This is a genomic window from Gramella jeungdoensis (assembly GCF_023805255.1).
Lineage (GTDB): Bacteria > Bacteroidota > Bacteroidia > Flavobacteriales > Flavobacteriaceae > Christiangramia > Christiangramia jeungdoensis.
Window position 1 is genome coordinate 1 of sequence record NZ_JAMSCK010000005.1, and the last position, 57,671, is coordinate 57,671.

At 39.4% G+C, this 57,671-nt stretch carries 46 protein-coding genes (1 of these 46 running past the window's edge); 23 read left to right on the forward strand and 23 right to left on the reverse strand.

Annotated features, from left to right (window positions below; translation table 11 throughout):
- Positions 1 to 687: 687 nt before the first annotated feature.
- Positions 688 to 1,401: a DUF4294 domain-containing protein gene (locus tag NE848_RS13490; protein ID WP_423748007.1), complete on the reverse strand. Its 714-nt coding sequence runs from the start codon at positions 1,399 to 1,401 to the stop codon at positions 688 to 690.
- 106 nt (positions 1,402 to 1,507) lie between these two features.
- Between NE848_RS13490 and NE848_RS13495 the strand changes: the two genes are divergently transcribed.
- The 4 genes from NE848_RS13495 (at position 1,508) to NE848_RS13510 (ending at position 6,451) form a co-directional block, all read left to right on the forward strand.
- Positions 1,508 to 2,596: a M42 family metallopeptidase gene (locus tag NE848_RS13495; RefSeq protein WP_252114489.1), complete on the forward strand. Its 1,089-nt coding sequence runs from the start codon at positions 1,508 to 1,510 to the stop codon at positions 2,594 to 2,596.
- A gap of 126 nt (positions 2,597 to 2,722) precedes the next feature.
- On the forward strand, positions 2,723 to 3,808 hold the full coding sequence (locus NE848_RS13500; protein WP_252114491.1) for a DNA topoisomerase IB: 1,086 nt from the start codon (positions 2,723 to 2,725) through the stop codon (positions 3,806 to 3,808).
- 49 nt (positions 3,809 to 3,857) lie between these two features.
- Positions 3,858 to 5,780 carry a DUF294 nucleotidyltransferase-like domain-containing protein gene (locus NE848_RS13505; protein WP_252114493.1) on the forward strand — a complete coding sequence of 641 codons (1,923 nt, stop codon included), beginning with the start codon at positions 3,858 to 3,860 and terminating at the stop codon, positions 5,778 to 5,780.
- Complete coding sequence (locus NE848_RS13510) at positions 5,777 to 6,451, forward strand: 3'-5' exonuclease (RefSeq protein WP_252114495.1); 675 nt, start codon at positions 5,777 to 5,779, stop codon at positions 6,449 to 6,451. The genes NE848_RS13505 and NE848_RS13510 overlap by 4 nt, the downstream gene beginning before the upstream one ends.
- A 42-nt stretch (positions 6,452 to 6,493) precedes the next feature.
- Here the strand turns inward: NE848_RS13510 and NE848_RS13515 are convergent, their stop codons facing one another.
- The 4 genes from NE848_RS13515 to NE848_RS13530 all read right to left on the reverse strand — a co-directional run bounded on the left by NE848_RS13515 (position 6,494) and on the right by NE848_RS13530 (position 11,268).
- The gene (locus tag NE848_RS13515; RefSeq protein WP_252114497.1) at positions 6,494 to 7,159 is read right to left on the reverse strand and encodes a hypothetical protein; all 666 of its coding nucleotides are present in this window, start codon (positions 7,157 to 7,159) and stop codon (positions 6,494 to 6,496) included.
- Between the two features lie 54 nt (positions 7,160 to 7,213).
- Positions 7,214 to 9,127 carry an acetate--CoA ligase gene (acs, locus tag NE848_RS13520; RefSeq protein ID WP_252114499.1) on the reverse strand — a complete coding sequence of 638 codons (1,914 nt, stop codon included), beginning with the start codon at positions 9,125 to 9,127 and terminating at the stop codon, positions 7,214 to 7,216.
- A gap of 215 nt (positions 9,128 to 9,342) precedes the next feature.
- Positions 9,343 to 10,290, reverse strand: coding sequence for a phosphoribosylaminoimidazolesuccinocarboxamide synthase (locus NE848_RS13525; RefSeq protein ID WP_252114501.1), 948 nt, complete (start codon positions 10,288 to 10,290; stop codon positions 9,343 to 9,345).
- Between the two features lie 24 nt (positions 10,291 to 10,314).
- Positions 10,315 to 11,268 carry a PhoH family protein gene (locus NE848_RS13530; protein WP_252114503.1) on the reverse strand — a complete coding sequence of 318 codons (954 nt, stop codon included), beginning with the start codon at positions 11,266 to 11,268 and terminating at the stop codon, positions 10,315 to 10,317.
- 210 nt (positions 11,269 to 11,478) lie between these two features.
- Here NE848_RS13530 and NE848_RS13535 point away from each other — a divergent pair, with 210 nt between their 5' ends.
- The 5 genes from NE848_RS13535 to dnaN all read left to right on the forward strand — a co-directional run bounded on the left by NE848_RS13535 (position 11,479) and on the right by dnaN (position 16,524).
- Positions 11,479 to 12,312 (forward strand): SAM hydrolase/SAM-dependent halogenase family protein, encoded by an 834-nt coding sequence (locus NE848_RS13535; protein ID WP_252114505.1) that lies wholly within the window; start codon positions 11,479 to 11,481, stop codon positions 12,310 to 12,312.
- The gene (locus tag NE848_RS13540) at positions 12,313 to 12,609 is read left to right on the forward strand and encodes a putative quinol monooxygenase (protein ID WP_252114507.1); all 297 of its coding nucleotides are present in this window, start codon (positions 12,313 to 12,315) and stop codon (positions 12,607 to 12,609) included.
- A gap of 186 nt (positions 12,610 to 12,795) precedes the next feature.
- The gene (gene gldF / locus NE848_RS13545) at positions 12,796 to 13,533 is read left to right on the forward strand and encodes a gliding motility-associated ABC transporter permease subunit GldF (RefSeq protein ID WP_252114509.1); all 738 of its coding nucleotides are present in this window, start codon (positions 12,796 to 12,798) and stop codon (positions 13,531 to 13,533) included.
- Positions 13,533 to 15,203: a gliding motility-associated ABC transporter substrate-binding protein GldG gene (gldG, locus tag NE848_RS13550; protein ID WP_252114511.1), complete on the forward strand. Its 1,671-nt coding sequence runs from the start codon at positions 13,533 to 13,535 to the stop codon at positions 15,201 to 15,203. Before gldF ends, gldG begins: the two co-directional genes overlap by 1 nt.
- Before the next feature lie 202 nt (positions 15,204 to 15,405).
- A complete protein-coding gene (gene dnaN, locus NE848_RS13555) occupies positions 15,406 to 16,524 on the forward strand; it encodes a DNA polymerase III subunit beta (protein WP_252114513.1) in 1,119 nt (372 codons plus the stop codon).
- Between the two features lie 116 nt (positions 16,525 to 16,640).
- Here dnaN and NE848_RS13560 read toward each other — a convergent pair whose 3' ends face one another.
- Positions 16,641 to 16,979: a DUF4870 domain-containing protein gene (locus NE848_RS13560; RefSeq protein WP_252114515.1), complete on the reverse strand. Its 339-nt coding sequence runs from the start codon at positions 16,977 to 16,979 to the stop codon at positions 16,641 to 16,643.
- A gap of 106 nt (positions 16,980 to 17,085) precedes the next feature.
- Here NE848_RS13560 and mnmE point away from each other — a divergent pair, with 106 nt between their 5' ends.
- The gene (gene mnmE / locus NE848_RS13565) at positions 17,086 to 18,498 is read left to right on the forward strand and encodes a tRNA uridine-5-carboxymethylaminomethyl(34) synthesis GTPase MnmE (protein ID WP_252114517.1); all 1,413 of its coding nucleotides are present in this window, start codon (positions 17,086 to 17,088) and stop codon (positions 18,496 to 18,498) included.
- 138 nt (positions 18,499 to 18,636) lie between these two features.
- On the opposite strand, the gene NE848_RS13570 is transcribed toward mnmE, so the two are convergent.
- The 4 genes from NE848_RS13570 to NE848_RS13585 all read right to left on the reverse strand — a co-directional run bounded on the left by NE848_RS13570 (position 18,637) and on the right by NE848_RS13585 (position 26,072).
- Positions 18,637 to 19,137, reverse strand: a complete 501-nt coding sequence (locus tag NE848_RS13570; RefSeq protein WP_252114519.1) for a nicotinate-nucleotide adenylyltransferase — start codon at positions 19,135 to 19,137, stop codon at positions 18,637 to 18,639.
- A gap of 168 nt (positions 19,138 to 19,305) precedes the next feature.
- The gene (locus tag NE848_RS13575; protein WP_252114521.1) at positions 19,306 to 23,796 is read right to left on the reverse strand and encodes an ATP-binding cassette domain-containing protein; all 4,491 of its coding nucleotides are present in this window, start codon (positions 23,794 to 23,796) and stop codon (positions 19,306 to 19,308) included.
- Between the two features lie 187 nt (positions 23,797 to 23,983).
- On the reverse strand, positions 23,984 to 24,487 hold the full coding sequence (locus tag NE848_RS13580; RefSeq protein WP_252114523.1) for a DUF4494 domain-containing protein: 504 nt from the start codon (positions 24,485 to 24,487) through the stop codon (positions 23,984 to 23,986).
- Positions 24,488 to 24,668: 181 nt separating this feature from the next.
- Positions 24,669 to 26,072, reverse strand: a complete 1,404-nt coding sequence (locus NE848_RS13585; RefSeq protein ID WP_252114525.1) for a glycosyltransferase family 2 protein — start codon at positions 26,070 to 26,072, stop codon at positions 24,669 to 24,671.
- Positions 26,073 to 26,474: 402 nt separating this feature from the next.
- Here NE848_RS13585 and NE848_RS13590 point away from each other — a divergent pair, with 402 nt between their 5' ends.
- Positions 26,475 to 27,110: a superoxide dismutase family protein gene (locus NE848_RS13590; protein ID WP_252114527.1), complete on the forward strand. Its 636-nt coding sequence runs from the start codon at positions 26,475 to 26,477 to the stop codon at positions 27,108 to 27,110.
- Between the two features lie 221 nt (positions 27,111 to 27,331).
- A complete protein-coding gene (locus NE848_RS13595) occupies positions 27,332 to 27,550 on the forward strand; it encodes a hypothetical protein (protein WP_252114529.1) in 219 nt (72 codons plus the stop codon).
- A 13-nt stretch (positions 27,551 to 27,563) separates the two neighbouring features.
- On the opposite strand, the gene NE848_RS13600 is transcribed toward NE848_RS13595, so the two are convergent.
- From NE848_RS13600 to NE848_RS13610, 3 genes are all read right to left on the reverse strand, one after another.
- Complete coding sequence (locus NE848_RS13600; RefSeq protein WP_252114531.1) at positions 27,564 to 28,415, reverse strand: universal stress protein; 852 nt, start codon at positions 28,413 to 28,415, stop codon at positions 27,564 to 27,566.
- A gap of 92 nt (positions 28,416 to 28,507) precedes the next feature.
- Positions 28,508 to 29,806, reverse strand: coding sequence for a hypothetical protein (locus NE848_RS13605; RefSeq protein WP_252114533.1), 1,299 nt, complete (start codon positions 29,804 to 29,806; stop codon positions 28,508 to 28,510).
- A 37-nt stretch (positions 29,807 to 29,843) separates the two neighbouring features.
- The gene (locus NE848_RS13610) at positions 29,844 to 31,334 is read right to left on the reverse strand and encodes a flavin monoamine oxidase family protein (protein ID WP_252114535.1); all 1,491 of its coding nucleotides are present in this window, start codon (positions 31,332 to 31,334) and stop codon (positions 29,844 to 29,846) included.
- Between the two features lie 337 nt (positions 31,335 to 31,671).
- On the opposite strand from NE848_RS13610, the gene NE848_RS13615 reads away from it, so the two are divergent.
- The 4 genes from NE848_RS13615 to NE848_RS13630 all read left to right on the forward strand — a co-directional run bounded on the left by NE848_RS13615 (position 31,672) and on the right by NE848_RS13630 (position 36,332).
- Positions 31,672 to 33,951 (forward strand): ATP-binding protein, encoded by a 2,280-nt coding sequence (locus NE848_RS13615; RefSeq protein WP_252114537.1) that lies wholly within the window; start codon positions 31,672 to 31,674, stop codon positions 33,949 to 33,951.
- A 154-nt stretch (positions 33,952 to 34,105) separates the two neighbouring features.
- On the forward strand, positions 34,106 to 34,600 hold the full coding sequence (locus NE848_RS13620; RefSeq protein ID WP_252114539.1) for a hypothetical protein: 495 nt from the start codon (positions 34,106 to 34,108) through the stop codon (positions 34,598 to 34,600).
- Between the two features lies 1 nt (position 34,601).
- Complete coding sequence (locus NE848_RS13625) at positions 34,602 to 34,976, forward strand: hypothetical protein (protein WP_252114541.1); 375 nt, start codon at positions 34,602 to 34,604, stop codon at positions 34,974 to 34,976.
- 240 nt (positions 34,977 to 35,216) lie between these two features.
- Positions 35,217 to 36,332: a PAS domain-containing protein gene (locus NE848_RS13630; protein WP_252114543.1), complete on the forward strand. Its 1,116-nt coding sequence runs from the start codon at positions 35,217 to 35,219 to the stop codon at positions 36,330 to 36,332.
- Positions 36,333 to 36,352: 20 nt separating this feature from the next.
- Here NE848_RS13630 and NE848_RS13635 read toward each other — a convergent pair whose 3' ends face one another.
- Together NE848_RS13635 and NE848_RS13640 are read right to left on the reverse strand one after the other, a co-directional pair.
- Entirely contained in the window at positions 36,353 to 36,754 is a 402-nt protein-coding gene (locus NE848_RS13635) for a response regulator (protein WP_252114545.1), read from the reverse strand.
- A 178-nt stretch (positions 36,755 to 36,932) separates the two neighbouring features.
- Positions 36,933 to 37,616 (reverse strand): arylesterase, encoded by a 684-nt coding sequence (locus NE848_RS13640; RefSeq protein ID WP_252114547.1) that lies wholly within the window; start codon positions 37,614 to 37,616, stop codon positions 36,933 to 36,935.
- 68 nt (positions 37,617 to 37,684) lie between these two features.
- Between NE848_RS13640 and NE848_RS13645 the strand changes: the two genes are divergently transcribed.
- Both NE848_RS13645 and NE848_RS13650 read left to right on the forward strand, forming a co-directional pair.
- Positions 37,685 to 38,365, forward strand: a complete 681-nt coding sequence (locus NE848_RS13645) for an ABC transporter ATP-binding protein (RefSeq protein ID WP_252114549.1) — start codon at positions 37,685 to 37,687, stop codon at positions 38,363 to 38,365.
- Position 38,366: 1 nt separating this feature from the next.
- Positions 38,367 to 40,925, forward strand: a complete 2,559-nt coding sequence (locus NE848_RS13650) for an ABC transporter permease (RefSeq protein ID WP_252114551.1) — start codon at positions 38,367 to 38,369, stop codon at positions 40,923 to 40,925.
- Positions 40,926 to 40,927: 2 nt separating this feature from the next.
- Here NE848_RS13650 and NE848_RS13655 read toward each other — a convergent pair whose 3' ends face one another.
- The 4 genes from NE848_RS13655 to NE848_RS13670 all read right to left on the reverse strand — a co-directional run bounded on the left by NE848_RS13655 (position 40,928) and on the right by NE848_RS13670 (position 47,052).
- Positions 40,928 to 42,010 (reverse strand): acyl-CoA dehydrogenase family protein, encoded by a 1,083-nt coding sequence (locus NE848_RS13655; protein ID WP_252114552.1) that lies wholly within the window; start codon positions 42,008 to 42,010, stop codon positions 40,928 to 40,930.
- Positions 42,011 to 42,053: 43 nt separating this feature from the next.
- Entirely contained in the window at positions 42,054 to 44,228 is a 2,175-nt protein-coding gene (locus tag NE848_RS13660; protein ID WP_252114554.1) for a TonB-dependent receptor, read from the reverse strand.
- Between the two features lie 84 nt (positions 44,229 to 44,312).
- On the reverse strand, positions 44,313 to 44,777 hold the full coding sequence (locus NE848_RS13665) for a hypothetical protein (RefSeq protein ID WP_252114556.1): 465 nt from the start codon (positions 44,775 to 44,777) through the stop codon (positions 44,313 to 44,315).
- Between the two features lie 289 nt (positions 44,778 to 45,066).
- On the reverse strand, positions 45,067 to 47,052 hold the full coding sequence (locus NE848_RS13670) for a S8 family serine peptidase (protein ID WP_252114558.1): 1,986 nt from the start codon (positions 47,050 to 47,052) through the stop codon (positions 45,067 to 45,069).
- A gap of 335 nt (positions 47,053 to 47,387) precedes the next feature.
- Here NE848_RS13670 and NE848_RS13675 point away from each other — a divergent pair, with 335 nt between their 5' ends.
- The 5 genes from NE848_RS13675 (at position 47,388) to NE848_RS13695 (ending at position 53,781) form a co-directional block, all read left to right on the forward strand.
- Positions 47,388 to 48,443, forward strand: a complete 1,056-nt coding sequence (locus NE848_RS13675; protein WP_252114560.1) for a helix-turn-helix domain-containing protein — start codon at positions 47,388 to 47,390, stop codon at positions 48,441 to 48,443.
- 304 nt (positions 48,444 to 48,747) lie between these two features.
- Positions 48,748 to 48,942, forward strand: a complete 195-nt coding sequence (locus NE848_RS13680) for a hypothetical protein (RefSeq protein WP_252114562.1) — start codon at positions 48,748 to 48,750, stop codon at positions 48,940 to 48,942.
- A 338-nt stretch (positions 48,943 to 49,280) separates the two neighbouring features.
- Positions 49,281 to 51,431: a M3 family metallopeptidase gene (locus tag NE848_RS13685; RefSeq protein ID WP_252114564.1), complete on the forward strand. Its 2,151-nt coding sequence runs from the start codon at positions 49,281 to 49,283 to the stop codon at positions 51,429 to 51,431.
- A gap of 53 nt (positions 51,432 to 51,484) precedes the next feature.
- Entirely contained in the window at positions 51,485 to 53,044 is a 1,560-nt protein-coding gene (locus NE848_RS13690) for an amidohydrolase family protein (RefSeq protein WP_252114566.1), read from the forward strand.
- Positions 53,045 to 53,208: 164 nt separating this feature from the next.
- A complete protein-coding gene (locus NE848_RS13695) occupies positions 53,209 to 53,781 on the forward strand; it encodes a pseudouridine synthase (protein ID WP_252114568.1) in 573 nt (190 codons plus the stop codon).
- Here NE848_RS13695 and ggt read toward each other — a convergent pair.
- The 4 genes from ggt to NE848_RS13715 all read right to left on the reverse strand — a co-directional run.
- Complete coding sequence (gene ggt / locus NE848_RS13700; protein ID WP_252114570.1) at positions 53,778 to 55,490, reverse strand: gamma-glutamyltransferase; 1,713 nt, start codon at positions 55,488 to 55,490, stop codon at positions 53,778 to 53,780. The genes NE848_RS13695 and ggt overlap by 4 nt on opposite strands.
- Positions 55,491 to 55,550: 60 nt before the next feature.
- Positions 55,551 to 56,105, reverse strand: a complete 555-nt coding sequence (locus tag NE848_RS13705) for a biliverdin-producing heme oxygenase (RefSeq protein ID WP_252114572.1) — start codon at positions 56,103 to 56,105, stop codon at positions 55,551 to 55,553.
- Positions 56,095 to 56,652, reverse strand: a complete 558-nt coding sequence (locus NE848_RS13710; protein WP_252114574.1) for a response regulator — start codon at positions 56,650 to 56,652, stop codon at positions 56,095 to 56,097. Before NE848_RS13710 ends, NE848_RS13705 begins: the two co-directional genes overlap by 11 nt.
- Before the next feature lie 69 nt (positions 56,653 to 56,721).
- On the reverse strand, positions 56,722 to 57,671 hold the final stretch of the coding sequence (locus NE848_RS13715; RefSeq protein WP_252114576.1) for an ATP-binding protein. 1,261 nt of this gene lie beyond the right edge of the window; 950 of the gene's 2,211 nt are visible here — the last part of the coding sequence; the start codon falls outside the window, past its right edge; the stop codon is at positions 56,722 to 56,724.

The following is a 57,671-nucleotide window of genomic DNA, read 5'->3' on the forward strand; positions in this document are numbered from 1 at the left end:
TTAAATATACTTAACAACTACTAAGAAATTGCTCAGGTTGACTTCTTCTAGTCTTAATTCTTATACACTGGATCACATCCTTAATAAAAAAAATGTAATCCCTGTCAATTCAATATATCAATGAACTTTTCAATTACCAATTAACACTTAACAATTATCACAATCTTTATATTGCTTATTGATCATTGTTAATTGATCATTGCCTTGTTAAAACCCAGGGAATCGAACCCTTATCCTGCGCCCCATCCGGCGGTCTCTCTTACTCTATCAGTCTGTAATTATGAACGGCTGCTCGCTCTGAAAGCGGGTGCAAATATACAACGCTTTTTTCTTCCCCACCAAAAGTTTTTTATAAAAAATTTCGGTTTCTCCTTAAAAGCCTCAACTCCAACTCCGTCGCCCTTTTCAACACCCTAATGAACATCGCTTCGTTCTCAAAGCGGGTGCAAATATAAAACGACTCCCCGCTTCAATCCAAATTAATTCAAAGAAAAATTTTGAAAATCTTCAAGCGTGTTTTAGCCCGTATCGCCTACTCTCAGTACTGTCAGTGAACATGCGCTCTCTGCGAAAGCGGCTGCAAATATACATCTACTTTTTTCTCTTGACCAAACTTTTGAAGAGATTTTTTTAGGAAATTTTAAGAGCTGATTGTAAGAACCTGAACACCAGAAATTAATGATCAAATTATCGACTCCTTTTTTTAGAAACATTAGAGTTACTCCATTTATCACTCAGATCCAGATATTCAAAATCCAGCGCACTAGCCTGTCTTTCGAGAATATTATCCCTGAACGACCTTTGCAATATATCCTCTATAAGAAAGTCTTCCTGATTGGATTCCGGATGATATTCTTCCTTCAAGGAAATATCAAACATACTTGCCGTTGTGTTATACCAGAAAGCCCTCCATCCACTTTTAAGGTTCTTCACGAGATTAAATGCAGTAGTACCGGTTTGGCGATGAATTAACTTCACCAGGATCTGTCCTTCGGTTCGGGTTAATTTCTTAAGCTCTTCCGAAAATTCTTCTTCAATATAATTCTGTACTATTTTGGTGTATTTCTTCCTGTCACGCTTGGTTTTTATCTTATCTAACCTCGAATTCAATTCCACCAATCTTTCAGAAGCCAGTTTAGCATATGGATATACCTTACGAGTTTTTCTCCTTAATATAAGGTAGCGTTTTCTGGCTTCAAGATCATCGAACTTAAGTTTTCTTAAAAGCACAACCTCCTCAAGATCTATAGTTTCTCGAGGAACTGAATCTCCCGCAATGATCATATACTGCTTTTGTACAGTATCATTTTCGAGAGTATCCATTTCTTTTTGAGATTTGCTTTCCTGACCAAATCCGGCAAATCCAATTAGAAATATGTAAATGGAAATATATTTAAACATCAGCTTTTCACTTTCAAGATGATTTTTACCAAAATCATTCCAAAATTAATCATTCGGCAGTTGCCTTCCGTCCAAATCTTTTTAATTTCGCTAAAATTTATGAATTATGAAGAAAACCGAAATACTGGATAAAAAGTCAATAGACTTCCTCGAGAAATATCTTAATAATGCGGCGCCTACAGGATATGAATCTGAAGGGCAGAAATTATGGATGGAATACCTAAAACCATATGTTGATGAATTCATCACCGATACTTATGGTACTGCGGTAGGAGTAATAAATCCTGAAGCAAAATACAAAGTGGTTATTGAAGGTCATGCTGACGAAATTTCATGGTATGTAAATTACATTAACGATGAAGGTCTTATATATGTGGTAAGGAATGGTGGTAGCGATCACCAGATAGCCGCTTCAAAAAGAGTTAACATACACACCAAGAATGGAATCGTTAAAGGAGTCTTTGGCTGGCCTGCCATTCATACAAGGGATAAGGAAAAAGAGCAGTCGCCAAAAATGGATAATATTTGCATTGATGTTGGCTGTACAAGCAAAGAAGAAGTTGAAAAACTGGGAGTACATGTTGGTTGCGTGATCACCTACCCCGATGAATTCTTTATCTTAAATAAAGATAAGTTTGTATGCCGGGCACTGGATAACCGAATTGGAGGTTTTATGATCGCCCAGGTGGCCAGACTTCTGAAAGAAAATAAGAAAAAATTGCCTTTCGGTCTGTATATTACAAATTCAGTACAGGAAGAAATTGGTTTACGTGGGGCAGAAATGATCACCCATAGAATTCAGCCAAATGTTGCTATTGTAACCGATGTAACTCACGATACCACTACTCCAATGATCGAAAAAAAGACCAATGGTCTGAATAAAATTGGAGACGGACCTGTGATATCGTATGCACCTGCTGTTCAGAACAAATTAAGAGAGCTAATCATAGATACTGCCGAGGAGAAGAAAATCCCATTCCAGAGACATGCCTCTTCAAGGTTTACCGGGACAGATACTGACGCCTTTGCTTATAGTAATGGTGGAGTGCCTTCAGCTTTAATATCCCTTCCTTTAAGATATATGCATACAACTGTGGAAATGGTTCATCGCGATGATGTGGAAAATGTGATTAATCTTATATATGAATCGCTTCTGAAAATAAAAGACGGCGATACTTTCAGTTATTTTGATTAAAGCTAATTCGTAAAACAATACTTTTAAAACTCCCGTTAGCACGGGAGTTTTGTTTTTATTACAGAATATTTCACAATATTTTAATTATAACCGAAAGTCATTCCTTTTATCTTTAAGGAAAAAGCTATGACACTCTCTCAGGACGATTTAACCACTATAATTAAAGATCCCCAGGAAGCGGTAAAAATGGCCAACCTGGTATATGTTTCTGAAAATCATCTTTCCATAAGAAGAAAAAAGGTTGGGCGTGGTTTCGCCTATTATAAAAGAGAGGAAAAAGTGGCCGATCAAGAAACACTGGACAGGATTAAAGGTCTGGTGATCCCCCCTGCATGGGAAGACGTTAGGATAAGCCGTCTTAAAAACGGGCATATTCAGGTTGTAGGCCGGGATGACAAAGGCCGGAAGCAGTACATGTATCACCCGGTATGGTCTGAGATAAGGAACCAGACAAAGTTCTTTAAAATGGCAGCTTTTGGAAAAGTACTTCCTAAGATTAGGAGACAGGTATCTAAAGACATGGAATTAGAAGGTATGCCCCAAAGAAAGGTCCTGGCCCTGGTAATACGATTAATGGAAGAAACTCATATCCGCATCGGCAATCAATATTATGCCAGGAACAATAAGACTTACGGCCTATCTACCTTCAGAACCAAACATGTAAAAACCTTTAAGAATGGTTTGAAATTCGAGTTTATCGGGAAAAAAGGCAAGGAACACTCAATCACTGTCGAAAACAGAAAGCTGGTAGATCTCATAAACCAATGCGAAGAAATACCCGGCTGGGAGCTTTTTAAATTCTATGACGAGAATGGTGAGAAACAAAGTTTAGACAGCGGAATGATCAACAATTATATCCATGAAATAAGTGGAGACATTTTCTCTGCTAAAGACTTCAGAACCTGGTCTGCCACCAAAATATTTTTCGAAACCTTAAGGGAATTGGGATACACTGAAAATGAAAAAGAAAACAAGAAAAATGTTTTAGAAGCATTTGACTCCGCAGCCGAAGGGCTTGGTAATACCCGTGCTATATGCAGAACCTATTACGTTCACCCAAAAGTTGTAGAGACTTATGAAAATGGTGAAATCACTCCATATTTTAAACAAATAAAGGAAGATAGCTCTCCGGATTATATTCGGCTTTCAGAAAGTGAAAAAGCTATTTATAAACTTATCCAGGATTATAACATTGAGATTGAATCACAATAAAACTCTTCATACGTTCTCATCTTTCGCATATTTCAGATAAATTTGAAATATGACTAATACTATTGCCGCCAGGATCGCTGATTTTTTAGGGGACTATCCACCTTTTTCTTTACTTGAGAAAAAGGAATTATACAGGATTGCCCAAGAGGTTAGAGTAATTTATTTTGAGCAGGGAAAATCCATTTTTTCAAAAGGCGAAAAGGTTCATGACCATTTTTACATTGTACACAAGGGTGCTGTAGATCTACAAAAGGTGAATGATAATGAGGAACCTGAAACAATCGATAAATGTGATGAGGGAGATGTTTTTGGGTTAAGGCCATTGTTCGCCAAAGAAAACTATCAGATTAACGCTATTACAGATGAAGAAAGCGTAATCTATGCCATCCCTCTAAATGAATTCAAACCATTTGCAGTAAGCAACTCCCAGGTTGGTAATTTCCTAATGGAAAGTTTTGCCTCCAATACCCGAAATCCCTACGCCACTGAGCACCGTGGTAAACTTTTTTCAGAAGACGATGAAATTAGCTTCAAAAAAGAAGCCCTGTTCGATCTTCAGCCAATTCCAATGGTAAAAAAAATGGTAACTGTCTCTCCAGAAACCAGTATTCAGCAGGCAGCTACCTTAATGAGTGAAAGAAGAGTAGGATCGGTGATTGTGGTAGAAGAAGAGAAACCTGTAGGTATCGTGACAGACCTTGACTTCAGGGAGTTTATCGGCACAGGAAAACTTCCTATCGACTGCCCGGTAAATAAAATAATGAACTCACCGGTGATCTGTTATTCAAAAGGCATTACCATTGCGCAAGCCCAGCTCACCATGATGAAACATAACATCAACCATATATGTATTACCAAAGATGGTACTCCCAATACAAAGGTGAAGGGAATAGTTTCTGAGCATGACCTGATGGTTTCCCAGGGAAACAATCCATCGGTACTTATGAAAGCCATAAACCGCGCAAGAAGCACCAAAAAACTTAAAAAGATCAGAAGTAAAATTTTATTCCTTTTGCAGGGTTACATAAAGAGCAATATTCCTCTTACACATATTTCCAACATAATCTTCGAATTGAACGACGCCACTATAAAACGTACAATTAAGAGATGTTTGGGCAAAATGGAAACTCCGCCACCCGTTAATTTTGCCTGGATGTCGCTAGGAAGTCAGGGAAGAAAAGAACAGTTACTTCACACAGACCAGGATAACGCTTTAGTATTTGAAGATGTTCCTGAAGATGAACTTGAAGAAATCCGGGCCTATTTTTTGAAGCTGGCAACCAAGGTCACCAAAAGGCTCAACATCATGGGATATGAGTTTTGCCCTGCCGAAATGATGGCCAGAAACCCTAAATATTGTCTTTCCCTTTCAGAATGGAAAGATCAGTTTTCAAAATGGGTAACCACATCAGGGAATGATGAGATACTGCTTTGCCAAATATTTTTCGATTTTGATATTTCATACGGCGACTCAAAACTTACCAATTCACTATCAGATCATGTATTTGACATTCTTAAGGATAACAAGAATTTCCTGAACCGACTGGCAGCACAGGCCCTTCGAAACCCCTCTCCATTAGGATTTTTCAGGCAGTTCCTTGTGGAAGAAGATGGAGAAAAAAAGGATCTTTTTGACATTAAAAAGAGAGGCATCATGCCATTAACAGATGCCGGTCGCTTACTCATTTTAGAGCACCGTGTTAAGAACATAAGCAATACCGCTGAACGATTCGAAAAACTGGCGCAACTGGAACCTAATAACAAAGAGCTTTACCAGGCTTGTGCCTATTCTTCAAAAGTGCTAATAAAATTCAGGACCAAGCAAGGTTTAAAATACAAGGACAGTGGTAGATTCATAAATCTCGAAGATCTTAGCAAAGAAGATAAAGTAAAGCTTAAACGATGCTTTAAAACAATTAAAGAAATTCAGGAGCTTATTAAGTTAAGATTTGAAGTAACCTACTACCTATGATATTCAATTGGTTTAAAAAGAAACAAAAACTGGAAGATTTTCCAGATTTCTGGCAGAATTACGCGAAAAGCTTCGAAGAAAAACCTCCTGAGGATATTAGTGAAGTCCGTTTTGTGGTCTTTGATACCGAAACCACAGGATTTGATTTTGAGCAAGATCGAATTTTAAGCATAGGGGCCATAGCAGTTAAGAATAAAAGGATCGAGATAAAAGATAATTTTGAGATCTATTTAGATCAGGAAAAATTTAATCCCGAAACCGTAAAAATTCATGGAATAATTCAGAATGAAAAATTTGATAAGCTATCTGAAATAGAGGCTTTAAAAAAATTCCTGGAATATATTCAGAATTCAGTACTGGTAGCTCACCATGCCCGTTTTGATGTGAAAATGGTTAACAATGCCCTGGCGAGACATGGCCTTCCTAAATTGAAAAACAAAGTACTGGATACGGCCATATTGTACAAAAGCACGCGTATTGCCACCAATTTAATAGACAGAGACAAGGTCTACTCTCTGGATGAGATAGCCGAAGTTTACAATATAGATCTCACCGATCGTCATACGGCTGCAGGTGATGCCTATATTACTGCTATAATCTTTATGAAGTTGTTAAGCCGCCTGAAAAACACAAATTCATATCTGATAAAAAAAATAAAAAACCGGAAGTAGTCACTTCCGGTTTTATAAAATAGTTTAAAAAAGACAAGGTCCTTAAATACTATCCTCAAAGTATTTGAGCATGTTTACTACATCCTCTTCAGTCTTTATCTTATGCTTGTCAAAATATTCTTCCATTTTATCTGACTTAAATAAATCTTTCAGATCTTTTTCCTTTAATCTTACTTCCTGGAGTTGACCTCCATTCAACGATAAATAATACACCATCTCAACATCGATATCGGCAGGCTTGTCTTTTTCATAACCTGTTCTGGCCTTTTGAGGAGGAGTAACCTCTACTTTTGGCAATCCTATAAAAGTACTATTGGCACCTTCATAGAATTTAGCAAAATAGGCTTCTATATTTCCGTTGTTCGTATTTAAATTATCTATAAAATAGGTGTAATTGCCTAATTCGTATGTAATTGACTTTAGTTTTGGTAACACGTATTCTTCTTCACTATCTGGTTTTGGCCGAATAACAACGACGTCTTCCACCGCGTTATATCTCATCAAAACCTGCATAGATCTTCCTTTATCATCATGAATAACCCCTAATTTGAAATCATCTTCATAATAAGGGGAGCCAGTATAATGGTCAGGCTCCTTTTCTTTAGTGAATATCACCATCCCTCCGTCACTCATAAAGGGGTTAGCCTGTTGGGCGTTAACTCCCAGAAAACTTGAGAATAGCATTAAAAAAAGTATTCTATTTAACATATGTAAAAAAAATTGGTTATTTCCTAAATATAATCAATTACAATATCTCTACACTTATTTATTTAGAGATCCTTCGATTATATCTTCAACCACTTCGGGATTTAATAAAGTTGATGTATCTCCCAGATCTGATGTATCATTGGAGGCAATTTTACGTAAGATTCTTCTCATAATCTTTCCGCTACGGGTCTTTGGCAAGCCAGCGACAAACTGAATCTTATCTGGTTTAGCTATAGGGCCGATCTTATCAGAAATCTGCTGATTGATCTCTTTTCTTAAATTATCCTGATTACGGGATTCTCCTGCTTCTTTCAAAATAACAAATCCATAAAGAGCATTTCCTTTTACTTCATGAGGGAAGCCAACCACCGCCGATTCAGCCACAGCCGGGTGTTCATTTATAGCATCCTCAATCGGAGCCGTTCCAAGGTTGTGGCCAGATACGATGATCACATCATCTACCCTACCGGTGATCCTGTAATAACCTACCTCATCCCTAAGAGCTCCGTCCCCGGTAAAGTACATATTTCTGAAGGCCGAAAAATAGGTGTCCCTGTATCTCTCGTGATTTCCCCAGATAGTTCGGGCCATAGAAGGCCAGGGGAATTTGATACATAACCTACCATCAACCTGATTCCCTTTGATCTCATCTCCATTTTCATCCATCAGCACAGGCTGTATCCCCGGAAATGGCAACGTTGCAAAGGTGGGTTTTGTTGGCGTCACAAAAGGTATAGGTGAAATCATGATTCCTCCTGTTTCGGTTTGCCACCAGGTATCTACGATCGGACTTTTACTTTTTCCAATATTATTGTCATACCAGTGCCAGGCTTCCTCATTGATAGGTTCCCCTACCGTACCTAAAACCTTAATCGAGGTAAGGTCATAATTATCTACCAGGTCCACACTCTTCTTGGCCAAAGCCCTTATGGCTGTTGGAGCCGTATAGAACTGGTTCACCTTGTGTTTTTCAACTATTTCCCAAAATCTGCCAAAATCTGGATACGAAGGAACACCCTCGAACATAACGGTGGTAGCTCCATTAAGTAATGGGCCGTAAATTATGTAGGAATGACCGGTAATCCAGCCAATATCGGCTGTACACCAGTAAACATCATCATTCTCATATTTGAAAATATTCTTGAAAGTATAAGCCGAATAAACCATATATCCGGCCGTAGTATGAAGCATACCTTTTGGTTTTCCGGTAGAACCTGAAGTATAAAGAATAAACAGAGGATCTTCAGCATCCATAATCTCCGGAGAGCATACATCTGAAGCCTCTTCCATTAACGGTTCGAGCCATTTATCACGACCTTCCTTCATGTTAATCTCGGCACCCGTCCTTTTGGCAACAAGAACCGTTTTTACATCCGGGCAATCTTCAAGAGCCCTGTCTACAATTCCCTTTAGATCCAGAGTTTTTGCCCCTCTAAAAGATCCATCTGAAGTTATCAGCATCTTACAATCGGCATCCAGCGTTCTTGTGGCCAATGCTGAAGAGGAAAATCCTGCGAATACGACAGAGTGGATAGCACCTATCCTTGCACAGGCAAGAACGGCATAGGCAAGTTCGGGTATCATAGGCAGGTAGATACACACCCTATCCCCTTTTTCTATTCCATTTTCCTTTAAAACATTGGCAAACTTGTTAACCTTCTTATGTAACTCGTTATAAGTCAAATGCAATGCTTTATCTCCCGGTTCATTGGGTTCCCAGATAATAGCGGTTTTATCTCCATTGGTAAGCAAATGCCTGTCAATACAGTTTTCGGTAATATTAAGTTTTGCATTTTCAAACCATTTCACTTCCGGTTTCGAAAAATCCCAACTAAGTACATTATCCCATTTTTTTCTCCAAACAAAATGCTCCTCGGCTACTTCCTGCCAGAAATTTTCCGGCTCCCTTACAGATTTCCTATATACCTGGAAATATTCTTCAAGATTTTTAATGTGATAATTACTCATAATTTATATTAGATTGAGGTGGTTAAATTGGTTAATACTCTAATTCTTTACAATGTATAAAATTGTTTGATATCAGCCTTTAAATTTTACCTTCTATTAATTTTTTACATAAGATAAGGTTAAATATATAAATTTTCATATAAGCTATTTAAAGTCGGAATAAAAAAAGCCGGAATGATAATCAGCCCGGCTTTCAAGTATTAAGCGTATGTGTTTTAACTCAGATAAGTAACCACATTGTTTTCAATACGATCTTCAATATTGGAAACATCGGCCTTTACAAATTTCTCTCCTGTGATATTCTCGTAAAGCTCAATATATCTCTCGGAAACTGATTCGATATACTCATCACTCATTTCAGGCAACTGCTGCCCCTCTTTTCCCTGGAAACCATTAGAAATCAGCCATTGCCTGACGAATTCCTTTGAAAGCTGTTTCTGGGCTTCTCCTTTTTCCTGCCTCTCTTCATAGCCTTTTTTATAAAAATACCTTGAAGAATCAGGGGTATGGATCTCATCAATCAAAACTATCTTTCCATCTGAAGTTTTTCCAAATTCATATTTAGTATCAACAAGAATAAGATCCTGCTTAGCGGCAATTTCGGTCCCTCTTTCAAAAAGTTTACGGGTGTAATCTTCAAGTTTCACATAATCCCCTTCAGAAACAATTCCTCTTTTAATTATCTCTTCCCGGGATATATCTTCGTCATGATCACCTTGTTCAGCCTTGGTAGCCGGAGTTATGATAGGTTCAGGAAACTTATCATTTTCCTTCATTCCTTCAGGCATGCTCACTCCACATAATTCTCTTTTCCCTGCCTTATATTCCCTGGCGGCATGTCCGGACAGATATCCCCTGATCACCATTTCCACTTTGAAAGGTTCACATTTGTAACCTACAGCCACGTTAGGATCAGGAGTTGCTTCCAACCAGTTCGGTACTATATCGCTGGTCTTTTCCATCATTTTAGTGGCGATCTGATTCAGGATCTGTCCCTTATAAGGTATTCCTTTTGGCATGACAACATCAAATGCTGATAGCCTGTCTGTCGCGATCATTACCAGCTTATCATTTTCAAGAGTATAGACGTCCCGTACCTTACCTTTATAAACCGACTTCTGGCCGGGGAAATTGAAATCTGTTTTAATAATTGTATTACTCATAAAGAGTGAAAACTTTAATTTTTGTTATTCGTTATGTTCAATGGTCTTGTATGCTGCGATGATCTTCTTAACAAGGCGGTGACGTATCACATCCTTATCGTCCAGGTAAACCATACCAACACCTTTAACATCCTTTAAGATAAGGAGAGCTTCTTTTAATCCTGAGATCACCCTTCTTGGAAGGTCAATCTGACCCGGATCACCCGTAATGATAAACTTCGCATTCTTCCCCATACGCGTAAGGAACATCTTCATCTGGGCATGTGTAGTATTCTGAGCTTCATCCAGAATAACAAATGCGTTATCCAGGGTTCTACCACGCATAAAAGCCAGCGGTGCGATCTGGATCACCCCTTTCTCAATAAAAATCTCGAGTTTTTCGTGTGGGATCATATCTCTTAATGCATCATATAATGGCTGCATGTATGGATCCAGTTTTTCCTTAAGGTCGCCTGGTAAAAACCCAAGGTTCTCCCCTGCTTCAACAGCAGGCCTGGTAAGAATGATTCTCTTCACCTGCTTCTCTTTTAAGGCTTTAACCGCCAGAGCCACACCTGTATAGGTTTTTCCCGTTCCGGCAGGCCCAATGGCAAATACCAGGTCATTCTTTTTAGAGAGCTCCACCAGTCTGCGCTGATTAGCGGTCTGAGCCTTGACAACCTTCCCACTAACCCCATGAACAATGGTCTCTCCACTCTCTTTTGAAGTCTCGTAATCTTCTTCACTCTCGCTGGTTAGAACCCTCTCTATGGTATTCTCATCCAGTTTATTGTATTTTCCAAAATGATCCATGAGCATAGTGAAACGCCGGTCAAACTCTTCCAGCATCTCTTCGTCCCCAAACACACGTATCTTACTGCCTCGAGCAACAATTTTCAGTTTTGGAAAATACTTTTTTAAAAGTTCAATGTGTTCATTTTGTTGCCCGAAAAATTCACGTGGGCTAATCTCTGAGAGTTCAATAAGAAGTTCGTTCAAAAGCTATATTTTTTTGGTTGAAGCATTACAGGTTTTTTTCAGGAAATTTTAATTTGTCCTTCGTTTTCAATATCCTAATTTTGGATCAGTTTTCTGGTATTTTTTACCTTTTAAGCTAAGCGAATCACTAAAAATAAAATTATATTCGCCTTCTATACAAACTTAAGGAAAATAACCAGTCTCAGATTAAAAAAATATTAACAATCGCCTATGGCAATCATTACTTTAACAACCGATTTCGGGGAAAAGGATTATTTCGCTGGCGCGGTTAAAGGGGCTATTTATAGCGAACTTAATGATATACGGATTGTTGATATTTCACATTCGGTCTCTCCATTTCATATAAGTGAGGCAGCCTATATTATTAAAAACGCCTATAAAAGTTTTCCGAAAGGTAGTATTCATATTATAGGAATCGATTCTGAACTTACACCAGAGAACAAACACCTGGCCGTGAAACTGGATGAGCATTATTTTATCTGTGCCAACAACGGAATACTCTCCCTTTTAGCTTCTGAAATTAAGCCGGAAAAAATCGTGGAGATAAATATCCATGATAAGATACAGACGAATTTTCCTGTCCTGGATGTTTTTGTGAAAGTGGCCTGCCACCTGGCGCGCGGAGGGACTCTTGAAGTAATAGGTAAGAGCGTTAGTGCAATCAAATATCTCAAGCAGTTTGAGCCAATTATCAATTCTGAAAAAAATCAGATCCTGGGGCATGTGATCTACATCGACAACTACGGAAACGTGATCACGAATATTTCCCGAAAGTTGTTTGAAAATGTTGGTAAAGGAAGGGACTTTACCATCAGGGCCCGAAGGGTCAATTTTTCTGAAGTCCATGAGACTTACAGCCATGCTATCAACTTTAATGTAGAGAAAGAAAAGAGAAAAGAAGAAGATGGTAAAAAACTCGCGGTCTTCAATTCTGCCGGATATATTGAACTTGCCATTTATAAAAGTAATCCAAGTACCGTAGGTAGTGCCTCAACTCTTTTTGGGTTAGAGTACCTGGATTCTGTCACCATAAATTTTGAATAGATGTTGGTACGTATAGTGAAAATGGGATTCAAGGAAGATAAGATCGATGAGTTTCTCGCAAACTTTGAAGAAAATAAAACAAAAATAAGAGGCTTTGAAGGCTGTCAGTTTTTAGAGCTTTACCGGGATAAAGACAATACAAACCGGTTTTTCACGTATAGTTACTGGAAAGATGAAGAATCCCTGGAGAATTACCGGCATTCTGAACTCTTTAAAAATGTATGGGCTCAAACTAAAATTCTATTTAATGAGAAGCCTGAAGCCTGGAGCGTGGATAAAGTTGTTAGGCTTGAGTAATGAAAAGCGAGAAGTGAAAAGTGAAAAACAGATTTCTCCCGTTGGTCGAATTAACTCAAAAAAAAACGAACAACACACAACAGACAACTGACAACAGACAACAGACAACTGACAACTGACAACCGATAATTGATAATTGATAATTGATAATTGATAATTGATAATTGATAATTGATAATTGAAGGTATGCTCGCAATACTGAATAAAGAAATACAATCATTTTTTTCTTCCCTTACCGGGTATCTGGTAATCGGGCTTTTTCTGGTTGCCTGCGGACTTTTTCTTTTTGTTTTCAGTGGCAGTTATAATATCCTGGATAGTGGTTTCGCCGACCTTAAAGCCTTCTTCGATCTGGCTCCATGGATATTTATCTTTTTGATTCCAGCTATCAGCATGAAGACCTTTGCCGATGAGAAGCGAATGGGTACTTTGGAAATCCTGCTTACAAAACCCATTAGCTTAAAGAAACTGATCGTCGGGAAGTACCTTGGAGTATTTCTTCTTGTAATTTTGGCTATCGTCCCTACTCTTTTATATGTGCTAACTATAAGTGAACTGGGGCGGCCTCAAGGAAATTTTGATGTTGGTGCCACACTAGGATCCTACCTGGGACTGCTTTTTCTTGGAGGCTGTTACGCTTCAATTGGGATATTTGCATCCAGCCTGTCTTCCAACCAGATAATCTCTTTTTTGTCAGGAGTTTTTCTTTGCTTTATCTGCTATTTCGCATTCGAAGGATTGAGTGAAACTGGTCTCTTTGGAGTTTCCAGTTATTTTCTGGAATCTTTCGGCATTAGTTTCCATTATCAGAGCATTAGTCGGGGAGTAATAGATACCAGGGATATCATCTATTTTCTCAGTTTGATATTTCTTTTCCTTAAACTAACTGAGATCAATCTTTCAGCAACAAAAAACCGGAGATAGTGAGGCAGTCGAATAAAATAAGATCATTACTTATTCTAATTGCTATTCTGATCGCGGTGAATTTTGTGGCTTCAGAATTTTTCCTGCGTATTGACCTTACCCAGGATAAACGTTACAGCCTCTCCCCTGCCGCCAGGGAAATTGTTTCAGATGTAGACCAGCCCATTGTATTTGATGTTTTTCTGGAAGGAAGTTTTCCATCAGAGTTCAGAAGGTTACGAAATGAAACAAGACAGATGCTGGAAGAGTTTTCGGCATATAACAGGAATATTAAATTCAACTTTATCGATCCCCTTTCCGAAGGTGATGATGCCAACGCTATTGCCGAAGAGTTCTATAAATTAGGAATGGAACCCGCCCGGTTGAATGTTCGGGAAAACGGAAAGATGAGCGAGAGTATTATTTTCCCCTGGGCGATTGCCAATTATGGAAAGAAAACGGTAAAGATTCGTCTTTTAAAGAACCAGATAGGTGCTACAGATGAACAACGCGTCACTGCATCTGTCCAGCAGCTTGAATACGCGCTGGCAAACGGGTTAAGCAAACTCATCTATCCCAGAGAGAAGAAGATAGCTGTAATGCGCGGAAATGGGGAATTGCCCGATGCCAGGATTGCCGATTTTATAAAGACCATCCAGGAATATTATTTCATGGCTCCTTTTACCCTGGACTCCGTAGCCTCAAATCCCCAGAAAACCCTGACAGACCTTAAGGAATATGATCTTGTTATCGATCCAAAACCAACCCAGGCATTCACTGAGAACGAGAAATATGTACTGGACCAATATCTAATGAATGGTGGAAAAATGCTCTGGCTGGCCGAAGTTACCAATATGGAGACCGATAGCCTTTTCAACGAAAGAGGTTCGGCCATTGCCCTTCCACGGGATCTTAACCTGGGGGATTATTTCTTCTCTTACGGGGTTCGGATCAATCCATCCATTGTAAACGATCTTTATTCGGCTCCCATCATTCTGGCCAGTGGTTCCGGAAACAACACAAGGTTCAATCCGTTTCCATGGTTCTATAGTCCCCTAACAAGCTCCCCAAATGATCATCCCATCATTAATAATATCGAGGCGGTTAAATTTGAATATGCAAACCCCATAGATACCCTGGCTAACAATGTTCAGAAAACCATCCTCCTTAGTAGTTCTCCTCGCAGTAAACTGGAAGGAGTTCCTGCAGAGATCAATCTGAATATAGTAAATGAAAAACCGGATCTAAGTACTTACACTGGGGGCGAACAACCTCTGGCAGTGCTTCTTGAAGGCAGATTCAAATCGGTTTATAAAAATCGTATCAAACCATTTGAGTTAGAAAATTCTATGGAGGAAAGCGAACCCACAAAAATGCTGGTGATCTCGGATGGAGATGTGATTAAAAATGATCTTCAGGGAGGGCAGCCACTCGAACTCGGATTCCAGAGATATACCGGTAACACCTACGGGAATAAGGAATTTCTTCTCAACGCGGTAAACTACCTCCTGGATGATACCGGGCTTATCAATATTCGCTCCAAGGACATTAGTCTTGCCTTTCTCGATAAGGAAAGAGTAGAAGCCCAGAGAGAAAAATGGCAACTCATCAATCTTGCAGGTCCCCTGCTGGTTTTATTGATTTTCGGAATTGCTTTCAGGTACTACCGAAAACATAAATATGTAAGATAAAGGCTGAGAAAAGCCTGCTCATCCTATTAACGAATACATATTAACAATTTTAGATAAGCCACATTTTTTAAATCGCTGTATTCCTGAGTTTTAACTCATTTTGATTCTATAAGTCTGTTAATAAAAACTCCTGTAACAGCCGGTAATTTTTGACTTATTAAAATATATTTGTAATTGATTCAAAATAAATCAACAAAAGCCGATGAAATTTATTGTATCCAGCAATTATCTGCTGAAACAGCTACAAATACTTGGAGGGGTAATAAACAGTTCAAACACCTTACCTATTTTAGACAATTTTCTATTTGACCTTAAGAACGATGAACTAACGGTATCAGCTTCAGATCTTGAAACTACCATGTCTGCAAAGCTCAAGGTGGAGTCAGATTCTGAAGGAAAGATCGCCGTACCCGCCAAATTGTTACTAGATACCTTAAAAACATTCCCTGAGCAACCACTTACATTTGTGGTTGAGGATAATAACACTATAGAATTGAGTTCCAATCACGGTAAATATGCACTTGCCTATGCCGATGGTGAGGAATTTCCGAACCCTGTGGAACTTGAAGACCCAAGTAGCACTGTAGTAGAGGCTGATGTTCTGGCCAATGCGATCGCCAAAACCATCTTCGCTTCAGGAAATGATGATCTAAGGCCGGTTATGAGTGGTGTTTTCTTCCAATTCAAGGAAGATGGTCTCACTTTCGTAGCTACCGATGCTCATAAACTTGTAAAATATTCAAGAGAGGACATTTCCGCAAATCAGGCTGCAGAATTCATTATGCCTAAAAAGCCTTTGAACCTTCTTAAGGGTATCCTGGCCGGAAGCGAATCTGAAGTGAAAATCGAGTACAACGATTCGAATGCTAAATTCACTTTTGACGACACAGAACTTATCTGTAGACTTATCGACGGAAAGTACCCTAACTATGAAGCGGTGATCCCAAAGGAAAACCCGAATAAATTGACTATTGAGAGAAACCAGTTCCTTAGCTCGGTAAGAAGGGTTTCTATTTTCTCGAATAAAACGACACACCAGGTAAGACTTAAGATCGCTGGAGCTGAGTTGAATATTTCTGCAGAAGATGTGGACTACAGCAACAAGGCTGAAGAGCGTTTAACCTGTTCCTACCAGGGTGATGATATGCAGATAGGTTTCAATTCAAGATTCCTTATCGAAATGCTAGGAAACCTGACTTCAGATGATGTAATGCTGGAAATGAGCCTGCCTAACAGGGCCGGAATTCTTACGCCGGTGGACGGGCTGGATCAGGGTGAAAAGATCACCATGCTTGTGATGCCTGTAATGCTAAATAATTAGCAGGCAGTTTACAGCTGAAAAAAATATAATTTTTCTAAAAATAAAAAAGCCCGTTCATTAATTTGAACGGGCTTTTTTCAACTAACTATTTAAAAAAAAACCAACTACTAAAATTGTTATTTCAAAAATTCTATTGTTAAAGGATAGTAAGGCATCTCTCCATTGCTCACCTTTATCGCATTCATAATAGGCAGGATCAATGCTATAAGTCCAATGATAATCAGCATTAAAATCCCGATACCGAACAGGATGATAAGTGGGATACTTAATATTGAATAAATAAAAATGCTTATCTGAAAGTTCAGGATCATTTTACCGTGCATATCCATTCCAGCTACTTTATCTTTCTGGGTTAGCCACAGAATGAGGGGAACTATAAATCCACCTATTCCCGTCACCAGGTCAAGTAACTGACTCAGGTGGGTCATGACCAACATTTGGTTATCTTCTCTCATTTTATTGTTTTTGATGGTTAGTTAAGCGCTTTATATAATAGACGCACAAAATAGAGCTTTGTTACAATTATAGATACAGCTGTAATTTCTTTTATAAATTTGCCAAATGAAATTGAATGATACCATTGTCGCGTTAGCAACACCTTCAGGTGCCGGTGCCATTGCCGTAATAAGGGTTTCGGGGCCCGATGCCTTAAATATTGTCGCACCACTTTTTAAGGCAAAAAGCAAAAAAGACCTGAAAGAGCAGCCTTCACATACGCTGCACCTTGGTAATATCGTTGATGGCGAACGTACTTTAGACGAAGTGCTGGTATCTATTTTCAAGGGAACAAGATCCTATACCGGGGAGGAAACTGTGGAAATATCCTGTCATGGTAGTCCTTATATCCAGCAGGAGATCATTCAGTTATTGATACGGAAAGGATGCCGGGCTGCGGAAGCCGGAGAATTTACCCTACGGGCATTTCTGAATGCGAAAATGGATCTTAGCCAGGCAGAAGCCGTGGCCGATCTTATCAATTCTGAAAATGCGGCCTCTCACCAGATGGCAATGCAGCAGATGCGAGGGGGATTCTCACAGGAAATCCAGAAGCTTCGAGAAGAACTGTTGAATTTTGCTTCCCTAATCGAACTTGAACTGGACTTTGCTGAAGAAGATGTGGAATTTGCGAACCGGGACCAGTTTCGGGATCTTATATCTAAGATACAAACCGTTTTAAAAAGACTTATTGATTCTTTCGCTACCGGAAATGTTTTGAAAAATGGAATTCCGGTTGCCATAGTGGGAGAACCCAATGTAGGTAAATCCACTTTGTTGAATGCGCTTCTAAATGAAGAAAGGGCCATAGTTTCTGAAATTGCTGGTACTACTCGCGACACCATCGAGGATGAAATGAGCATCGGGGGTGTTGGATTCAGGTTTATTGACACTGCCGGGATTCGCGAAACCACGGATGTAGTGGAAAGTATAGGGATCAAAAAGACCTTTGAAAAAATAAGTCAGGCGCAGGTAGTGGTCTACCTTGTAGACACCAGCCGACTTAGGTCTGATGAAAAAAGATTAAAGGAGGTTCACGTTGAGATCGAAAAGATCAAGAATAAATTCCCGCAGAAACCGGTAATTATTGTTGCCAATAAAACTGACCAGCTGACAGAGGAAGAAGTGAATAATATAAAATCTGACCTTGGCAACATATCTCACACTAGCCTACAGTTATTATCGGCTAAAACAGGATCGGGAGTTGAGGAGTTAAAGGAGAAGTTGCTGGAATTCGTAAATACCGGTGCGCTTCGGAACAGTGACACAATAGTGACCAACTCGAGGCATTATGCAGCGCTTTTAAAGGCCCTTGAAGAGATCAATAAGGTAGAAGACGGTTTGAACGCCGATCTGTCGGGAGACCTGCTGGCAATTGATATACGCCAGGCATTACACCATTTTGGTGAGATCACCGGAGAGATCACAAACGATGACCTACTAGGGAATATCTTTGCGAATTTCTGTATTGGGAAGTAAAAGCTACTTATAATAGTCCCCCGATCTCAAAATCTATTCCCTGGTAACTATAATCATAAAACAAAGACATCTGGAAAATCCATTAGTAAAAGATTCTCCAGATGTCATTTTGATAAAAGGAAACTCAGTTAAACTTAATTAAAGAAAATTTCCTTTTTCATCTAGTTTTACACGAAGCGTTTTTTCACCGTTTTGCAATTTTAGTTTATACTTTTTATAACTACCGCGGTCATCATAAAAAATTACCATATAGTTATCTTCGGTTACAGTCCATCCCGGGAACCTTCCTACAATGGCATTTTTAACAGCTAAAGGAAGGTTGATATTTTTAAATCTCTCGGCTGTACGTAAAATTTTTCCGTCTTTGTCATAAGCTGCTAAAATCTTTCCTTGAGGAATATAAAAGCTAATAACATACTCATCATAATCATCATGATAAAATTCAGATTCTTTTACATTAAAATTAGCAACTTTGGCTTCTAGTTCCTTAACCGGAATTGATGCAACCTCCTCTGTGTTTACATCATTCAGGTATTTGTAATTTGTCGCATAGACAGTTACTTCAGATAACTCCCTAACCTGTGCGAATAACTGTGGAGAAAGTCCTAAGACCAATAATCCAATTAGTAATCTTTTCATGATCTTATTTTTTTATTAATATTTAAAAGAACAGTGGACCAAGGCTTAAATTATATCTTTAAAACCTGTAAAACAATGACTTATATCATATTTTAATAAAGAAACCTAATATTTTAATATGTGTTTAGTTAGGAAGAGAGCCCCGGATAAAGAGCGAAAAAGGAGAATTTAAGTCAACACTATCCCTACACCAATTTTCTTCAGTAAATATGGATTATGATCAATGATCAGGATATCATTTTCTTTGCTGAGATCTTTGAGGATTGCATATAACAGATCTATATCGGCATAATGAAGTCCCGTACTTGGTTCATCCAGGATATACAGCATATTGCCAGCCTTCTCCTGCAGCCAGTTCAATAATAACAATCGCTGCTTTTCTCCCGAGGAAAGAGACTGGACGGGCTGATCCAGACTGAGATGCCCCAGACCGATATCCTCCAGCTGACCAAGGAGCTTTTGGACTTTCTCCGGACTACTTGTCCCGGCTAACCATTCTTTTAATTCAGTGATATTAAAACCGAGAACCTCAGCAATATTTTTGAAATTCACCTTATGCTTCAAAATGTCCCTCTTATAGCGTGAACCTTTACATACTTCACATCTTTCAATCGCATTGGCCGCTACATCCAGGCTGGTCTCAATATAGCCTTTCCCTTTGCATTCAGGGCACTGACTACTTTTACTTTTATAGGAAAAGTCTCTTGCTGTAAGACCTGTATCGTTTGCAAAGACCTTACTAATATCTTTGAGCAGGTTCAGATAAGACACCAACAATGTATTCGCATGCGATCTTAGTTTTTTAGATTCAAAATAATACGCTCCCGCATATTCCTTTGGAAACTCTATGTTTTCACAATTAACCGGCATACCAGTTTCAATACCTGGTATTAGAATCTCTTTCACCAGGGTGGTTTTCCCTATTCCAGATTTTCCGCTAATAGCAGTAATTCCACCAACAGGTACTTCTAGCCAATCTTTTACAAGGCTATATTTGGAAAGTTGACTGATGAAAATGTGCTCTGTACCTCTTTTAAATTCCAGCTCTTTAGATGGTGCCTTTAAATAAGGATGACAATCGGCCAGCTTAAGAAAATCCTGTGGACTTCCCTGGTAGGTGATATATCCTCCCAGTTTACCCGCCCGAGGTCCCAGCTCAACAAGTTCATCAGCGGCTATAATGATATCTTTGTTGTGTTCTATCACAATGACCGTATTGCCTTTTTCTATAAGTTCCTTTAGAATAATTATCAGGTCAGGGATATTGGCGCTGGATAATCCTGCTGAAGGTTCATCCAACAAATAGGTAATTCCCTTCAGCGGACTGTTCAATTGTTTGATAAGGGCTACCCGTTGGTTCTCGCCTCCGGAAAGGCTGGTTGATTTTCGGTTAAGCTGCAGGTGATCAATATGCAATTGCTTTGCCCTTTTGATGGTATTGATCAAATGAGGCTGAATCCTTGAAATAAGTTTTTGATCTATATCCCCGAGATTGCCATTAGCAGAAAGCCACTCTTCAAGAGCATTAAAATCCATAGCTTTTATTTCGTTAATGGATTTTTCGCCAATTTGAAAGCTCAGTCGTTCCGGTTTTAATCCACTTCCCTCACAATGACTACATTTTGCAGAAGAAAAAAGGGTTTTAAGCTTGTCAATATTTTTATTTTTCCGGGTCTTATAATATTCGTCCTTAAGGTAGTGGAAGAGTCCCTTCCATCTCATTTTTACTTCCTGCGTTCCTTCCCTCGTCTTCGTTTTGAATTGCCAGTCTGTTTTCCAGATCTTTTCACCGGTACCATAAAACAGAATATTCTTTTGTTCGTTGGTAAGCTCCTTAAAACTGGTTTCCAGGCTAAAGCCATGATTTTTCCCCAGCTCCTTTACGATCGCCATATATTGACTATCCCGCTGACCATAATAAGCCAGGGCTTTGTTATGCTCAAAGAGTCCGCTGTCTATACTTTTGTTCTCTTCCAAAACTATTTTATGAAGATCAGGTAGCAATTCCTCCCCCATTCCATCACATATCATGCATTTCCCCAATTCGTGATTATTGGAAAAATGACTGGCTGATAATTCTTCCCCTTCATACTGGGCCTTTCTTGAAAAGGCAAAACGTAAGATCTTGTCTATTCCAGTTTGCTTTGCAATATCTGACCTTTCGGTATAGCTTTTTTCTTTTCGTGTTACGCAAATCGTGGGACTAAGGCCTTCAATATTTTCAACTTCCAACTGAAAATTCACCCCTACCCTGGACTGCTGATAGGATGAAAACTGTTTCGACATTTCCTGTAGCCCGAAGCCATGCAGGGTGTCGATCACCAGGGACGATTTACCAGACCCGGAAATTCCGGTGATCACAGAAAGTTTGTGCCCTGGAAGATCCAGGTCCAGATCCTTAAGGTAATGAGTCCGTGCACCTTGAATAGAAATTTTATCCTTATCCTGCTTCGGTATTTCCCTGAGGTTTGATGTATGACCTTTCAGTTTATTATCCACCAGAATATCACATGATGATTGAAAAAGGGAATGGTTCTCAAAGCAAATAATACCAGCAGTTTGTTTTTTGAGTTCATGCAGAGCTTTTAACAACAGTCTCACATTCTTCTGATGCAATCCAATACTTGGTTCTTCAAGTAAAAGAAGGGTCTTTTTTGATTGTCTTGCGAAATGCTTTGTGAGTTTGATTCGTTGTGCTTCCCCTCCCGATAAGGTGTTTGAAGCCTGTCCCAGTTTTATATACCCAAGACCCAATTGCAGCATTAAAGATAGAATTTTTAATATCTGATTCTCATCGCTAAAGAAATTATAGGCCTCCTCTATGCTCAGGTTATAGATGTCTGCAATATTCTTATCTTTCCAATGCACCTGAAGAACCTCTGGTTTAAAACGCTTGCCGTTACAGCTTGGACAAAGCTTGTTTATAGTTCCCATCACATTCATGGATAAGGTAATGACACCTGCACCCTCACAGGTTTCACATCTTCCACTTTTGTTATTAAAGGAGAAAGCTCCCTTTGTTAGTTTTAAAGATTTCGCTTCTGTTGATTTAGCCAGCAGGTCGCGTATCTTATTAGCTAATCCGGTATAGGTTGCCGGGTTACTTCGTGGTGTTTTACCTATAGGCTGATCGGATACGCTGAGAAGATTTAAATTTTCCTTTTCACAATAACCGGAAATCCTTTGAACTATTTTGGACGTTTTTCTGCTAACTACGCACAGCTCTCCTAAAGCAGGTTTAAATGAATTTGTTGATTCCTTCCTAGGCTCATTATCAGGTTTGGATGTTGAATTTTGTAATTCAGCTAAAGTGGGGCTTTTCAGGTTTTCGGTATTTAAAAATTCCTGAATCGGGCCATTAAATACTACTTCTCCCCCATGTATTCCCGCTTCAGGACCTAATTCCACTATCCAGTCTGCAGAACGGATAAAGTTAAGATCGTGTTCCACCACCATCACAGTATTTCCCCGACTTATGATGCGATCGAAAATATGTCGTAAATAAAGCTGGTAATCTTCAGGCAGACCAATAGAAGGTTCATCGAACACATACAGAATGCCCTGCAGGTTACTATTAACCTGGTTGATCAGTTTGATCCGTTGGGCGTCACCGGAAGAAATATCCGCACTGGGAGTGCTTAAGCTATAATCCTCCATTCCCAGTCGAATGAGATCAAACAACTGCGTACTGATCTTATCTACCAATACTTTTTCTCCATTGGATAACTCCTCTGCTATCAGTCGATCATATAACTCCTTTAAGGGGAGTTCCATCCATTCATGGAAGTTCAGGCTCTTCCACTTATATTTCAGGTGTTCGGCTTTGATCCGTGCGCCCTCACAACTGGGACAAATCCTGGAACTAACAAATTTTAAGATATTCTTATTCCGGTCCCTTTTTAGAATATCATTCATAACAGGGAGCATCCCTTTATAGAACCCCTCTTCACGTGGCTTTGCCTTAAGGCCTTCCCATCTTAGGCGGGACTCTAAACTATGTTTACCATAAAACACCTTGATACGATCACTTCCATTAAGTATCACATCCTTTTGTTCATATGATAAGTCCTTCCATGGAATGTCTACGTTAAATCCATGTGCCTCACATACTTTATTCAGTTCCTCCACGGTCACCTGGGAATAGGTGATATAACCGTTGGGGAGGGTAGTAACAATAGCCCCCTCTCTTAGGCTTTTATTCTCGTCACCTATCAGCTTGTCTATGTCGATATATTCCGCTTTCCCGATCCCGTTACAGTGCTCGCAGGCGCCTTTGGGATGGTTAAAAGAAAACAGCGATTTGCTCATGATCCCGGTATCACTATAACGTGCAAATAATATCCTGAAGATAGCCGCCAGTTCAGAAAGGGTCCCGAAAGTAGAATTAATCGACTGAAAGCGTTTGGACTGTTCAACTTTAATTACCGGAGGCAGTCCTTCTATATCGTCTACTTCAGCGGTGGGTATGGATTGTGCATTTTGTTGATTATAAGCTGGGAGGCTCTCCAAAAAATACCGGTATCCTTCATTCGCTATAACATCCATAGCCAGTGATGACTTCCCTGAACCTGATAAGCCAGTAACCACTATCAGCTGATTTTCAGGTATGTTCAGATCAATATTTTTAAGGTTATTCTGGTGAGCATTGATAATTCGCATACAGGGCCGACTTTCTTTTATGGAAAAATAAAGATAGAAAGATTATTATGTCTTACTACCTCATGGGATTCTCGATATTTCTTACAAATTGTAGCAGTAAGCAGTACCACAAATTCTTAAAATAAAAAACCACCTCTAATGATGTTCGAGGTGGTTCTTTTAAATTCGAAATTCAGGTCAATTTTACCTACACCATTTCACTTTCTTCAACCTCTTCTTCCTTCTTTTCTACACGGGCTTCCACATCATTTTCTTCCTCTCCATCAAAATATGGGAATACATCTACGATAGTCGATTCGGTAATGGCAGGTATAGTATAATCTCCCATGGTATTCTGCATAGCCTGGTTTGTATTCTCAAAAGCCTCCTTTACGTCGTTAGCCTGAATAAGCAAATACATATTCGACTTCTTCTCCTTTCCGCTTTCGTCATCGTAGGCAACAAGAGAGGTCTTAACTTTGAACCAGCGATCTGAATTCTCAAAAGGATGTACCTCGGCTAAATTGGCAAGTTTGATATTCTTGATCAAAAACTCTTCACTGGTATACGCCTTCATTTCTTCGGTTATTCTGGTTTCGGCCTCGGTATAGGACACCGCATCCAGTAAATAGGTCTCGGTAACTACCTTTGAGTCGCCTGTTTCATGGACTTTTCTATATTTTACTTTGCATTCGTACCAGGTAATACTCATATCTTTTATTTTTTTAGGGAGGCAAATATAGATGTTCGAATACAGGTTGAAATACAAATTCATCATGAGATATTCACAAATTTTAATTTGTACTATCCCTTCCAGATATACGTGGCCTTGTACTGAAAGAATAAAAAAGGGAGCTTAAAGCCCCCTTTAATATTTCTGATTTTCCGGCCGTTTACCTTGTTAGCCACCCCCTTCTGCTCGCGGTTGCGATCGCATACGGAGTGATCCAGAACAGGCCGAATGTATAAAGTATACTGTATGAATAGGCCCATAAGGATTCTGAAAACTTATAACGTTTTGAATAAAAGATTACCGGGAAACTCGATAATATCAGAATACTCAGTAAGGTAGAGCTCACAAACAGTATCGGATGGGTAACTATGAAGAACAGCATGAACAATAAAAAAGGATAACTCATAATTAGTTTAATGATCTGGTTTAAAAACAGCAATCTTGTACCCACTTTGGATCCTTCACGGAAATCGGTGAATACATACTTTGCCATTGCAAGATTCTCGCGAACATTGCTTCGCCCCCACCTGATGAACATCTTAGAAAGTCCTCTGTACTTTTCTGGAACATTAGTAAAGGCATAGGCATTCCTTTGGAAAAGGACATGATATCCTCTTTTTAGTATCATATTGGTCATCGCCCTATCCTCTCCAATATCAGATGGCTGTCCCATAAATGTTTGATTGATCCATTCTGGTAAGCATTCATAAACGGCTTTTCCCCTGTATGCCGCCAGAGCACCCGGGGTACAAAGAACAGATTCTAGTTTACTTTCTGCCGAGCGGACAAATTCAAAACTAAGTACAAAACTCACATCCAGCATTTTAGGAAGTAAAGCCTTTTTCCCATTATTCAGCACTCTAATATTTCCGGCTACAGCTCCACATTTTTCGTTAACAACAAAAGGGCTAACCAGGTTTCTCAAGGTATCCCTGTTAACAATAGAATCACTGTCTACGGTCACAAATATTTCACCTGTCCCAAGCTTGAAGCCCCTGTATAATGCATGCCTCTTTCCTTTATTTTCTGGTTGCTGATAGATAGACAATCTATCTCCAAGTTCATCTTTAGCTTTCTGCATCCAGCTCCAGGTATCATCTTTACTTCCATCATCGATGGCAAGTAATTGTAAATTCTCTTCCGGATAGTCGCTCTCTGCCAGACTTATTAAGGTAGAATATACCTGCTTACCTTCGTTGTATGCAGGTACAATTACCGTACAGGTTGGCAACAAATCATCGGTTACTGACTTTACCGGTTTGTATCTCCAGTACAGATATAGATTATAGATAAAGAAACCTGCCTTAAAAATAAAAAGACTGGTGGCTACCATAAAAAATATAAATCCCCAGTCAGAATCCAGCCTTTCAAGATTATACTGTGTGAAGTCATTTTGAAGTATATAAACCAGGTAGGCAGCGGTTAATAACAACATAAAACTTGTTGCTCTTACCAGGACCCCTTTGGTATTACTTTCGGGTACAGAATTCTCAACCCTATTTGCCTTATAAGAAGATTCTTTACCGAATCCTGAATTTTTTAATGTTCCTGTTTCTCTTTTCATTTTTACAATTTTGTTTTTGGTTAGTTTTTAAATGGAGCAATTCAGCTACCCATCCAGAATTCGGGAATTAGCAATTCACATGCCAATACATATATACCTGCATTTCAACCTTTTATACACATAGATTAAAGAGAAATGTGGTGAAATACCACAGTTTTTACCAAGGTTTACACAGTATTTCAACTATAAGGCACTCTTAGATTCCTAAGAAAGTGACAGGAAGGGCCTTTTCTTTCCGCATATTGACAAAAAACCATGTACAAGCACCCTGACAGCAAAAAAAACTGACATCCAAATCATTTAAAATTCGACCACCCCATCTATTTAACTGAATATTAACAACTTACGCAAAACCAACCTTCTAAGATGTGCGTAAGTATTTGTGAACTAAAAAATTTAATTATGAAGACATTTAAGATTTTTAATGCATTCCTATTATCATCAATTTTAATGATGGCGTTAGGCTGCTCAAAAGAAGAACCGGTAACCAGTGATCTACGAACGGCCGATGCGCATATTTCACCAGATGAAATGGCTAACAACGGAGCCAAGGCAAAAATGTATACTGTTGAATTTGGATCGCTGAATAATTCCGGTGTTTCGGGTACGGCAGAACTAAGCCTGGCAGGAAGTACCTTAAGGGTTAGTATCACAGCCACAGGCCTCGAGCCGGAAATGCTTCACCCGCAACATATTCATGGATTTGCTGATGATAAACGCAACTCTACCTGCCCTCCAGAATCTGCCGATACCAGCGGAGACGGCCTTATAAGTGTAGGAGAAGGTGCTCCTTTTTATGGTGGCATTCAGCTTCCACTGATTATGGATCCTGAAAATGAGCTTTCTTTTCCCGTGGCTGATGCAGAGGGTAATATTAATTTTACAATGACCTATGAGTATGAAGATGGTATTGATAGCGATATTACTCCTCTCCAAAACCGAGCTATTGTCCTGCATGGAATGAGCGTAGAGGGAGAATATATATTAACCCTTCCGGTAGCCTGTGGACAGATTCAGCCAAAACAGGGAGCTAATTAGAAATGTATCCGGTATTTGCTAAAGTTTAGAGGCTGTCTAAAAAGTCTGAAAAGGGTCATCCTGAATTTATTTCAGCTTGACGAAATAAGGACTTTTTAGGCAGCCTCTTTCTATTATTCATCCGACTTCCCATTCTCTTAAAGTCATTATAAATTTCTATTCAGAGAAAAGGGATTACTTAACTTTGTGGCACTTCATTTAAAGCTAATACAGATAAGATTATGAAACTCATCAATCTATCTAAAAAAGGCGATATGTATAGCGTCAAGGCACAAACTTCCTTTAAATTGTTTGGGTTTAATGTTAGCCATACAGTTCAGGAATTTGTAAGGCCTTTTTCAGAAGATAACTGGTATGATCTTGAAGGAAGGAAAGTTTCAGAAAAAAAAGCGCATATTCTTGATAAATGGCTTAGAGATCACCAAAGATTCATCGAATAAATCGATGTGAACCTTAACTCATTTCCTTGAGAATAAGAATGGGAACATTAGTATTGAAATCGACTTCCTCTATAACCGCCTGGTTAAAGAGTTTAGAAAAGAATCCCTGCTTTCGCTTGTAAAGAGCCAATAGGTCACTTTCCCGGCTTTCAATAAAAAGATGCACACCTGTAGTAACATTGGTTTTTGTAAGTATGTGAAAACTATGATCAATATCTGAAAGTAAGGAAGCCAGGTTTTCTTTTTGAAGCTCCTGCTCCTCGGTCATTTCTTTATTATCTGTATTTATATAAAGCACTCTAACAGCGGCATTCAAAAAACTTGAAAGATCAACCAAAGCTGTAAGTTCTCTCATTTTAAACCCATTCCTGAAATTAGTGGGAAAGACTATTTCTCTTTCCTCATTACCGCTCAACTGAATAGTTTCGGGAATAACAAGAACAGGACAATTCTCTAATTTTTCAATAACCCTGGAAATATTATTATCATAAGCTGAATGAATAGCTGCATTATCCCCAGGCGCTCCCATTAAGATAAGATCTATCCCATGAGTATCAACCGCCTCCTGTAATCCCTCAGTAAGACTGCCCTGGTAGGAAATAGTCTGAAACTGATGACGCGGATTCTCTTTCCTGAAACTTAATCCTTTTAATTGTTTATCCAGACCGTGTTCTGATTTCTCTTTTGCCGTTTCCCCTACACTTTCCTTTAGCAAGGAAATATTCTCACCAAGAAAATTCTGGGAATGAAATGAGTGGAACAGGAAAAAAGTACAGGCCTGATGCTTATATACAGCTAACCCATACATAAGTGCATTCCAGGCATATTTAGAGAAATTAGTAGGAATAAGGATCTTTTTTTCCATTGTTTTAAACTTCCGGTTCAGAGATTCAATTTAATAAATATACTGAACCCCGAAGTCAGGAATAAAAAATAATATATAGACACCTGATTAATCTATTCTGCCTGGAAAACATATGCTTCTCCATTTTTCCAGTGTGGAGAACTTTCAGACTGAGCTGTACATCGCATGATATAGGACCCGGGTAATAACTCTACTGTAAACTCGCTGGTACCTCCTGCCGTAAAATAATCAGCTTCAACGGGGAAATAGATCGGACTTCCCAGAATGGGATCAAAAGGAACTTTAAGGGCTCTCCTTTCTTTTGCATCAGCGGAATCATATGTTTTCCAGTAATCCCAATTTTTTTGTTCATACTCTTCAAGATCAGTTAAAACCTCTCCGGGTTTCATATGAAAGATTTCCAGGGCATGTATTCCTTCCTCGATATGAAGATCAAATTTCGTTAAACCTGATTTGATCTTCTTTGAAAATGACAAATTATTATTGGCTATGAAAACTTCAACTTTTTGAGAAATAGTATCGCTGGAAGAGCTTAGTTCACTTAGCGCTCCCTCTTCAGATATCTCAAACGGAAGCTCCATTCCCCATGGAGAATAAATGGATGACATAAGAACGTATTTTCCCGGATCGAATTTCAAGGAGATATAAGAAGTTCTACCTGTCTCGGCTCTTTCGGCCCCACCAATAAAGTTTGCCTTGGTGGGATCTTTAAAATCGTAGAAATAATCATAAGCTTCCTTGAAAGAGCTTGAGTCACTCAGTCTTAAAATTTGTATATCCATGGGGAAATCGAGATGTTCCACCTTAAGGGTCCTTTTACTACCATTTTTAAAAAGATCAGCCTTAATCTCATAATTTGTCAAATTCAGAATGCCATCAGCTACAGGCTTCGAAGCACCAGAAGGCTGTTTGCTTACCTTAAAGTAACGCATCATTCCCAATTCAGTATGAATCTTACCATCTTCAGTTTTGGCATGACATCCAATGTAATAATGTCCAGGCTCAAGATAGATTGTAGTTTCACTCAAATGCCCCGAAGAATGTATCCCAGGGCCTCCCATAAGATCTGCGTAGGGCAATTTCGGTCCCTCCTGAATTTCTTGTTTAAAAGCTTCCACCGCAATGGAGTCAGGCTTTCGTCCTACCATTGCAAAATGGGTCTCCTTTCCCATATTCTTCATTCTGAAGGTCACCCAACCTGACATAATTTCATCGGGCATTCCAAATGCGTAGTCGATGGCCTTTACATCTATAATATACTGGCTAGTATCATTTAAGGTTTTATTCTGAGTTGTGTTTTTCTCTTTATCTCCCTGCTCACCTCTACATGAACTTAAAAAAATGACAAGAAAAAAAGGATAAAGAAAACGACAGAAAGTAATCCTTCGCATTATTTTTAAAATCATAATCAAAAAATTGACTGGTCATTTAAACATTCTCATGAATTTCTTTGGCAGCTCTTACTCCAGACCTTAAAGCGCCTTCCATGGTACTGCGTAAGATGCTGGTATGCTCTCCTGCAAAGTGAATATTTCCATGCGGTTCCTGAAGATTTCTCAAATGGCTGGTTACATCACCTGGCGCCGGCCAACTTGGACCTCCCAATGCGTAAGGATCTGTACTCCATCCCTTAACATGGCCTTTCATAAAATGTTCACCTATATCCGGGTAAAGCTTTTTCATTTCACTTTTCATCCTGGTAATTGTCTTCTCTTTATCCTGACTTTCTAACCTGGGAGCTGAAGGTCCCGCTACTATGCTTTCCAGAATTGCCGGCTTATCTGAAATACCATTAGAATTAACAATGGGAGTTATATTTCCTACCGGTAGATCTGTAAAAGCCATACCTGAAACATTATTCTCCATCCAGAACGGACTGTCTACCTGAACATATGTTCTAGTAAGATTTATTACAGGTATATCCTTAATCGCTTTTTTCTTTTCTGGTGATAATGAAGGCTTAAAGTCTATGTTCTCAAGTACCTTTAAAGGAAATGTTGCGACCACCTTGTCGGCTGTAAAATCTTTTATTCTTCCATCCTGTCTTGCAGAAACAATTACTTTATTGCCATCGTCATATATTTTACTAACAACCGTATTGTAATTGATATTATCTTTCATACTTTTTGCCAATTCCCGTGGCAGAGAATCATTGCCTCCCTTCAGAATGAACGGGGTTCCTCCCATAAATAGTCCGCTGTCTGAAACTGCCATCGACAGTCCGGACGTACTGCCTGGTACTTCGGCAAACCATTGGGTGTTTTTGATCAGCTTTACAGCTCCCTCACTTGCCCCCTGCTTTTTAAGATATTCTTCAAGGCTAATCTGATCTAAATGTATCAAAGGAGCTTTGTCCCACATATGAGGCATGCCAATCTCATTAGGAAGTGTATTTAAGATATATTTCTGAACCAGTCCCATAGGGCCAAGTTCCTGCTCTTCAGCAGTAAGATTATATGGCCAGTTAACAGTTTCCCCCGGTTTTACATTAATAATATTTCCATTAAGATGATATGTAATAGCAGTATCGGGAAATGCCAGAGGAATCTTTTCAAGACCGAATTCATTTATAAACTTTAAAGCATGGGTATAGGAACTTGAATATGCTGCCGCTCCTTCTTCAGCATACAAGCCATCCGCAAAAGGCTCCCTGATCGTAGAAACCCTGCCTCCTGGCCGGCTACGCGCTTCGATGAGGGTAACCTGATGGCCGGAATTTTTAAGTTCCCAGGCAGCAGCGAGCCCTGAAAGCCCTGCGCCTATTACCAGTACTTTTTTTGGATTAAGTGTGGTTCCTTCAACGAAGTTAGCTGACAGCATATTTGGAAAAAACACCCCTGTTCCTAAGGCTCCCAATCCGAGGCTAAACTGTTTAACAAAATCTTTTCTAGAAATTCCGCTTTGTTCATTTCCTTTCATATTATGAAAATTTAGTTGGTTACGGTTTTTATGTAGGGGAAATCAAGATTAGCAGGGCTGAAGAAAAACTAATTCTTCCAGTGTCTTGAGGGTTTATTAATATACTAAAAAAAGATAAGTAGATAAAGTGGGGTTTCTGGAATTGGCTTATCGATTAAAAAATGATAACAATTAAAAGAGATCGACAAAATGAACGTAATCCATCCTAATGTTAACGTTTTTAACATTGATCGATTTTTTCTTTAACATTTTTTTGTAAATTGTTTGATTAAACCTAACACTACAGAAGCAGGTTTAGGAGCACTTTAAAAAGTTCCGTACACCTCAAAGAACGCATATGTTGTATAATACAGCTTCAGGAACCGTACTACCATTACGACGTTATGAATTTTTAGTTGTTCAGACGGCTGATAAGGAAATAAGATATATCAATCCTGTTCTGGAAGATTATTGCGGACTAAAAGACATGTCCTTAAGGGAAAATACAGATATTCTAAAAGAGATCATTCATCCAGATGATTATCCTGTTTATCTGGAACATTTAAACTCACTAACCGCTAATTCCTGTAAGAAGGATAAAGTAATTTCTGTCAGGATAAAGAAAAAGGATGGTTCCTGGGTTTCTTTTTGTTTTAATGACCGATTATATAACTGGAATATGGATGGTAATCAGCTTATTTTGAGTCTGGTATACCCCTCAGAAAGTAGTGATGAGATGGCCACAAAGCAGTTAGCTAATAACGAGTACCGGCATTTGCTACAAGCTTTAGACGAGGCCTTCTGTATAATTGAAATGATCTTTGATGAAGATGGACATCCCGTGGATTATCTGTTCCAGGAGATCAATCCGGCCTTTGAAAAACAGATAGACCTTAAGAATGTTACTGGAAAGACTATGCGGGAGCTTATTCCCGATCATGAGGAACATTGGTTTCAAACATATGGGAAAGTAGCCCTGACTGGTGAACCCATTCGATTTCAATTTAAAGCAGGAAAAATAAATAATTCCTGGCTAGACCTTTATGCTTTCCGGCTTGGAGATCATAATAGTCGGCGGGTAGCAGTGCTCTTCCATAATATTACCGACCATAAGCTCGCCGAAGAACAAATGAAGCTGGCCAAAGAAGAGCTGGAACAGAATGCCAGGAAACGTCAGGAAGAACTTAGGGAGAGCAATATTCTTCTACAGACTGTCTTTGAAACTACTAACAGGGCAGTAGCCGTGTTCAGAGTTTTATATGATGAATCGGGCGAAATAATCGACTTTAGGTTTATAAAGGCTAACAAAATACTGCTGGAGATGTACAAGGGCCAAAATATTCTTGGAAAGACTTACCTGGAAACTTCAAAACATGCAGTTAAAATGGATGTCTATAATGAACTTAAAAAAGCTGTAAAAGAAGGTAATACATTTGATAAGGAAATTTATTTCGATAAAGATGGTTATAACCATTGGTTCCGCGTGACTGGTCGCCCGCAAAAGGATTTGCTTATCGCTACTCTAGAAGATATTACTGAACGCAAAGTAAAAGATCAGGAATTAAAAGATACTATCAGGTTTAAAAAACAACTGGTGCGTACATCACCTGAGACGATCGTGATTCTGAATCTTAACGAGCAAAATGTTCGCTATATCAATAAGGATATTTATCCGGAAGAAGGACTAACACGCAAGAGAATATTAGGAACGCCCATCGTTGAAATTATCCCTTATGTACATCCAAGAGACCGGGAAAGAGTTATGGAATTCCATAAGAAAATATTGAAATCGGCAGATGATGACATTCACGATATTGAAGTAAGACTTCAGTTAAAGCCCAATAGATGGGAGTGGTTTAGTGTTAGAGGAAAAGTATTCCATAGAAGGGATGAATTATGGGTAGATGAATATGTTCTTCTTGTTAGAAACATTAATCAACAAAAGGAAACTCAAAAGGCGCTTATAAATGCCGAAAAATTTTCTATTATGGGTGATATGGCCAGAACTCTGGCACATGAACTTAGAAACCCAATTACCAGTATTGGTATGGCGACTGAAGTATTGAGCAAAAAATTTCCTGACAGTCAGAAAAATGGCTCTCTAAAATATTTCAACATCCTTAACAACAGCACCAAGACCTTGAATGATCTGGTGAGTAATTTGTTAAACTCAGCCAATTACAATCAAACCGTTCTCAAAAAACAGGACCTTACAGAGATTCTGGAAAGCACTCTGAAAAAGGCATCAGACCGTATCTATCTAGCCGGGATCGATATTCAAAAGGATTATAAAGGTTCTCATTATGTGCTTGCCGACAGGGAAAAACTTGAAATAGCACTTCTCAATATAATTGTAAATGCCAGTGAGGCTACTGTTCCAGACGAAGGAGTGATTTCTATTGAAATAAAAGAAGAGGAAAAAGATATCATGCTCCGAATTTCAGACAATGGGCACGGTTTGGAAAAAGAGGAGATGGAGCGGCTGTTCGATGCATTCTATACCACCAAAAAGACCGGTGTTGGAGTAGGGCTTAATTCGGTAAAAAATATTCTGGAAGAACACGATTCCAGAATTGAAGTAGCCAGTGAACCTAACCAGGGAACCTGTTTCAGGATTTATTTTCCAAAACTGAACTAGGGCCATAAAAGCTTTGCAACATCTCTTTCGATTAAATTCTTGATTCCTAAAGTTTTTTCTGATTTTTGCGAAAATTTTTCTGAAAGCCGGATCATTGCAAAAAGCCCTTCAAAAAATAACATTTCTCCTTATCATACTTCTCCATTTGTGTTTTTTGCTGGGGATATTAGTTGATAATACTGATGAACTTTTCCTTATTCTAAGCCTGATTCCTATAACCGGGCTCCTGGCATTCTTTTATGTTAAAACAGAAAAATCATTTCCGGCTTCCATTCGCAAAAAAGATACAATAAGCGTTGCTGCATCTGTTCTGGGCGCACTGCTCACCTATTTTCTAAACCTGGAGTTTGATCTGGGAGGTGTACTGGCAGCCGGAATCGTAGGATTAACCGGTGCAATGCTTCCTTACATAAATAAGCAATCAGGACTGCTTAAAGAAATTCCTGTGGCTATGTACTGTGGCTCTTTTGTGGGCATGACGACACCTGGTATTGCTAACGGATATCTTTTTATTTTGTATGCCGGCCTGCTCACCGGAATGTTGCTGGTGCTGGCTAAAAATATACTTACTGGCTACGGAGGTAAACTGGGTACCATTGCCTTTGGAGGAGTTTCAATTGTTTATTCGGTTATTTACTTATTCACCTAATATGAATATTGCCATTCTCATACTTGCCGGATCTTTAAGCGCTATTAGCACCTTTATCCTGAATAACCATCTTAAACTGGGAGGAGTAATGGCTTCAGCCGGGATATCAGTACTAGCAGGACTCTTTTTTCATTTATTTCCAGACCTGCTCAATCCATTTCTCAGCAGTAATTTACCACTGGTGATCATGGGATCTTCTTTTATTGGAATGGCTTCTCAAAAAGTCGTGCCCTATTTTCGCATCATCTCTATTGCCGGAATTCTATTTTCAATAATCTATTTAATTACCGGTTCCTTTTTTGAAGGTTTTGGCGGTAGCCTTGGAACAACTGCGGCAATATCATTGTTATCCATTTATCATTTCAAAAGATTTTAATTGGACATATTTCAGCATCTTTATTTTAAATACAGGATTGTAAAAATATCATTCTGGAAACAGGTTAAAAGACTCTTATCCAAATAAGTGTTAATTGAATTCTCAGTATTTTCCAATTAAAATCCAACATTCTCAGTTGGCATAAACAAAACATAAATATTTGGTTTTAATATCCTCACAGGGGGTTTTAAACAATTTGTTTTATTAAATTTATAACCCTTGAATCTAAAAAAACCAACCATGAATGAAGCTAAAAGGCTGGAGGAACTCTATAATTATCAGATTCTAGACTCCTGTCCCGAACAAAAACTCACCGATATAGCCATGATAGCTTCCTCCATGGTAGATATGCCGATTAGCCAGATCACCTTTATTGATAAAGAGAGACAATGGTATAAAGTGAATCTGGGGCTGGATGCATCAGAGATACCCAGGGAGTTTGCTTTCTGTCAGCACGCTTTAAACAATCCAAAAGAATTACTGATTGTTGACGATCCTGAAAATGACGAGCGCTTCAAGGATAATCCGTTGGTAAAGGATGAACCCAATATAAGGTTCTATGCAGGCGCCCCGCTTGAATCAGAAAATGGGTATGTATTAGGAACATTATGTGTTGTGGATACAAAACGGAGAAAACTAAATAAAAACCAAAAAAGATCTTTAAAACTTCTGGCAAAACAGGTAATGGATTACCTGAATATGAGAAAGACCCTTATCATCCAAAACCAGAATATTCAAATAGGAGCCTTAAAGTTAGTTAAACTAACCAATGCAGCTCCCGGTACAATTTTCCAGCTTGAACATAATATTGATAATGCCAGATCATTCATTTTCTTAAGTGAAGGGATCAAAAAAATGTTTCCTTTTCTTAATCCTAAAAAATTAAGCAGGGAACCTGAATTACTATTTAATCATGTTCATAAAGACGACCAGTCAATTATAATTAAGACTTACTATCGTGCACTTTCTGAACTCAAGATATGGGAATGTCAGTTTAGAATTCTTCGCAAGGATGGTTCCTTTAGATGGTATTATGGAAGGGCTAAACCGGAAAAAATGGAAAATGGAAATATCATCTGGAGTGGAACTTTTCAGGATATTCACCAAAGCAAGGAATACCAGCAAGCCCTGGAAGATATATCATTTGACATTTCACATGTATTACGTAAACCGGTCACAAATATGTTAAGTATCACCTCCTTAATCGAGGAGGATCGCATAAATGAAGAAACCCTGAAACGATACGCCAGGCTAATTAATATAATAGCCGAAGAACTTGATAATTTCACCAGAAACTTAAACGGTATCTATCAGGAGAAAAGGCTAAATATGAAGATACAGAAAGAAGTGAATTGAAATATTGAATAGAGATTTCCTTATGATAACTGTATTTCAGTATCTAAAATTTTCTCGATCTCAATTGCTTTTAAAGGTTTTGTAATAAATCCCTTAACCTGCTTGTAAGACATGGATTTTTCAAAATCATCTTGTGCTATCGATGATGTAACTATAATGACATCCAGATTTGAAGTATCAAAATATTGCAATTTATCTAACAACTCAAAACCATTCATTTCAGGCATGTTTAGATCCAGCAATAGCAACAAGCTTTCCCCTTTATTCAATGAATCTTCAAGACAGCTTAAAGCTTCTCCGGGATCAACAAATGCTTGGATGTTTCCATTTACCCCATGGTTCTCAAGAACATTAAGGTTTAATAAATTGGTAATTTTATCATCATCTATAAGAAATATAGATTCATACTTTTTTGCTGCCATAAAAAGTCAACTCTTTTTCGCAATATTTTTCTTAAAGTTAATGTTAAAATTTTAATTTACTGCTAAATCCCATGAGACAATAGCCACGGATTGACTTAAGAAGGCACTTAAATTATAAATGAATCGATTAAAACCTCAAAGAGTTAGGGAGTTATGTCTAAACACTAGCCTTCTTTATTTACCTGATTAGTGCTGGTTTAAGGGTTTCCCAAACGTTGCCAGCTACTATCTTCTGCCCTTCCACAGTTGGATGAATACCATCACCCTGGTTCAATTCAGGAATACCCGCAACACCCTCAAGTAAAAAAGGAATTAGCAGGATATCATTTTCTTTGGCAAGTTCAGGAAAGATATTTCGGAATTCTGAAGTGTACTCCGTTCCCATATTGGGTGGGATCTGCATTCCCGCCAGGACAATCTCTGCCTCCGGATTCTTTTCTTTCACAGTATCTATGATTTCCTGAAGGTTCCTCCGGGTTTCTTCAAGAGGAATTCCACGAAGGCCGTCATTAGCTCCAAGTTCAAGTACAAAAACATCTACCTCCTGATTTAACACCCACTCTACTCTGTTCTTTCCGCTGGCAGTTGTCTCCCCGCTGAGTCCGGCATTCACCACTTCATAATTAAGATCAAGAGAATCAATTTTATTCTGAATAAGGGCAGGAAAAGCTTCATCAGGTTCAAGCCCGTATCCTGCTGTTAAGCTATTTCCAAAGAACAGAATAACTCTCCTGTCCTCTTCCCGGGCTTTCTCTTCAATAACATTTTCTTCACCGCTCTTCTCTTCTTTCTTTTTTTCAGCGTTTCCGCAAGAAGAAAGAAAAACCAGAAGTAAAGACCAAACAATTAATAAGCTTCTCATAACACAGGTAATTAAATCAAAATCATTTCATTATTTTGTTGCATCCAAATATCAAACTATAACGAAAGATGGCAAAGATATTAAACGTACAAAACTTAAAGAAAAGCTATTCAAGCGGTTCAAAAAAGTTAACTGTGCTGCATGATATAAGTTTTGATATTGAAGAAAAAGAAACCTTTGCCATTGTTGGCCCGTCGGGTAGTGGAAAAACCACCTTACTTGGTTTATGTGCAGGCCTTGATGAAGCAGATTCAGGAACTATCGAATTATGTGGAACCAGGCTTAATGATCTTAACGAAGACCAGAGAGCGCTTTTAAGAAACAGGAACGTAGGCTTTGTTTTTCAGGATTTTCAATTGATCCCTACCCTCACCGCCCTGGAAAATGTGGCAGTACCTCTGGAATTACGTGGAGATAAAGAAGCGGTTAAAATTGGAAAAGAACTATTGGTAAAAGTTGGTCTTGGTGATCGTTTTGACCATTATCCCTCACAGCTCTCGGGAGGAGAACAGCAACGGGTGGCCCTGGCAAGAGCTTTCAGCAACAAGCCCTCCATTCTTTTTGCAGATGAACCCACCGGAAACCTTGATGAAGAGACCGGTAAGAAAGTGGTGGATCTGCTTATTGAGCTTAATAAAGAATCGGGTACAACCCTGGTGATCGTAACCCACGACCTTGAACTGGCTCAAAAAACACAGCGTATACTTAAACTGAAAGGAGGAAAGATCCTTGAAACCCAGATTGTATAGAATGAAGCTTCCCAATCAAAATAACTACTCCAAGGCCGGATTTGGATGGTTGCTGAAAATGTCAATTAGGGATGGTAAAGCCAGCAGCAGAAAACTAATCCTTTTCATGGCCTCCATTATTCTGGGTATCGCGGCTGTGGTCTCTATCCAATCTTTCAGCAATAACCTTAAAAAGAACATTGCACTGCAGTCTAAAGCCCTGATGGGAGCTGATTATATAATCGATAGCGATAAAACTCCCAATAAAAGAGTCTCATTTATAATCGATTCCCTGGGCGGTCCGGAAGGAAAAGAGATCAGTTTTGCTTCTATGGCTGCCTTTCCTGGAAAGCAAGGTACAAAGCTTGTTCAGGTTCGTGGAATAGAGGGAGATTTCCCCTTTTATGGTGAACTTGAAACCGAGCCGGCTTCGGCAGCTTCAAATTATCAGGAAAAAGAAGGCGCACTGCTCGACGCCACCGTGATGTTGCAACTGGGAATCAAGCGAGGTGATAAGATCAAAATAGGAGATGTTATTCTGCCTGTTATAGGTGCTCTCAAATCGGTTCCCGGGAGTTCGGCTATCTTCAGCTCGGTAGCTCCACCGGTTCTCATACCTTATAAATTCATTGAGAAAAGTGGCCTCGTACAAACCGGTAGTCGTATCACTTATAAATACTATTTCCTTGCCGATCCAAAACTGGACATGGATAAATTCGATAAAGAACTTGATCCTATACTCGATGCAAATGACGCCGATCTGGACACCCATAAATCTACCAGTGAAAGAATGGGCCGGCGATATGAGAATTTCGGAAAGTTCCTTAATCTGGTTGCTTTTATAGCTCTCCTGCTGGGCTGTGTGGGAATTGCCAGCGCTATCCATATTTATATCAAGGAAAAATTGAAGTCCATTGCTGTTCTTAAATGCATTGGTGCGACCAAAAAACAGACTTTCCTGATTTACCTGCTCCAGATAGCTATGATTGGTCTTCTGGGAGGGATTATCGGAACTGGATTAGGATTGATACTTCAGCAATTATTCCCGTTGATCTTACAGGATTTTATTCCGGTGGACGTGGAAATCTCTTTCGCTCCGCGAGTTATTTTCATGGGATTGTTACTCGGTGTATTAATGTCCGTACTTTTTGCAATGTATCCACTTATTGGCACTTTATATGTTTCACCACTTCATACTTTAAGGGTTCAGGATGCGAGTCCTAAAAGGTCCAAAAAAGCAGGATTATTTGTTTTATCTGGCATTTTTATTTTCATATTTCTATTCTCCTTCTGGTTGCTGGAAGACTGGGAATATTCTATCTCATTTGTATTTGGAATCATAGTTACATTTTCTCTTTTGGCAGGAGTAGCGAATCTGTTTATGAAAATGATAAAGAAGTACTTCCCGTCCAGTTGGGGGTTTGTACCCAGACAAAGCCTTCTGAACCTTTTCCGGCCTCAAAACCAGACGCTCATTCTGGTACTGGCAATAGGTATAGGCACTTTTCTTATAAGTACCCTGTATTTCACCAAAGACCTGCTGTTAGCTGAAGCTTCCCTGGAAGAACAGTCCAGCAGTGCCAATATGATCCTGCTTGATGTGCAGTCGGAACAAAGCGAAGATGTCGCGGCAACTATAACCCGTCAGGATCTGTCAGTTTTGGAAAACATCCCCATCGTTACGATGAGAGTTCAGAGCCTGAAAGGCAAGCCAGTTAATGAGATAAGGACAGATACGGCATCCAGGGTAAATGGCTGGATACTCAACCATGAATTCCGAACGACCTACAGAGACACTTTGATTTCTTCTGAAGTACTGGAACAGGGCGATTGGACGGCTAAAAAACCTGAGGATGGTCCTGTACCGATTTCTGTAAGTGATAATTTTGCTGAAGATGCTAAAGTTAGTGTAGGCGATGAAGTAAGTTTCAATGTTCAGGGTGTAATCCTTAAAACCGTCGTGGGAAGTATAAGAACTGTTGACTGGAGCCGGATGCAACTCAATTTCTCCATCGTTTTTCCAACCGGAGTGCTTGAAGACGCACCCCAGTTCAGGGTTCTTACAACCAAGGTGCCCGATGAAGCCAAATCTGCTTCCCTGCAACAGGCTTTGGTAGCTGATTTTCCAAATGTGACTATTATTGATCTCAGGCAGGTTTTAAGCCTGATAGAAAGGATCCTAAACAAGATCTCCTGGCTTATCAATTTTATGGCCTTCTTCAGTATTTTTACAGGGATTATAGTTCTTATTGGTGCAGTAAGAACGAGTAAATACCAGCGTATTAAAGAAAGTGTGCTGCTGAGAACCATCGGTGCCAGAAGTAGCCAGATATTAAAAATTCTGGCTTTGGAATACCTGTATCTGGGCGTTCTGGGCGGACTCTCAGGAATACTTTTATCCCTTATCAGCAGTCAGTTATTGGGCTGGCTTGTATTTGAAACTTCTTTTGTTCCCTCGTGGGTTCCATTTTTGGTACTGTTCCCGGGAATTACACTACTGGTAATGGCAATAGGACTTGGAAACAGCATTAGTGTGATAAAAAGTCCGCCACTGGTAGTCCTTAGAAGAGAACTTACTTAAATTCAATAATCCCGAAAGATCATATGCTGGTATGCCGTTTGAAGGTCCTGCCAGCAAAGCTGAACAGGGTGATCCTTCTCCATTACTTTCATTCCGAGCAACGGAATAATTTCAGAGGTCTTGCTATAACAGAAACTGCTTAAAGCCAGACTTGCTTTTTGCACCGAATTAATATGGGAGTCCCGCTTTTTTAAATGCCCTTTCCAGCTTCCCTCTACAGCTGAATAAAAATCATCAGATAATTTCATCAGATCTCTTTCAAAATCAGACTTCACTCTTTGGATACTATGATATTTTTCAGGCTGATATTGCTGCCATATCTGCCTTTTAGCATCTATAACTTTCTGAACCTCCAGCCAGAGACTTTTGCTCAGACCTAATATCACGGGAACAAAACAAACGCGGGCGAACAGATCAAAAGGATAACTGCTAAGAGGATAATCTGAATTGGCAGGTGATTTAGAAAGATCAAAGAAATGATCTTCCGGAATCAGAACTCTATCCACAATAATTTTATGACTACAGGTAAGTCCCAACCCAATAGCATTCCAGTTCCTTTCAATTTTCACCTGATCTTTGGGTAAAACCATCGCGCTAATCCTTCCCTCTTTCAGGGTGACAGCCGTAAAAAGCGAGGCCTGTTCACTTCCACTGCAATAATCCCAGCTTCCATTAACTTTCCATAAGTCTTTTACTTTTTGAGCTTCACCTACAGGTTTCCCACTACCTGCCACCAAAGCATTCTCAGGTTTAAAATAGGATTCTCTTACTTCTTCATTAAGATAATGGGTAAAATATCCACCCCCTACTCCTATTGCCAGCAACCAGCCCCAGTTGCCATCCAGTCTGGAAGCATTCTCTATCCACTTTGCACCCGTTTTAAGATCAAGTTCAAGACCATTCAGAGAAGTTTCAATAAACATCTTGAAAAGCCTTTCCCTGTAATGCTGATCCAAAGCTTCTTTCCCCAGCTTTCCTTTTTCGAGTGTATTTTCTTTTTTAAAAAAACTTCGGAAAGCCAAATGATTAGTATCTATCCAGTCTCTATCGTTATTCTGTATAGCTTCAATAGCAGCTTTCCACATAGATCAAAATTGAAGTTGCAAATTTGGTTAAAAAACCTTTCAGTTATAAAACCTGCAGTTTAATTCCACCATTAATAACAAATCCGTCAACCGGAGCATAAATATCCTTAAACTGAGGATTGGAAATCGAACCAGTATAGATTGAGTCAAACCTGGTTTGGCGCGTATCGGTAAAATTCTCAAAATTCAGGAACAAAGAGAATTTTTCCCACTTCATTTCGGTCATCAAACCAAAGATCCAGTAATTCTCCCCCCTGCTGCCATCTCCCAACTTTTGTGGATCAAAATAATATCCCTCAAGGCCTATCACGAGTTTGTCCTCTATCTCATAGACAAGAACATTGTTTAGCCTGTTCTGAGCCACAAGCGGCATTTCTGAAGATTCACCATCATAATGCCTGTTCACATCAGCCAGGGTATGTCCTACGAAGAGTTTAAAATTGTTGTAGGACAATCTCAGGTTTGTTTCTATTCCCCTTGTATCAAGAAACCCATTTGGCTGGATATATTCAAAATTTTCGTCTGTATTTTCGGTAAGAATAAGAGGATCATCTACTCGTGTATAAAAGAAAAGTGTATTCAGGCTAAGGTCAATGGTTTCGAAAAGCTCGGTACGGTAATTCATATCAAAATTGGCTCCGTACGATCTTTCAGCTTCCGTCTTATCAACATCAATGGGCAGTACATTTTGAAACTGTATTCTTTCTGCATCCTCTGTAAAGACAGAAGGTGTCTTATAACCAAGCCCACCACCAAGTCTCGCAGTTAGATTGTCTGTTAAACTGAACATTGCCGATAATCTTGGCAGCAAGAAAGTGCCATATTCATTCTGGTAATCGAGCCTTAATCCTGATTCCAGGCTTAAAAATTTTGTTGCCTGCCAGTTGTTCTGTACAAATACACCATAGGTAAGATGATTGTAATCCACCCCTTGAGAACCAGGGTTCTGATCTTCCTTAAAGCTATCTGCCCATAAGTTTGCTCCTGCTATCCATTCAGAATCTCTATCCCCAAAACCATAGGTTACTTCATTAAATGAAGCGAACTGGTCTCCGGAGAAAACAAAGTCGGGAATACGAATTTTTCGCTCAAAGAAGCTTAGACTGTTCTTTATGTTCAGGCTTGAACCATTCTCAAATTTTTGTTCATAACCAGCCCTGGTCGTTATTCTACGGGTATTGTTTTGCTCAAAATAAGGATCCTCTACTCCGCCGTCATTTTCAATGAATTCGATATTTCCGCCTGTACGTTCTTCAATAACGGCATTAACGCCAAGATCCAGAGTAGCGTTTTCACCCGGATAATAAAAGACCCGGGGATTCAAGGTATATCTGTCAAATTCAGGAATGGCGGTGAGTCCAATATCTGCGGGATCGTAGGGGCTTCCTAAATTATAGGAAGCAAAGATGGTAGTCCCGAGTTTATCAGATCTATTTGAATAAAAAGCACTTGCGTCAAGGCCAAGGGCCGAAGTTCCGTTTAGCAGTAAATTGAGTTCCTCTTCCTCGGTAGGGGTTTTGGATACAAGATTCACCAGTCCGGCTATCGCACCTCCTCCATATAAGGTGGAGGAAGCTCCCTTTATCACCTCCACCTGTTTGAGGTCCAAAGGCACGATCTGCAGGAGACTTAAACCTCCTGAAAACCCCGAATACAGTGGGTATCCATCTTTCAATAACTGGGTATACTTCCCGTCAAGTCCCTGTATCCTAATGCTGGAATTATAGGATGTTGCTGAAGTTTGCTGTGTCTGGATGCCTGTGGTTTCATTCAGGAGCATCCGAATATCCCCGGGCTTCATATTTCCTTTTTCCCCAAGTTCTTCCCCGGAAATCACCTCCACTCTTGTTGGAAGATCTGCAATGGTACGTCTTGACCTTGTGGAAGAGATGAAGACCGCCTCCATTTGTTCTCCAGCCGGGTACAAATAGATCGTTTTAATATCGTCATCTGAAAGTGGGAAATTATAACTGGTTTCAAGAGTTTCAAAACCTATATAACTAAATACGATGGTCTTTTCTCCATCTGGAATACCGTTGATTTCGATCAAACCTTCATCATTGGCAGTAGCACCAAGGTTGCTGCCTTTAACCACAGCATTAGCTCCCTGGAGAGGAGTATTGGTTTCTCCATCTATAATACGTGCACTAAAATTATTTTGTGAATAACAGTGGCCGGAAATAAAAATTATTAAAAGCCAGAAAATTCTATGGTTCATAAGTTGATTTTATAAAGAAACCAAAAGTGTTATTCTTTTGATTATGAACCGGCAAATTTAAGGAAGTAGAGTTAAACAAGACAATTAAACCAGACTAAAGTGGTAATGTAAATCTAATAGCGAAACAACTCCATCCTTTAGGATGAGGCTATTCTTTAACTCGAAAAAAAGAATTACCTGTTCAATAAAATAAAGACTGAAGTCCACAAGCTCACCTACCATAAAAAGAAAAATAATCACCAGGCCGATAGCTTTCAGAGTTAAAATGAATGGCTTGATTAAACCTGTAACAAGCAGGGCAGATATTAAACCCAAAATTAGTCCGTTAAAAAGGGATATTTTAAGTCCAAAAACAGCTAAAGCAGTAACGCCGGATGTTGTTAGAAAGGAAGCACTTTCCATTCCTATCGGAAGAGTATCCTTTCTCTCAGTAGTCCTAACAGTTCTCTCTTTTACCGCCTGCATACAATATCCGCAGATCTTATACCTTTTGCCTATATGGCTTTTCCTGGCTCCTATACAATGCGGACAGTTTTGTGAATTGATCATGACTATTAGATTTAATAGTAGATCAAAATCTATAGAAGAAAGTGGGACACAGCCCGAGGAGTGTTTTAATAGCAGAAAGATAATATTAAATTGAACCTGAGAACAGGGGAAAAATGCCCTAAAAGAAAATCCCGTCTGGATTAATAACCGGGATTCTTAAGGATTAAAGATTATCAATACAATTTTATCGCAAAATTAATTTGGAAGACACGATGTCTACTATGGTTTTTTAGTAATTATATCAACCTTTCTAGACCATATGCCTCCCGGATTTATGATTAAAAACTGCTTAAAATTCCACAATCACTTCATTTGAACAATAAGAAGAATCAGGAATACAAATCTTAATGATTGCTGATCCACCTCCTCTACCAATATCTATGCTTTCACTCCCATCATTAGGGATGGTTATTTTTAAGCTGTTATCCATATATACCTGAACAAGTTCTGAAGTTCCTGACGGAGTCCATGAAAGATGAGCATAGGTTCTACCTTTACTTTTGGTTGTTTCAACTGATAGCTGAAGATTCACAGGTTCAGGTTCTACTGGCTCTTCAGCTAGGATATTTCTCCGAAAAGTTGAAGAACCTCCCCTGTCATCAGTTACTCTTAGTGTGACCAGATAATAACCTTCTGCACTGTAAATATGAGTTGGATTTTGCAAATTAGATGTAGTTCCATCACCCAGGCTCCATTCCCAGCCAACTATTTCCCCATCATCATCCCGGCTATAATCTGTAAAACTAAATTCTAAACCATTTGACAAATATCCAAATCTGGCAATCGGCTCTTGATTTGGAAGGAGAATAGGATCATCCACAATAACTGGTGATACGGATGCAGAGCATATATTAAAATTCACCGGGCATATCTGGAATGATGCAGGGATTTTCCCTCCCGTATTATAAAACCACAAACCATCATTGTGCGTTTCTGTAACATACTTTCCATCTATAAAAACTCTCACTAATCCTGCCGAAAAATCTCCTGGAGTATTCCAGGTAAGAGCTGCTCTAACGCTTCCTTTATCTTTATATGCCAAAACTTCAAGAACCAAAGCCGGTTCAGTTATAATTGTTTCCTGCCATAGACTATAAGCCAGATTATTTGTTCCTTCAGGCACATTCATTACAACATTCTCTGTAGAATTAGTTACTATAGCTTCATGGATCTGATTGGGTGTGGATTGTAGGTTTGTCTCAATAAACAGGGATGCAATTCCTGCCACATGTGGAGCTGCCATAGAAGTACCGCTCATATGACGTGCAGAATTATTATCTAAATGAGAAGCTGATAAAATACCAACTCCAGGAGCGAAAAGATCAACACAATTTCCATAACTCGAAAAACCAGCCATTTCATTATTGATATCACTAGCGGCTACAGTTATAGCTTGTTGTACGCGTGCCGGACTAATTTCGCAGGCGTCTGAGCCACTATTCCCAGCTGCAATAACATAGGTAATCCCCGTTTGAATGGAGTTTTTGATAGCGGTTTCTATAGGGTCCATTTCAACGGAATAGTAACCTCCCAAACTCATATTAACCACAGCAGGTTTTTGACCATTTTCGGTAATCCATTCGACTGCTGCCAGAACAACAGAATTTAACGTTCCATTCTTACAACCGAAAACACGAACAGACACCAGGTTTACATCTTTAGCCACTCCATAATTTTTTCCTCCAACTGTAGCAGCAACATGAGTTCCATGGCCATGACAATCTTCCCCAGGAGCCTGGTTAGGATCTTTTTCAAACCAGGCATCATTCTGGACAAAGTCATATCCAAGACTGGCTCTTCCTTCAAACTCTTCGTGAGAAAAATTGATTCCTGTATCCATGATATAAACAGTGACACCTTTTCCTGTGGAATTATAACTGTAAACCTGGTTAAGTAAATTATCCCTTTGATCTATCCTGTCTAAGCCCCAAACTGGAAAATCCTGCTGTGCAGATTCAAAAGAAAAATTTTCAACCTGAATATCTCTTACTACATATTCCACATTAGGATTATTTTTCAACGCATCTGCCTTTTTTTGGCTTAATTTGGCAGTAAAACCACTAAAAATTTTCCTGTATTTATAAACTACTGCTCTTTCAGGGATACCCAAATTACTTTCGAGATTATCAAGAATTTCACCGGCTTGTTCACTTTGAGCCGCTGGTTTTTCTGAGAGAACTACTATAAACCGGTCAGAATATCTAAGTTCTAAGTTAGGTGTAGCATTTAATTCTGGTTCAGCCACATCTTCCTCTATATCTACTGAACATGACATGAATCCCAAAAAAATAAGAGATGAAATCATAAAGGAAAAGAACTGCGGTATCGAACGAAAATTAAAAGTGAAAGAATACATTGTTTGACTTTTTGGTTGGTTAATAATTCCAGGAAAGTTCAAACGCTTGGGGATAAAACTAAAACAGGAGTCGAATATATGTTTTACCCGGAAACCAAAAAAGGGGAAAAACACCCTAATTATTTGATTAACAGTGTTTAATGGATTTGAATAGAGTGATTTAGTATAAGTTTAACTGATATTTTTATGTTAAAATATTAATCTAGTCTTACTTTTAAATAGCCTTAAGAATACATATCTAAGCAACCTGAAAAATGAAAACCTATCATTTAGAGTTAAATGATGTTGATGATTTTATTCCTGAATTTGCAAATGAATTAGGAGTCAGTTATAGTGAACACCTCGGGGAATTCAATATTACGGTCCCACAAAAAAAAGGTGAGGGAGAGATAAGGGGCATTAATTTCCCTAACGGGATAGGACTTTATTCCTATCACTGTAAATTCTATGAAGACATAAAACTCAAACTTTCCCTTCCAAATATTAAACCTATCCGATTCCTTTATTGTATAGAAGGCGAATTAGATAGTTATTTCCATAATAATGAAGATTTCGTAACTATAAAAAATCATCAATTCCTTATCGCGGCTCCAAAGGATGCCGAGACACATAATCTTGTTTTTAAAAAAGATACTGAGATAGCTCTTTGTTATCTTGAAATAGATCGCTTAAAGTTTCAGCAATATTTCTCTTTTGATCTGAACCAATTAGAACCTATTTTCTATAAGATATTTAGTGATACTAAAGCCAAACACAGGATTTCGAAGTCGGGTAGCTTTAGTCTTAAAACTGCTGAGACGATCAAGGAGATAAAAAATTGTGAGATTGACGGTTTTCCCAGGGTTAATTTTATCGGTGCTAAAGCCTTAGAAATATTAAGCTATATGCTTACCCGTTTTAAAAAGGAAAAGCAAATTTTCCAGAATAAAGAACTGAGGGAAAGAGATATGAAGGCGGTAGAAAAAGTGGTTGAATACATAGACTGCAATATTTCAAAGGTTGGAACAGTTAATGATCTGGCTAAAATAGCGGGTATGAATTCCAATAAGTTACAAGAGGCCTTCCAGATAATCTACGGTAAAACAGTAAATGAGTATTTAAGGGATATACGTCTTACCAAAGCGCTTAACATGCTTACATCGGGAAATAGAAATGTTAGTGAGGTGGTTTATGAACTGGGGCTCTCAAGCAGGAGTTATTTTTCCAAGATATTTAAAGCCAAGTATGGTATCTCTCCAAGAAGGATTCTTTCCCGGCAATCTAAAAGCCGACCCAAAGCCTTGAAGAATAAAGGTCCCGAAACCCCGTAAACAACTGATTAATATTTAATTAACTTTAAATTGTCCATATATAAAGGGGAATAATCCCCTTTTCCAGCATGTGTCTTTCGAGTACTTTAGTATCAGAAATTCACCTCCCATATTTAATGCCCCCGCATTATTAAACAGTAATTCGATATTAATATCTGAAAATCAAAAATTCCTCCTTGAAATAAATCATCATTCATCAATTAACACTTTTACATCATGACAGCTTTTTCAAACATCGCCGAAGGCTTTAGCTCACTAAACGAAGGAAACCTGACTCACCACAAACCTTTTTTAAACCAAAGAAATGGATCTGGTAGAAGTTCTTGGTACAACCGAAGAAAATTCGGAATCTAATTTCATCAATTTTCATCAATCATCATTCATCACAAATTCATCGATCATGAAAGCGCATATCAAAATCAACATCAAACAACAGCCTAGGGGTATGCATAATGGCTTAGTATTGAGAAGGCTGGCAGAAACTGTAGTTATCAGGTGAAAATCCGGCTTTCCAACTGAAAACCTGAGGAACCACGAAGGGGGAATCATTCATCAATCAGATTTTAAACTTGAAAGACGTTCTTTCATGACCCTCACAGTAAGAACACCTCAGATATTTGAATTAGTCATTTTAGGATGTCGGATTTTCATCAGATAACAAACATCAATCATCATATCTCATTCAATCATCACATCTGTTTCTTTTTATGAAAAGTGCCCGGGGTTCATCACCTCAGGGTACTTTTTCATTAAGGGATAATCCCATTTCAACAAAAAAGACATCTCTTAAAATCCCATTTGTTCGTATATTCAGGCCAAGTTTAATCAAATCACAAAATGAACCGACAAATCAGGAAAGGCCTGGGTTTCTTTATCCTTGCCGCTATTCTTGGCTGTGCCGACAGTCCCGAAACAAAAAACGAAAATGAACCTATGAACAACCCTTTATTAGCTGAATGGAAAGGACCTTATGAAGGAGTACCCGCATTCGATGAAATGGAAGTGGATCTTGTAAAACCTGCGATTAGAAAGGGTATGGAAATGCATCTTGCCGATATAGACAGGATCGCAAGTAATTCTGAAGAACCCACTTTTGAAAATACCATTGTTCCTATGGAAAAAGCAGGCAAAGAGCTGGAAAGAGCCTTTGTTTATTACGGTATTTACAGCAGTAATGTCTCTTCCCCCGAGTTCCGTGAAGTCCAGAAAGAACTGGCTCCGGAGATATCTGAGTTCTATTCAAAAATCAGTCAGAACACCGAGCTTTTTAAAAGGATAAAAGCCGTATACGAAAAATCGCAGAAAGAGCCCTTACCGGAAGCAGAACAGCGTACGATAGACCTTATATATGAGGAGTTTGCAATGCAGGGAGCGAACCTGAACGAAGAAGACAAGAAACGATATGCAGAAATAAACAAGCAGCTTTCTGAACTATATACGCAGTTTTCCAATAATGTGCTTGCCGATGAAGAGAACTATGTGATCTACCTTGAAGAAGATCAGCTTGGAGGTCTACCCGAATCCTATATAAAATCGGCTGCCAAAGCCGCTGCCGATCGGGGAAAGGAAGGGAAGTATGCAGTTACCAATACAAGATCTTCAATGGATCCGTTCCTAACCTATTCTACAGAAAGAGAGCTGCGTGAAAAAGTGTGGAGGAATTATTATTCCAGAGGTGATAACAATGATGAATTCGACAATAATGAGATCATTTCAAAGATCCTGAAGTTGCGGGATGAACGTGTTGAGCTTTTGGGATATGATAATTATGCCCAGTGGAGACTGCAGAACAGAATGGCCAAAAATCCTGAAAATGCCATGGATCTTATGATGAAGGTCTGGCCGGCTGCCCTGGCGAGGGTTGAAGAAGAAGTTACCGACATGCAAAAAATAGCCGATGCTGAAGGGGCAAATATCACGATCAAACCCTGGGATTATCGTTTCTATGCTGAAAAAGTAAGGAAAGGAAAATATGATCTTGACAGCGAAGAAGTAAAGCAGTACCTGGAACTTGGAAATCTCACGCAGGCCTTATTCTTTACAGCGGGAGAATTATTCAATTTCAATTTCACTCCCGTAGAAGAGGGAACTGTACCCGTATTTCATGAAGATGTAAAAGTCTGGGAAGTGACCGATAAGGATTCTGGAGAGATCATCGGCTTATGGTATCTCGATCCTTATGCCAGACAGGGCAAAAGGTCTGGAGCATGGGCCACCACCTATCGCGCCTATACAAAACTTGAAGGAGAGAAACCTGTGCTGGCTTCAAACAACTCCAATTTCATAGAACCGGCGCCTGGTGAGCCCGTTCTGGTTTCCTGGGACGATGCAGAGACTTTCTTCCACGAATTTGGCCACGCCCTTCACTTCCTTTCAGCCAATGTAAAGTATCCAACCTTGAATGGCGGTGTTAGGGATTATACCGAATTCCAGTCACAATTGCTGGAAAGATGGCTATCTACAGATAAGGTGATCAATCAATTTCTAAGACATCATGAGACGAATGAAGTGATCCCTGAAGAACTGGTAAAGAAGATTAAGAAAGCTTCTACCTTCAACCAGGGTTTTGCGACCACCGAATTTTTAGCTTCGGCTATTATGGATATGAAATATCATACTACCGATCCCGAGAATATAGATCCCGATAAATTTGAAAGGGAAACCCTTAAGGAGCTAAATATGCCTGAGGAGATCGTGATGCGTCATCGTACTCCTCACTTTGGTCATGTATTTTCCGGGGAAGGTTATGCCGCCGGGTATTACGGATATCTGTGGGCAGATGTGCTTACCTCTGATGCTGCCGAGGCATTCGCGGATGCTCCGGGCGGATTCTATGACAAGAAACTGGCTCATAAACTGGTAGAATATCTGTTTGCGCCTAGAAATGCTATGGATCCTGCTGAAGCCTATAAGAAATTCCGCGGAAGAGATGCAAAGATCGATGCTTTAATGAGGGATCGTGGTTTCCCTGTACCGAAAAATAATTAACCAATATTCACCCCGAAAGATTTCGGGGTGTTTCTTTATAAATTAATACTCAAATGAAAAAGATATACTTTCTCTTTCCCCTTCTTTTTGCGGTCATACACACTTCTGTTTCGCAGAATAAAGGTGAAGGCCCTTTTAATCAGCTTATCATAAGAGGAGTTACCCTTATTAACGGAAACGGAGCTCCGCCATTAGGTCCTGTTGATATTACAGTAGAAAACAATAAGATCACAGGAGTTCATAATGTAGGTTATCCCGGTGTGGAAATCGATGAATCAAAAAGACCTGAATTGAAAGAAGGTGGACGTGAACTGGATGCCAACGGTATGTACCTTTTGCCAGGATTCATTGATATGCATGCCCATATTGGTGGCAAGGCGCAGGGAGCAAGTCCTGAATATGTTTTTAAGCTATGGCTCGCCCACGGAGTCACCACCGTTCGGGAAGTTGGAGGACCGGGTATTGACTGGACCCTGGACCTCAAGGAAAAAATAAAGGCTAAGGAACTGGCAGGTCCCAGGATCATTAGTTACACCGTTTTTGGCTCCGGAAAAAAAGAACCTATTACTACAACTGACGAAGCGCGGGAATGGGTAAGAAAAAATGCCGAAAGAGGAGCTGACGGGATAAAATTCTTTGGAGCTTCTCCTGAGATCATGAAGGCCGCTCTCGACGAAAACGGAAAACTTGGTAAAGGTTCTGCCATGCACCACGCGCAATTGAGTGTGGGACGATGGAATGTACTCAACTCTGCAAAAGCCGGGTTAACCTCTATGGAACACTGGTACGGATTGCCGGAAGCGCTCTTTGATGACCGCACGGTACAGGATTATCCCCTGGATTATAACTATCTGAATGAACAGCACAGGTTCGCGGAAGCTGGCAAACTATGGAAGCAGGCCGCTGGTCCGGGATCGGAACACTGGAATGAGACCATGGATACTTTGCTTGCCCTGGATTTCACCCTTGATCCTACTTTCAATATTTATGAGGCCAGCCGGGACCTTATGAGAGCAAGAAGAGCCGAATGGCATGAGACCTATACCCTTCCCTCTTTATGGGAGTTCTATCAACCCAGTAAAATATCTCATGGTTCGTACTGGCACTATTGGGGGACTGAAGAAGAAGTGGCATGGAAAGAAAACTACAGGATCTGGATGGAATTCGTTAATGAGTATAAGAACCGTGGTGGAAGGGTGACTACAGGCTCTGATTCGGGATTCATATTTCAGCTTTACGGGTTTGCCTACGTTCGAGAACTCGAGTTACTACGGGAAGCCGGTTTCCATCCACTCGAAGTTGTAAGAGCCGCAACACTTAACGGTGCTGAGGCTTTGGGAATGGATGATAATCTCGGAACCGTTGAACCCGGTAAACTGGCAGATTTTGTAATCGTGGAAGAAAATCCGCTACAGAATCTTAAAGTGCTTTATGGAACGGGTGCTATAAAACTCACTGAAAATAATGAAGTGGTTCGCGTAGGCGGGGTTAAATACACCATCAAGGATGGTATCATCTATGATTCAAAAGCCCTGCTAAAGGAAGTCGAAGAAATGGTTGCGAAAGAAAAGGAGGAGCAGAATTTCGAAATCACCCAGCCTGGAATGGATTAATTGATTATTAAAGAGAGAGGCTGACTAAAAAGTAAACTCAGGCGTCATTACGAACGAAGTGAAGTAATCTGTTTTTTGATTACCATTATGTAAAGATTGCTTCATTCCTCGCAATGACCGTAAAACAACTTTTTAGACAGCCTCTTTTTTTCTATTTTCGGTCTATGCACAGGCATTTCAAGATATATAAACCATACGGCTATCTCAGTCAGTTCATTACCAATCAGAAGAAGCCCGGCAAGCACAAACTGCTGGGAGAGCTCTATGATTTCCCGGAAGGCACCATGGCTGTTGGTAGACTTGACAAAGATTCAGAAGGCCTTTTGCTGTTAACTACCAACGGAAAACTGAGCACTAAGATCACTGCCGGAAATTCAGAAAAAGAATATTATGTTCAGGTGGATGGCGAGATCACATCAGAGGCAATACAAAAACTTCGGGAGGGAGTTGATATAAGCATTAATGGCAAAAAATACCGTACACTTCCATGTAAGACTGAAAAGCTTTTGAATATTCCTAATTTTCCGGAAAGAGCTAAAAAGGTCAGGGATGAAAGGCACGGGCCAAGCAGCTGGGTTAGCATCACACTCACCGAAGGAAAATTCCGCCAGGTAAAGAAAATGACGGCGGCTGTGGGTTTCCCAACCTTAAGACTTGTAAGGGTGCGTATCGCCAATGAAAAACTTGACGGTATGAATTCAGGAGAAGTGAGGGAATTAAAAGAAGTGAATCTTTAGTATCCAACAGCCTTTCCATCATAGCTTCGGCTATCGGCAGCTCCATATATCATCCCCGTTTCATGATCAATATAGATACCCATTGCCTGCCCCTGAACGGACCTCAGCTCGATTTTATGTCCCATTTCTTCATAGATCCTTTTAGTATCCGGTGAAAACCCCCAATCCTCAAACCGGGTCACATCGGGTAACCACTGGTGATGTATCCTTGGTGATTCTATGGCCTCAGCAATATTCAGTTCATAATCTATGACATTCACAATTACCTGTAAAACGGTGTTTATAATGGTACGTCCACCCGGCGAACCTATGATTAGAACCGGCTTCCCGTCTTTTGCTACGATTGTGGGGCTCATACTGGAAAGCATTCTTTTTTCCGGTTCTATCTGGTTAGGTTCTGTTCCTATTAATCCCCTGGTATCGGTGTGACCTGGAATTGGATTGAAATCTCCCATTTCATTGTTCAATAAAAAACCTGCACCTTTCACAACGATTTTGGATCCATAGGAATGTTCCAAAGTGTAGGTAAGCGAAACCGCATTTCCTTCTGCATCTACTATCGAAAAGTGGGTGGTTTGAGGGCTTTCATATATTAAATGAGCCTCCGAAAAATTCGCTGAATCACTCACAGAAGCATTGTGTAACTGAATGGTATTACGAAGATCTGCCGCATATTCCTTCGAAGTTAGCTTTTCTAATGGCATATCCTCATTAAAATCTGGGTCGCCCAGAAACAAAGCCCTGTCTGCATAGGCCCTTCTCATCGCTTCTGTTAAAAGATGAATGCTTTCCGCAGAATTATGGCCTTTTTCACTTAGGTCAAAACCTTCCAGAATATTCAGCATTTCAATTAATACCGTACCTCCGGAACTTGGTGGAGGCATTCCAATAATTTCATAGCCCCGGTATAAGCCCTTTAATGGCTCAAGTTCCTGAGCTTCATAATTACGAAGATCCTCGCGGGTAATAATTCCTCCTTCCGATTTCATAAAATCGGCCAGCAACCTGGCTGTTTTTCCTTTATAGAATCCGTCAGGTCCTTTATCCCTAATACGCTTTAATGTTTCGGCAAGATCTTTCTGAACCAGAATATCACCAGCTTTTAAAGCCGTCTTTTCATCCTTAAGAAAGATTCTGGCTGTAGATTCATAGTCTTCCTTATTTGCCAGCAGCCAGGTTGAAAACCCTTCTATTTCCGGACTTATAGCAAATCCCTTTTCGGCAATCTCAATTGCGGGTTGTACGAGGTCTGCCCACTTTAACTTTCCATATTTCTGATGGGCTTTATATAAACCGGCTACGGTACCGGGAACTCCAACTGCGAGAATGCCTTCATGATTGGAATTATCCCTTATTTTTCCATCCTCATCAAGATACATGGTCTTTGTAGCGGCCAATGGAGCCTTTTCTCTAAAATTGAAAGTAGTAGATTTCCCATTAGCACCATGATAAACCAGGAAACCTCCTCCTCCAACATTACCCGCTGCCGGTAAGGTAACCGCTAAAACGAAGGCTGTGGTAACTGAAGCATCTACCGCCGAACCACCGCGTTCCAGGATGTCCCGACCAGCTTCAGAAGCCAGATAATGGCTGCTTGATACCATCCCATTTTCAGCACGGGCAGGAATTCGGCCACCCTGAGCACTGGCAGGAAGCCAATTTGAAAAGATTAAAAAGAAAAAGAAAATAATTCTGGATTTGAAGAGCATATAGTAGAAGTTTAGAAACTAAACTTAACTAATTTTTCCAAACCTACAGAATAAAGAATTCTAACAATTAGAAAACTCTACATTAAAGGCCTTTTCAAAAAGTTTGAATGTTTCTTTGGCTTTATTGGCGGCAAGCTCTTTTTCTTTTTCTGTAAATTCTCTTGAACGCAGGAATTTTAAAAATTCATTCCAGCCTTTTATACTATCCCTGGTTCCATTAAAGAAAGTTTGCTCAGGTAGGTTCTTAAGAGAATCACATTTTTTTACCTCCTTGCCTATGATCATTCCACCCATGGCTGAACCTTCAATAACATAGGCCGCGCCTATTGCTTCGGCTTCATTCTTGCAACTGAATTCAAATAAGGATTCAGAATCCAAATTTGTCATCCCCATTTCTGAAAGGTCATTTTTAAGCTTTTCCGACTTATCTTGGCTTTGGCCCGGGATAAATTCAAGCAGCTGATCTTCCACCGTGCTATAAGCTAAATAATTCTGGTATAGCAGTAGTTTATATTCGTCAAGATTGATAGAATGATCCACGATCTTGTTGGCCAGATTCTCTCCCTCCAGTTTCTTATGCAGTTCGGCTGTAGCCTCTCTTAATCTATTCAGCATCGTCATCTACTTTGAACTTGTTCATCGCTGCCTTAATCTTTTTAATATTCTCTACCTGCTCGGCATTATCGGTATGGATCTTATCCAGATAATCGTAGATCTGATTCACAGTGATCTTGTTATTTCTAATACGCTCCCTTAGTTCATCCCTGGCAACCATATTCACCACCACCTTTTTCAGGAAAGGTTCCAGCTTTTCAGCCAGATTGTTCATATGTTTTTTCAGAATATAGCCAGAAGCACCACTGAGAATGGTATTCGCTGCGAGCTCTTCATCATGAATAGTTCCCGTAATAAAAATAAAATCAATATTACTGTCAAAATCCTTAACCAGCTCCATAACATCGAGGCCTGTGCAATTAGGTAAATTATAGTCTGAAAGTACCACATCTGGTGCGAAATTCACGAGATGGGTTTTACAATCTTCCAGATTATCTGTAACCTCAACAACAGGATCTTCCACTATTTTTTGGATTTGCCTTTTGATGAGATTTGCATCCGTATCAAGATCTTCTACTAGTAATATTCGAAGGGATGTTTTGATCATTGGGTAATTAATTCAGAAATCGGGAATACGAAAATATTACAAACCCGAGTTTCTGGCAATTTTGATCTGTTAAACATGAAAGTAAAATGCAGTGCCTTTTCCAGGTTCACTTTCAGCCCAGATCCTGCCGTTATGTTTTTCAATTATCTTTTTCACAATGGCCAGACCAATTCCGGTTCCTTTAAAACCGTCTCCTGAAAACCTAGAAAAAAGATTGAAAATATCTTCCTTGTGTTTTGGGTCAAAGCCAATTCCATTATCCTTAACATAGTAAGTGGTCTTTCCTTCAAAACCCCTGGCCCCAATTTCAATCTCGGGGCGGTCTTCCTTTTCAGAATATTTTAAAGCATTGGTAATAAGGTTGGACCATACCTGCTGCATCATCCTTTTATCTGCCATCATCCGGGGCAGGTCTTTATCCATGTGGATCTTTGTATTTGGATAATTGGTTTTAGTGTTGAAGGACTGCAATATATCTTCAACCAAATGATTTACCGAAAAGATACCTTTATCCAGGCTCTGACCTGAAACGCCGGCAAATGAAAGAATGTTATCTATGAGTTCCTGCATTTCCCTTGTAGAACTGAGAATCGTATCTACTGCCTGCTGCCCATCTTTCTCCAGGCTATTGTAATGATCTTCCTTAAGTATATGGGCATAACCGTCTATACCCCGTAAAGGCGCCTTAAGATCATGGGAAAGTCCCTGACTAAAAAGTTCAAGTTCATCATGGGCCTCCAGTAATTGCTGATTAAGCCTGTCTATCTTTACCTTTTGTTTTTCCAGAATGATATTACTTAAACTCTCTCTAATGGCTCTGGCCGCACTTATCTGGTAATCCAACCATGGATCGGATACTCCCGTTAGCTTTTGCGTCCATTTCTCAAAGGACTTTCGGGGCGTCATCCTTTGTTTTTCTTCATCAAAACTCGCTTTCTTATCTGGATTACCTCCCCAGCTAACGTTCTGAACCACTTCTGGCCTGAACCACATAAGGAAGTCTTTATTGCTTCTACCCA

What these genes read in the sequence shown, in the direction of transcription:
- NE848_RS13585 (WP_252114525.1), bottom strand. Translation starts at nt 26,072, where the DNA reads ATGAAAAGAGAAACAGGAACATTAAAAAATTCAGGATTCGGTAAAGAA.
- NE848_RS13645 (WP_252114549.1), top strand. Translation starts at nt 37,685, where the DNA reads ATGGCAAAGATATTAAACGTACAAAACTTAAAGAAAAGCTATTCAAGC.
- NE848_RS13665 (WP_252114556.1), bottom strand. Translation starts at nt 44,777, where the DNA reads ATGATCAATTCACAAAACTGTCCGCATTGTATAGGAGCCAGGAAAAGC.
- NE848_RS13675 (WP_252114560.1), top strand. Translation starts at nt 47,388, where the DNA reads ATGAAAACCTATCATTTAGAGTTAAATGATGTTGATGATTTTATTCCT.
- NE848_RS13635 (WP_252114545.1), bottom strand. Translation starts at nt 36,754, where the DNA reads ATGGCAGCAAAAAAGTATGAATCTATATTTCTTATAGATGATGATAAA.
- NE848_RS13655 (WP_252114552.1), bottom strand. Translation starts at nt 42,010, where the DNA reads ATGTGGAAAGCTGCTATTGAAGCTATACAGAATAACGATAGAGACTGG.
- NE848_RS13615 (WP_252114537.1), top strand. Translation starts at nt 31,672, where the DNA reads ATGTTGTATAATACAGCTTCAGGAACCGTACTACCATTACGACGTTAT.
- NE848_RS13500 (WP_252114491.1), top strand. Translation starts at nt 2,723, where the DNA reads ATGACACTCTCTCAGGACGATTTAACCACTATAATTAAAGATCCCCAG.
- NE848_RS13610 (WP_252114535.1), bottom strand. Translation starts at nt 31,334, where the DNA reads ATGAAAGGAAATGAACAAAGCGGAATTTCTAGAAAAGATTTTGTTAAA.
- NE848_RS13505 (WP_252114493.1), top strand. Translation starts at nt 3,858, where the DNA reads ATGACTAATACTATTGCCGCCAGGATCGCTGATTTTTTAGGGGACTAT.
- NE848_RS13695 (WP_252114568.1), top strand. Translation starts at nt 53,209, where the DNA reads ATGCACAGGCATTTCAAGATATATAAACCATACGGCTATCTCAGTCAG.
- ggt (WP_252114570.1), bottom strand. Translation starts at nt 55,490, where the DNA reads ATGCTCTTCAAATCCAGAATTATTTTCTTTTTCTTTTTAATCTTTTCA.
- NE848_RS13595 (WP_252114529.1), top strand. Translation starts at nt 27,332, where the DNA reads ATGAAACTCATCAATCTATCTAAAAAAGGCGATATGTATAGCGTCAAG.
- NE848_RS13640 (WP_252114547.1), bottom strand. Translation starts at nt 37,616, where the DNA reads ATGAGAAGCTTATTAATTGTTTGGTCTTTACTTCTGGTTTTTCTTTCT.
- NE848_RS13575 (WP_252114521.1), bottom strand. Translation starts at nt 23,796, where the DNA reads ATGCGAATTATCAATGCTCACCAGAATAACCTTAAAAATATTGATCTG.
- NE848_RS13670 (WP_252114558.1), bottom strand. Translation starts at nt 47,052, where the DNA reads ATGTCATGTTCAGTAGATATAGAGGAAGATGTGGCTGAACCAGAATTA.
- NE848_RS13690 (WP_252114566.1), top strand. Translation starts at nt 51,485, where the DNA reads ATGAAAAAGATATACTTTCTCTTTCCCCTTCTTTTTGCGGTCATACAC.
- gldF (WP_252114509.1), top strand. Translation starts at nt 12,796, where the DNA reads ATGCTCGCAATACTGAATAAAGAAATACAATCATTTTTTTCTTCCCTT.
- NE848_RS13510 (WP_252114495.1), top strand. Translation starts at nt 5,777, where the DNA reads ATGATATTCAATTGGTTTAAAAAGAAACAAAAACTGGAAGATTTTCCA.
- NE848_RS13590 (WP_252114527.1), top strand. Translation starts at nt 26,475, where the DNA reads ATGAAGACATTTAAGATTTTTAATGCATTCCTATTATCATCAATTTTA.
- NE848_RS13560 (WP_252114515.1), bottom strand. Translation starts at nt 16,979, where the DNA reads ATGAGAGAAGATAACCAAATGTTGGTCATGACCCACCTGAGTCAGTTA.
- dnaN (WP_252114513.1), top strand. Translation starts at nt 15,406, where the DNA reads ATGAAATTTATTGTATCCAGCAATTATCTGCTGAAACAGCTACAAATA.
- NE848_RS13625 (WP_252114541.1), top strand. Translation starts at nt 34,602, where the DNA reads ATGAATATTGCCATTCTCATACTTGCCGGATCTTTAAGCGCTATTAGC.
- NE848_RS13600 (WP_252114531.1), bottom strand. Translation starts at nt 28,415, where the DNA reads ATGGAAAAAAAGATCCTTATTCCTACTAATTTCTCTAAATATGCCTGG.
- NE848_RS13495 (WP_252114489.1), top strand. Translation starts at nt 1,508, where the DNA reads ATGAAGAAAACCGAAATACTGGATAAAAAGTCAATAGACTTCCTCGAG.
- NE848_RS13490 (WP_423748007.1), bottom strand. Translation starts at nt 1,401, where the DNA reads ATGTTTAAATATATTTCCATTTACATATTTCTAATTGGATTTGCCGGA.
- NE848_RS13680 (WP_252114562.1), top strand. Translation starts at nt 48,748, where the DNA reads ATGGATCTGGTAGAAGTTCTTGGTACAACCGAAGAAAATTCGGAATCT.
- NE848_RS13535 (WP_252114505.1), top strand. Translation starts at nt 11,479, where the DNA reads ATGGCAATCATTACTTTAACAACCGATTTCGGGGAAAAGGATTATTTC.
- mnmE (WP_252114517.1), top strand. Translation starts at nt 17,086, where the DNA reads ATGAAATTGAATGATACCATTGTCGCGTTAGCAACACCTTCAGGTGCC.
- NE848_RS13580 (WP_252114523.1), bottom strand. Translation starts at nt 24,487, where the DNA reads ATGAGTATTACCTGGTACGAATGCAAAGTAAAATATAGAAAAGTCCAT.
- NE848_RS13685 (WP_252114564.1), top strand. Translation starts at nt 49,281, where the DNA reads ATGAACCGACAAATCAGGAAAGGCCTGGGTTTCTTTATCCTTGCCGCT.
- NE848_RS13660 (WP_252114554.1), bottom strand. Translation starts at nt 44,228, where the DNA reads ATGAACCATAGAATTTTCTGGCTTTTAATAATTTTTATTTCCGGCCAC.
- acs (WP_252114499.1), bottom strand. Translation starts at nt 9,127, where the DNA reads ATGAGTAATTATCACATTAAAAATCTTGAAGAATATTTCCAGGTATAT.
- NE848_RS13630 (WP_252114543.1), top strand. Translation starts at nt 35,217, where the DNA reads ATGAATGAAGCTAAAAGGCTGGAGGAACTCTATAATTATCAGATTCTA.
- NE848_RS13705 (WP_252114572.1), bottom strand. Translation starts at nt 56,105, where the DNA reads ATGCTGAATAGATTAAGAGAGGCTACAGCCGAACTGCATAAGAAACTG.
- NE848_RS13540 (WP_252114507.1), top strand. Translation starts at nt 12,313, where the DNA reads ATGTTGGTACGTATAGTGAAAATGGGATTCAAGGAAGATAAGATCGAT.
- NE848_RS13525 (WP_252114501.1), bottom strand. Translation starts at nt 10,290, where the DNA reads ATGAGTAATACAATTATTAAAACAGATTTCAATTTCCCCGGCCAGAAG.
- NE848_RS13605 (WP_252114533.1), bottom strand. Translation starts at nt 29,806, where the DNA reads ATGCGAAGGATTACTTTCTGTCGTTTTCTTTATCCTTTTTTTCTTGTC.
- NE848_RS13515 (WP_252114497.1), bottom strand. Translation starts at nt 7,159, where the DNA reads ATGTTAAATAGAATACTTTTTTTAATGCTATTCTCAAGTTTTCTGGGA.
- NE848_RS13710 (WP_252114574.1), bottom strand. Translation starts at nt 56,652, where the DNA reads ATGATCAAAACATCCCTTCGAATATTACTAGTAGAAGATCTTGATACG.
- NE848_RS13650 (WP_252114551.1), top strand. Translation starts at nt 38,367, where the DNA reads ATGAAGCTTCCCAATCAAAATAACTACTCCAAGGCCGGATTTGGATGG.
- NE848_RS13570 (WP_252114519.1), bottom strand. Translation starts at nt 19,137, where the DNA reads ATGAAAAGATTACTAATTGGATTATTGGTCTTAGGACTTTCTCCACAG.